A 53,174-nucleotide genomic window follows, 5' to 3' on the forward strand; every position below is an offset into this window, starting at 1 on the left:
TATATTACTCACCCGTTCGCCACTCGCCGCCAGGTTGCCCCGCGCTGCCGTTCGACTTGCATGTGTAAAGCATGCCGCCAGCGTTCAATCTGAGCCAGGATCAAACTCTTCAGTTTAATCTCTGTTTGTTGGCATTGCTGCCATCGGTATTGCTACCGAGTCGCTCACTCAAGATACTGACCGTCATCTCATTGCTGAGACAACGCTTAATACTTTTGTGAACATTTGATAATTTAAGTAATCAGCTAAACTAGTCAGCTGGCACCTTCATCAAACGCCCACACTTATCGACTGTTAATTTTTAAAGAACCTTGTTCGGTGCCTTGCTGCATTCTGCGAATCGTTTTGTTCGTCAGCAGCAGAGGAAGAAGATTATGCACTACATCGCTTAACTCGTCAACCCCATCTTTTTCTTTAGCGCCAGCGGTGTTGTCAAAACACCGCGCTCAACTACTTGATTTCGTTCAGCTTTATTTGCGCTGCAGAAGCAGGAGGCGAACTATAGCAAAGCCCGACGGCGTTCGCAAGAGCTTGCGCTGGCCATACTTTGCAGGCTGCTGGTGTCGACGGCATGGCCGTTGTAACATCGCAACTTGGGTGCGTTCATTCCCGCTAGGAATGACGTTAAACGGGAAACCAATGAAGCCGCAAGAAAAACGCGGTCATTCCGGTGCAGCCCCCGCTGCTGTAAGCCTGACGACTCCGTCCACACGCCACTGAGCACTGCTCGGGAAGGCACGGAGAAGGAAGACGGCGAGCCAGAATACCGGCCCAGATTGCCAGCACCATTCCCCGGGGTGACGGGATACCGCTGTCGATGGGTCGGTGCCGCGTCGCCGATGCCGTCCGCGGCCGCCTTCATTCCCTCCCGATGGTGTGATACCGACCGTGTCATACCGACCATTCGACTGGAGGAATCCTCTCTCATGAATACCAACGCTTTTTCGCCGGCCGAAATCGACGGCGTGTACCGCGCCATTCGCGAACGGCGCGACATGCGCCACTTTCTTCCCACACCCATCGCTCCTGAACAACTGGAACGTTTCATCGGCGCGGCCCACCAGGCGCCCAGCGTCGGGCTGATGCAGCCATGGCGCTTTATCCGGATCGCCGACAGCCGGCTGCGCCGCCAGATCCATGCCCACGTGGAGGACGAGCGCGTGCAGACCGCGCACGCGCTCGACCAGCGTGCGCAGGAATTCATGCGCCTGAAAGTCGAAGGCATCCTGGAGTGCGCGGAACTACTGGTCGTCGCGCTGATGGACGATCGGGAATCCTACGTGTTCGGGCGGCGCACGATGCCACAGATGGACCTCGCGTCGGCGTCCTGCGCGATCCAGAACTTCTGGCTGGCGGCACGCGCGGAAGGCATCGGCGTCGGCTGGGTGTCGCTGTTCGATCCCCAACGCCTGCGCGAACTGTGCAATATGCCGGACGGCAGCGCGCCGATCGCCGTGCTGTGCGTGGGCCATGTCGAACAGTTCTATCCTGCACCGATGCTCGAGGCCGAAGGCTGGGACAAGCGCCGGCCGCTGTCCGGCCTGATTTATGAAGACACCTGGGGAAAGCCCGCGCCTCTCGTCGAGGATGCGGCTGGCTGACGCCGTGTATCGGATTCGATGGCATCGAAACCGGCTCATGCCAAGATTACAGTTCAATCATGTTCGCGATCAAACCAGCCCTACCCTACTAGAATGAGGTCCCGGCTGTTCCAGCCCGATGACCGATGATTGGAGAATACGATGAAGAAAACCATGGCCCTGCTCGTGAGCGCCCTGTTGGCGACTGGCGCGTTTGCCCAGACGACCACCGTGCCGAACCCGCTGTCCCCGTCGGCGCCCGCGAACACGAGCCAAGCCCCGGCCAAGGCCGCCCCCGCAAAGCCGGCGAAGACCACTGCCCCAACCGCCGAAGCGCCTGGCGGCGGCCCCGGCAAGGTCTGGGTCAACAGCGCGAGCAAGGTCTACCATTGCGCGGGCACCAAGTACTATGGCAAGACCAAGAAAGGCGAATACATGGCGGAAGCCGACGCCAAGGCCAAGGGCTACCACGGCGTGAACGGCAAGGCCTGCTCCTGACCCACCGCCCAGCAGGACCCAGTATCGCCCGGCCGGCGGCTGCCGGCATGCGCAGCCCGCTGGCCGGTACAGCCTTCGATTCGCGGATAATACGGGCTTGTCCATCAGCCCTATGCCCGCAACATGTTCGCTTCCCTCGACCTCCGGCGCACGTGCCGGACGCTATCCATTGCCTTGCTGCTGGCCGCGCCGCTGGCCAGCCATGCCGCGCCGGCCGACGACGACATCCAGGTCAAGGTGGAACGGCATGGCGAGTCGGTCACCGTCCATGCCCAGCTGTCGGTCCCCGTCGACGCCCGCCAGGCCTTTGCCGTGCTGACGGACTATGACCACATGAAGCAGTTCCTGCCCGACCTTGACGAGAGCCGCATTCTCTCGCGCACGAAGGACGGCTTGCTGGTGCGCCAGGCGGGCAAGTTGCGGTTCGGGTGGTTCGCGGTGCCGTTCGAGTATGTGCGGCGGATCGAGCTGACGCCGGATACCAGGCTGGTTTCGCATATCGTGTCGGGCAGCGTCAAGAAAGGCGACGTCACGACGACGCTGACGACGTCGAACGGACGCACGCTCATCACCTACGACAGCGAAGCGGCCATGGGCGTCTGGCTGCCGTTCGGGATCGGCAATGGAGCGATCGCCGACCATCTGCGCCAGGACCTGGACAGCATGCGCACGGAAATGCTGCGCCGCAGGGCAGCGGCCATCGGCGCCGGCGCCGCCGCCCCCCCCTAGGCAGGCCGGCGCAGGCGCTGCCAGCCGCGGTAAAGGGGACCGATGGTCAGCACCACGAACACCATGCGCGATACGTGGAACGCCGTCACCACCGGCACGCCGAGGTGCAGCACGCGCGCCGTGAGCGACATCTCGGCGATGCCGCCCGGCGAGGTCGCCAGGATCATGGTGCCGGGATGCAGTGCAGTCACCTGCGCGACCGCCATCGCGAACAGCCCGGCCAGCAGCAGCATGGCCAGCGTACATCCGGCCACGGCAACCAGGTAGCGCGGCGCCGTGTGCACGAAGGCCCGCGTGAAGCGCGTGCCCAGCGAAACGCCGATCAGCAGCTGTCCGCAGCGCACCATCCACTCCGGCAGGCGCGACAGCTCGACGCCGGCCGCGGTCAGCGCCATCGCCATGAGCAGCGGTCCGATCACCCAGGCGTTCGGCAACCGGATGCGCTTGAGCAGGAGCGCGCAGGCGCTGGTGAGCAGCGCCAGCAAGGCCAGGCCGGCGCCGTCGACGCGCGCCGCCAGCGGCAGGAAGGCATCCAGGCCACCGCCCCAGCCGTGGCGGCCGAGCCAGCGCACCGCGAACGGAATGGTGCCGACCACCAGCATGATGCGCAGGCTGTGCGCCGCGGCGACGCGGTCGACCGCGGCGCCATGGCGCTCGGCCTGCACCGCCATCTCGGACGCACCGCCGACCGCCATCGCAAAAAAGGCGGTGGCGGCGTCGCAGCCGGACAGGCGGCGCAGCAGCGCGCCGCAGGCGATGCCGAGGCAGACGGTGAAGGCCACCGCCAGTACGATCCATGCCAGGTTGCGCGCCAGCGCCGCCAGCACCGGGGCGCTGAAATACAGCCCGAGCGCGGTGCCGATCGCCCACTGCCCGGCCTCGCGCGCCTGCACCGGCGCGGCCAGGCGCGCGCCCAGCATGCAGGCGGCCGCGGTCGAGAACAAGGGCCCGATCATCCAGGGCAGCGGCGTGTCGAGCGCGACGCAGGCCATGGCGGCGATGGCGGCCAGCGCCAGGGCCGGCACGAAGGTGCGCAGCATCGCCGGCGGCCGGGCGTTCAGAACACCCAGAGCTTCTCGGCCGGCATCTCGAGCCAGTAATTGCCCGGATCGATACGGTGCCGCGAATAGGCGCGCACGTTGGCCTCGCCGCTCTTGAACAGGCATTCCCAGCGGTCGCCCAGATACATGCAGGTCGACAGCGGCAGCTGGATGCCGTTGTCGACCGGGGCGCGGCCGATACGGACTTCCTCGACCCGGATCAGGGCCGCGGTATCCTTGGCGCCGCCGGCGCCGCGCGCGGTCGCGTTGAGCGCCATGCCGCCGACCTGCAGGCGCGCGGCGGCGCCGTCGCGCTGCACCACCTGGGCCGGTATGCGGTTGTTACTGCCCATGAATTCGGCGGTGAACAGGGTATCCGGCGCTTCGTACATCGATTGGGGCGTGCCCTGCTGCTCGATCTTGCCGTTGTTGAGCAGCAGGATGCGGTCCGAGATGGCCATCGCCTCGGCCTGGTCGTGGGTCACCATCAGGGCCGACAGGCCCAGGCGCACGATCAGCTCGCGCAGGAAGGCGCGCGCTTCCTCGCGCAGCTTGGCGTCCAGGTTGGACAGCGGCTCGTCGAGCAGGATCACCGGCGGGTTGTAGACCAGCGCGCGGGCGATCGCCACGCGCTGCTGCTGGCCGCCCGAGAGCTGGTGCGGGAAGCGTTCGCCCAAGTGGCCGAGGCCGAGCTGGGACAGCACTTCCTTCACTTTCTGCTCGATGTCGCGCCCCGCCATCTTGCGTAGCTTGAGGCCGTAGGCGACGTTGTCGAACACGGTCTTGTGCGGCCACAGCGCATACGACTGGAATACCAGGCCGAGGTTGCGCTCCTCGGCCGGCAGCTCCAGCGGGCGGCCGGCGCCGCCGCCGTTGAACACGCGGCGCTCGCCGATGTCGATGGTGCCCGACTTCGGGCTTTCCAGGCCGGCGACGGCACGCAGCAGCGTGGTCTTGCCGCTGCCCGAAGGGCCCAGCAGCGCCACCACTTCGCCGCGCTGCAGGTGCATCGAGACGCCCTTCAGGATCGGGTTGGCGGAAGCGCCGCTGCCGTAGTCGAGGTGCAGGTCATTGACGGTCAAAACGTTCATGGTCGGGTCTCGTCTTATATTAGTTGTGAAGCTTGACGCCGAAGCGCAGCGCGATGCCCAGGCCGATGGCCACGAGCGTGATATTGATAAAGGACAGGGCTGCCACCAGGTCGGTGGAGCCGCCCGCCCACAGCGAGACCAGCATCGCGCCGATCACTTCGGTGCCGGGCGAGAGCAGGTAGACGCCGGTGGAATACTCGCGTTCGAAGATCAGGAACACCATCAGCCACGCGCCCAGCATGCCGAACTTGATGAGCGGCAGCGTGACGTCGCGGGTCACCCGGCCGCGGCTGGCGCCGACCGCGCGCGCCGCCTCTTCCAGCTCGGGCCCCACCTGCAGCAGCGAGGTCGAGACCAGGCGCATGCCGTAGGCCAGCCACACTACCGAATAGGCCAGCCACAGCGCGAAGATGGTCGAGCGCAGCTGGCGCAGTTGCGGGATGAAGTGTTCCGACAGCCAGGCCGCGACGCCGTTGTCCATGCCCTTCAGGACCGTGTCGAGCCAGCTCGGCACGAACAGGAAGACCCACAGGAAGGACAGGCCGGCCAGCAGGCCCGGTACCGCACGCGGCACCAGCACGCTGTAGTCGAGCAGGCGGGTCACGCCATCCGGCTTGCGGTGCATCGCCAGGGCGATCGCGGTGTAGCAGGCCACCGCCAGGGCGCCGCCGATCACGCCGATCAGGATCGTGTTGAGGATGCCGCGCACCAGCGAAGGCTGTTCCCAGATATCGCGGAAGTGCTGCAGGGTCAGCACGTCGGCCAGCTTCACGCCCTCGCCCCAGTACTGGACGAAGGAGCGCAGCACGATGCCGGTCAGCGGCAGCACGATGGTGACCAGGATCCAGCCGCCGATCACGGCCAGCGCCAGCCATTTCCAGCGGCCCAGCGGCAGCGGTTTCTGGCGCGCGCCCTTGCCCTTGATCGACACGTACTTGTTGGCCGACTTCAGCAGCCAGCGCTGCGCCATCACCAGCGGCATCGTCACCGCCACCAGGCACACGGCCACCGCGGCCATCAGGTGGTAGGACGGCGTGCCCAGCTTGTTGGTCAGTTTATACAGGTAGGTGGCCAGCACCAGGTGGCCCTCCGGGTCGCCCAGCACCAGCACCAGGCCGAACACCTCGAAGCCGAGGAAGAACACCAGCACGCCGGCATACGCCAGGGCCGGCATGATCATCGGCAGCGAGACGTTGAACATGACCTGCCACGGCGAGGCGCCGGACACGCGCGCCGCCTCTTCCACGTCCGAGCCGAGGCTCTTCAGGGCCGACGAGGCGTACAGGTACACGTGGGGCACGTGGGTCAGGCCGGCGATGACGACGATGCTGGTGAACGAGTACACGTTCCACGGAATCACGCCGAGCAGCTGGTGGATCCAGGTCGAATAGAAGCCCACCGGACCCATCGAGACCACGTAGCCGAAGCCCATCACCATCGGCGAGACGAAGATCGGCACCAGCAGCAGCGGCCCGATCCAGCCGCGGCCCGGCAGGTCGGTGCGCACCATCAGGAAGGCCAGCATGCCGCCCAGCGGGACGGCGATCGCGGCCAGGCCCGAGGCCAGCAGCAGGCCGTTCTTGAAGGCGAGCCAGAAATCAGCGTCCTCGAAGATGAAGCGGAAGGCGTCCAGGCTCAGCATCTTGTCCGGCATGAAGAACGGCGCCGACAGGACACTCTGGTAGAAGATCAGGAACAACGGCAGGAAGATCGCCAGGCAGGCGAGGACGACCACGATGGCGCGCGGCCAGTTCAGGCGCGGGCGGCGCGCGGCGCGTTGGCCGTCGGCGCCGGTCGATTTGACGGCGCCGGGCAGGGAAAAAGTAGGCATGGGAATATCCGATCGAGGAGGTCCACGGCGGACACGCGGTCCGCCCCGGGTGACGGCTGACGGCGCCGGCTTATTTTTTGCCGGCGGTTTCCTTCCACTGCTTCAGGAAGGCCATGCGCTTGGCCGGCGCCAGGTATTCCATCACGGCCGGGCCGACCGCCAGCGGTTTCAGGTTCTTTTCGCCCACCTGCTTGACCAGTTCCGCGGAGGTGGTCTCGCCGGTCACGTCGGCGCGGATCGCGAACAGCTTCGACTCGTTGGCGATGACGGTCTGGCCGCGCTTGGACAGGATGTAGTCCATCCACAGCTTGGCCGCATTCGGGTGCTTGGCCGACTTGTTGATGAACTGGACGCGCGACATGACCAGGGTGTAGTCCTTCGGCAGCACCACGCCCAGCGAGGGATCGTTCTTGGCGCGCACCAGCGCGTACGGGCCCAGCACGTTGTAGCCGATCAGGTTCTCGCCCGAGGAGATGCGTTCGAGCATGGTGCCGGTCGAGGACTGCACCCTGACCCGGGCGGTGCCGAAGGCCTGCTGCAGCGCGCCGAACTGCGGGAAGTCCTGGGCATCCTGGGTCATGAACATGAAGCCCACGCCCGACTTCTCGATGTCGTAGGTGGTGACCTTGTCCTTGAATTTCGGCTGGGCGATGATGCGCGCGAAGTCGGCGTGGGTCTGCGGGATCTCGGCGCCCGTCACCAGCCGCTTGTTGTAGACGAAGACGGCCGGTTCGTAGGTGGTACCGTAGGCCATGTCCTTCCACACCGCCCAGCCCGGGATCTTGTCCGCCTCGACCGATTTGTAGGGCAGCGCGTAGCCGCCGGCCGCCAGCTTGATCTGCAGGTCCATCGCGGACGACCACAAGGCGTCGGCGGTATCGCCGCCGGCCGCGGCTTCCGAAATGAAGCGGTTGTATACCTCGGTCGAGTTCATGTCGTTGTACTCGACGGTGATGCCCGGGTAGAGCGCGTTGAAATCCTTGACCAGCGGCTGCACCGCCTTGCTGTCGGTGGCGCCATAGACCACCAGCTTGCCCTCTTTCTTGGCGGCGTCGATCAGTTGCTGGTAGTTGGACGGGTAGCCGGCCGGCACCTGTGCCAGGACCGGGGCGGCGGCGAATGCCAGGGCGATGGCGGCGGCGGCGATGGTGGGTTGGAAGGTCATGTCTGTCTCCTGGTTGTATGGTTATGAATCAGTGCTCGCGCACGAGGTTGAACTGTCTGGCCTGGCGCTTGTAGTCGGCCACGGCCTGTTTGATATGGCGGGTCAGCGCATCGCCGGTCAGGGAAAACGGATACAGGCCGGCCTGGGCGCGCATCCGTGCGAATGCGGGCGACGCCTGGACCTGGTCGAAGGCCCGGACCCAGCGCCGGTAGTCGGCATCCGACACGCCCGGTCCCATCCAGAGGCCGCGGATCAGGAGCCAGACCAGGTCGTAGCCCTGTTCGCGCGCGGTCGGCACGGCCGCCAGCACGCCCGGCAGGCGTTTGTCCGCGAGCACGGCCAGCACGCGCACCTTGCCGCTGTCGGCATACAGCGAGGTTTCGGAAGCGTCGCTCGACACCACCTGGACGTAGCCGGCCTGCATCGCCGTGTATTCCTCGCCGCCGCCTTCGAGCGCGACGAAGCGCAGCCGATGCGGATCGACGCCGGCCAGTTGCGCCAGCATCGCCATCTTCATCCAGTCCTGGCTGCCGACGGTGCCCGACATGCCGATCAGGACCGCCTGCGGATCGCGCTGCAAGGCCTGCACCAGGTCGCGCAAGCTGCGGTAGGGGGAATCGGCCGGCACGGCGATCACGCCGTAGTCGGCGCCGAGCCCGGCAACCCAGCGCACGTCGTCCACACCGGCCTTGCCGAATTTTCCCTGGGCCAGGTTGAGCAGCGAGCCGCCCGAGAACGCGACCAGGGTGTCCGGCTCGGCCCGGCGCTGCGACACGATGGTGTGCCAGGCAACGGCCCCGATCCCGCCCGGCATATAGCGCAAGTTCAGCGCCGGGGTGCCCGGCACCTCATGCAGGGCTTTGCGGGCCAGCTTGCAGCTCAGGTCCATGGCGCCGCCCGGCTTGGACGGCACCAGGCATTCGGCGGCGGCCGGCTGGCCCGCGAAGGCCGGCAGGCCGGCCAGCAGCGGGATCGATAACAGGAATGCGGGCAATGTTTTCATGGCGCCATCATAGCCGTGGGACCGGGCCGCTACCGTCAGAAGCGATGCTGGATACCGGCGGTCACGCCGGTCTGGGTGGTGCCGCTGCCCGGGTCGTCGCGCGACAGCCCGACCAGTTGGCCATGGTCGGCGCTCGCGTGCGCCGCCGACAGGTAGAGGTCGGTGCGCTTGGACAGTGCGTACATCGCGCGCGCCACGATCATGGTCGGGTCGGCGTCGCGCGCGGTGGGCAGGTTTTTGGTATTGATGTGGTAGACGGCGCCGGTCAGGGTGGTCTTGCCGGTCACCCAGGTGATGCCGCCCCAGTAGGTGTCGCCGCGCAGGTCGGGCGTGGCCGCCTTGCCGGCTTCCATCTTGTAGCCGCGCATGCCGGCCAGGTAGCGCCATTGGCCGGTCCGGTAGTCGGCGCCCAGGTGGAAGGCGGTGGTCTTGTCGCGGTTGCCGGTCGCCGGCAGGATCGACCCGTTGATCTGCTCGTAGGCCGCCATCAGCGACAGGCCGCCGGCGGTCCAGCTGCCGCCGACCGCGTACTTGCGGCCGTCGGCCGTGTTGCCGGGCTGCTCGCCGAGGCCGACGCTGGCGCCGTAGCTGAAATTGCCGGTGCTGCCGCTGTACTTGACCAGGTTGTCGAAGGCCGTCGTCATGCCGTACTTGGACGGGCCGGTGGCGGCGCCGGTCGTGGCCCATGAATAGTTGGGTGCGAAGCCGAGCGGATCGAACTTGATCACCAGGTCATAGGTGGTGGTGAAAGAGCGGCCGATCACCACGCGGCCAAGACTTCCTTCGAGGCCGACGTTGGCCTGGCGCCTGAACAGCGCGCCGTCGGCGGCGCCGGTGTCCAGCAGGATGCCGCCTTCGAGGTTGAACACCGTCTTCAGGCCGCCGCCCAGGTCTTCGCTGCCGCGCAGGCCCCAGCGCGAGGTGTTCTTGCCGCCCGAGATCACGCGCACCATGCCGCCATCGTTGGCGCCCGCGTGGTTGACGGCCTCGACGCCGGCGTCGATCAGGCCATACACCTGGACGTTGCTCTGGGCATGGGCGGAATTGTTCAGGGAAAGCGCTGCCAGGACGGCGAGCGCGAGGGCCGACTTCGTCATGTTATCTCCGGTAGTTATAATCGTTATGTGCTACGTGTTTGAGGCAACTATATGCGGGCCCGGCTTTCAATCAGCTTTCAGTGGCACAAGACCTTGCTGCGGAAACCACGTAGTGGCGCAAGCACTTTCCGAAGCGAACGCTTTGCGCTTACACTGAAAGCATGAGAATCCTGTTAGTCGAAGACCACGTCGAGCTGTCGCACTGGGTGTCCAAGGCCTTGCGCGACGCCAGGCTCACCGTCGAGTGCGCGGCCACCGGCACCGATGCCGACGCCCTGCTCCATACCCAGGACTATGCCCTCGTCATCCTGGACCTCACGCTGCCCAGGATGGATGGCCTGGATGTGCTGCGCCGGCTGCGCGCGCGCGGCGGCGCGCGCGGCAAGACCCCGGTGCTGATCCTGACCGCGCGCGGCGGGCTCGATGAACGCGTGCAGGGGCTCAACCTGGGCGCCGACGATTACCTGGCCAAGCCCTTCGAACTGGCCGAACTGGAAGCGCGCGTCAAGGCGCTGCTGCGCCGCAGCATCGGCAACGAAGCGCTGGTGTACCAGTGCGGCCAGCTCAGCTTCGATACCGTCACCCGCATGTTCACCTACTGCGGCGAAGCGCTGGCACTGACCCCGCGCGAGCACGCCCTGCTGGAAGCGCTGATCGCGCGCCCGGGCCGCGCCTTGTCCAAGGAAAAGCTGTTCCAGGACGTGTTCTCGCTGGACGACGACGCCAACCTCGACGCCATCGAACTGTACATCCACCGCATCCGCAAGAAGCTCGACCGCCGCCCGGGCGGCGGCGCCGCCATCGCCACGCTGCGCGGCATCGGCTACCTGATGCAGGAACGCCCGGCCTGAGGCCGTCTTCCATGATGCTGGCCTTGCGCACCTTCCTGGTCCGGCGCGCCGCGGCGGCCGCGGCGTCCGGCCAGCCGGCCCCGCTCGGCAGCCTGCGCAAGCAGCTACTGCGCTGGCTGATCATCCCGCTGGTGGTGCTGGTCGCCCTGAATTCGATCTCGCTCTACCGCGACGCGCTCGAGGCCGCCGATATCGCCTACGACCGCTCGCTGCTGTCGTCGACGCGCGCGCTGGCGGAACGGGTGTCGGTGCGCGACGGCAAGGTGGTGGCCGACGTGCCTTACGTGGCGCTGGACAGCTTCGAGACCGACACCCTCGGGCGTATCTACTACAAGGTCAGCGGCCTGCACGGCGAAACCGTGTCCGGCTACGACGACCTGCCGCCCGTACCCAAGGATGCGCCGCGCTCGGAACTGTATCCGGCCCTGGTACGCTTCTACCATGCCGACTACAACGGCGAACCGGTGCGCATCGCGGCCCTGCTACAGCCGGTGTACGACGATTCGATGCGCGGCATCGCCCTGATCCAGGTCGGCGAGACGCTGGATGCCCGCCGGGCGCTGTCGCGCCGCATCCTGGTCAACACCCTGCTGCGCCAGGCGGTCATGGTGCTGGCCGTGGCGACCCTGGTCTGGTTCGCCGTCGGGCTGGTGCTGCGGCCCCTGATGCGCCTGAAGAACGAAGTCGAGACGCGCGACCTGTCCGACATGTCGAACATGGACGAGGCGCTGGTGCACAAGGAAGTGCGGCCGCTGGTGGCGGCGATGAACGGCACCATGGCGCGCATGCAGGACCTGATCGCCAGCCAGCGGCGCTTCATCGCCGACGCCTCGCACCAGCTGCGCACGCCGCTCGCCGTGCTCAAGACCCAGGCCGAGCTGGCCTTGCGCGAAGACGACGCGGCGGCGATGCGCGCGATCGTGCGCTCGATCGCCGGCACCACCGATTCGGCGGTCCACCTCGCGAACCGCCTGCTGACGCTGGCGCGCATCGAGCACGGCAGCGGCAACGCCCATGCCGAGCCGGTCTCGCTGGCGGCCGTCGCCGGCCGGGTCGGGCTGGAACTGGCCCTGCCGGCGGTGCAGAAAGGCATCGACCTGGCCCTGGAAGCGGCGGACGGCGCCGACACGACGGTGCGCGGCCAGGAGCTGCTGCTGCACGAGCTGGTCTCCAACCTGGTCGACAACGCGATCCGCTACACGCCGGCGGGCGGCAGCGTACTGCTGCGCCTTGGGCGCGCGAACGCCGGCGTGCTGCTGGAAGTGATCGACAGCGGCCCCGGCATCGCGCCGGAGGAAGTCGAGAAGGTGCTGATGCCGTTCTACCGCGCCCAGTCGACGCTGGACGCCAACCCCGGCGGTACCGGACTCGGCCTGGCCATCGTGCGCGACATCGCGGGCGTGCATGGCGCCACCCTGGCGCTCGCCGCAGGTGAAGGTGAAGGAGAAGGCGGCGCGGGCGGCCGCGGCCTGAAGGTGAGCGTGCTGTTCGCGGCACCCGCCGACGCGCACGATCCATCTTGAACACCTCCGCCGGCCCATTTTTGCAACATCCGCAGCAATTAACCAACTAGTTAGTTATAATATGGCCCGCGGCTTGTTTCAACCAAGCCCACTTGACACTGCGGTGCCGGTCGAGCGTCTCGACGACCGGCGCGCTGCCTGTGCAGCGCGGACGCAAACGCGCGCCTTCCCTGGCGCGGTCGATGCCCTGTTCGACCCTGCGTGCCGCCGCCTTCATGCAGGATAAGTTCTCGGAGAGATATTCAAAATGACTAAAAGCGAAACCCATCCTTCAGCGGCGCTGAAGGCCGGGTGTGTATTGCTCGGACTCGTCTTACTGGCTACCGGCCTGTTCTTCTTCGTCGGCGGCGCCAAGCTGGCGGTATTGCACGGCAGTCCCTACTTCCTGATCGCAGGCGCGGTCATCGTGATCGCCGCCATCGGGTTCATGCGGCTGAAGTCGTCCGCCGTCACCGTGTACGGGGCCGCATTCGCCGGCACCCTGGTCTGGGCGCTGGCCGACGTCGGCTTCGATTTCTGGCCGCTGGTGTCGCGCCTGATGCTGCCCACCGGCCTGATGGTGCTGGCGCTGCTGGCCTGGCCGTCGCTGCGCAGGCGCGAGGCCCGGACCACCGCGGCCAAGGGCGCCTACGCGCTGGCCGCCGTGCTGGCGGTGGGCATGGGCGCCACCTTCGTCCAGATGTTCGCGCCGCACCCGACCGTCGCCTTCCAGGGCACGCCCACGCCGCTGGTACCGGTCGCCCGTGGCCGCCAGCAGGAGAACTGGAGCCACTACGGCAACACCGCGGGCGGCAGCCGCTTCGCCGCGATCGACCAGATCACGCGCGACAACGTCAAGGGCTTGAAGGTCGCGTGGACCTTCCATACCGGCGACACCCCGATCAGCCCCACCGGCAACGGCGCCGAAGACCAGGAAACGCCGCTCCAGGTCGGCGACCGCATTTTCCTGTGCACCCCGCATAACAACGTGATCGCCGTCGACGCCGACAGCGGCAAGAAGATCTGGGAGCGCGACATCAATGCGCAGGCGCAGGTCTGGAACCGCTGCCGCGGCCTCGCCTATTTCGATGCGACCAAGGCGCCGGCGCAGCCGACCGTGGCCGGTTCGACGCCCGTGGCCGCGGCCACGCTGGCGGCCGACGCCAACTGCCAGCGCCGCCTCTTGATGAATACCATCGACGCGCGCCTGGTCGCCATCGACGCCGACAGCGGCGCCCTGTGCCAGGGCTTCGGCAAGGACGGCTTCGTCGACCTGAAGGCGGGCCTGGGCAGCGCCGACGATCCGAAGTACCAGCTCACCTCCGCACCGACCCTGGCCGGCACCACCGTCGTGGTGGGTGGCCGCGTGGCCGACAACGTGCAGACCGACATGCCGGGCGGTGTGCTGCGCGGCTTCGACGTCATCACCGGCGAGATGCGCTGGGCCTTCGATCCGGGCCGCGACAATCCGAACGCGCGCCTGGCGCCGGGCCAGACCTTCGCCCGCAGCACGCCGAATTCGTGGGCGCCGATGTCCTACGACGCCACGATGAACACCGTCTTCATCCCGATGGGCAGCTCCTCGGTCGACCTGTGGGGCGGCAACCGCACCCCGCTCGATCACCGCTACGCCACCTCGATCCTGGCGCTCGACGCCAGCACCGGCAAGCAGAAGTGGGTGTACCAGACCGTCCACAACGACCTGTGGGACTTCGACGTGCCGATGCAGCCGAGCCTGGTCGATTTCCCGGGCAAGGACGGCGCGGCCACGCCCGCCGTGGTGTTCGGCTCGAAGTCCGGCCAGATTTTTGTGCTCGACCGCCTGACCGGCAAGCCGCTCACGCAAGTCGAGGAGCGTCCGGTCAAGACCGCCGGCATCTTCAAGGAACAGTATTCGCAAACGCAGCCTTTTTCCACCGGCATGCCGAGCATCGGTGCCGACACCCTGAAGGAATCGGACATGTGGGGCGCGACGCCGTTCGACCAGCTGATGTGCCGCATCAGCTTCAAGTCGATGCGCTATGAAGGCCTGTTCACGGCGCCGGGCACCGACGTCTCGCTGAGCTTCCCCGGCTCGCTGGGCGGCATGAACTGGGGCAGCCTGTCCACCGACCCGAATCACCACGTCATCTTCGTCAACGACATGCGCCTCGGCCTGTGGGTCCAGATGATCCCGCAAAAGACCGATGCCGGCCCGGCCAGCAACGGCGGCGAAGCGGTCAACACCGGCATGGGCGCGGTGCCGCTGAAGGGTACGCCGTATGCGGTCAACAAGAACCGCTTCATGTCGCCACTGGGCATTCCCTGCCAGAAGCCGCCGTTCGGCACGCTGTCCGCGGTGGACCTGACGACCCAGAAGATACTGTGGCAAGTCCCGGTCGGTACCGTGCAAGACACCGGTCCATTCGGCATCAAGATGGGCATGAAGATGCCGGTCGGTATGCCGACCTTGGGGGGCACCCTGGCGACCCAGGGCGGCCTGGTGTTTATCGCCGGCACCCAGGACTACTACCTGCGCGCCTTCGACAGCGCCACCGGCAAGGAAGTCTGGAAAGCGCGCCTGCCGGTGGGCAGCCAGGGCGGACCGATAAGCTACGTGTCGCCCAAGACCGGCAAGCAGTACGTGCTGATCTCGGCCGGCGGCGCACGGCAATCGCCGGACCGCGGCGACTACGTGATCGCCTATGCGCTGGAGCGTTGATCCGTATGCGCCTTCGTATGAAACATGAGCATGCATGCCGCGCGCTGCTGCTGGCCGCGGTGGCGCTGGCCCCGGCGGCCGCGCAGGCGGACGACGCCACCCTGAGCGGCGACTGGGGCGGCGCCCGCACCCGCTATCTGGATGCCGGCGTCAACTTCCGCGGCGACTACGTCTCCGAGACCTTCGCCAACGTCAGCGGCGGGCGCGCCCGCGGCAGCACCTATGCCCAGCAGCTGCGCCTGGGCGCCGATCTCGACATGGCGCGCATCGCCGGCTGGTCCGGCACCACCCTGCACTTTACGGTCAACGACCGGCGCGGCGCCGGCGTGTCGGCCGACTACATCGGCAACCGGCTGCCGGTGCAGGAAGTCTACGGCGGTCCGTACACGCGCCTGAGCGAAGCCAGCATCGAACAGAACCTGCTCGCCGGCCGGCTCAACCTGCGTCTCGGCTTTTTCGCGATGGGCAATGACCTGGGCGGCATGATCCTGGGCTGCCAGCTGGTGAACGCGGCCTTCTGCGCCCACCCGCTCTCGATGTCGGGCAACAGCGGCTGGTACAACTACCCGAACGCGCGCTGGGGCGCGGCCGTGCGCTACCGGCTGCGGCCCGACCTGCTGCTGCGCACCGGCGTGTACCAGGACAATCCGCACCTCGGCGACCGGGACAACGCGTTCCGGCCGTTCGCCGCCGGCACCGCCGGCATGATGCTGCCGCTGGAGCTGGAATACGCGCCGGGCGCCGCGCCGCAGGATGCGGCGCTCCCCGGCCACTACAAGCTCGGCGTGTTTTACGACACGGCGCGCGCCAAGCGCCAGGGCGAAACCGGCACGGTGAACGGCCGCTACGGCGTCTACCTGCTGGCCGACCAGACGATCCTGCGCCAGGAGCGCGGCCGCGGCCTCGCCGTGTTCGGCCAGTTCACGGCCAACCCCAAGGCGTCGGCGCAGATCACGCGCTGGTATGCGGCCGGCCTGGTCAAGACCGGCACCTTCGCCGGCCGGGATGCCGATACGCTGGCGCTGGGCGTGGTGCAGGCGCAGGTCAATCCGCGCCTGCGCGACGCCGCTGCTGCTACTGCTGCTTCCGCCGCTTCTGCTGCCGATGCAGACACCGGCGGCTATGCGGCACGTCCCGCCGGCGAAACCGTGGTCGAACTGAGCTACGGCGTGCAGCCGCGGCGCTGGCTGGGCGTGCGCGCCGACGTCCAGTACGTGGTCGATCCGGGCGCCTTCGGCTACCGCGCGACCCGCAACGCGCTGGCGCTCGGCACCCAGCTGCGGATCGCGTTCTGAAGCGCCTGCACGTGCGCGCCGCTCAGGGCACGCGCACGTAGCGCAGGATGGTGTCGATCACGGCATCCCTGCGCGCAGCGTGCACCTCGGCGGCGCCGAGGTCGCGCTCGAAGATGAAGCTGAAGGTGTGCCGGTTCGACACGTTGTAGAACGACAGCGCGCTGATCGACATGTGCAGGTCGACCGGATCGACATCGGCGCGGAACACCCCATCGGCGACGCCGCGCCGGCACAGCCGCTCCAGCAGGACGATGGCCGAGCGGTTGATCTCGCGCAGCGCCGGGATCTTGCCGATGTAGTCGCCGTGGTTGATGTTCTCGTTCATCACCATCCGCACGAATTCCGGATGCGCCGCATGGAAATCGAAACTGGCCCCGACCAGCTTGCGCAGGGCCTCCAGCGGCGCCAGCGTCTCGTCGATATGCAGCCCGCCTTCGATGTCGCGGAAGCGGCGGTAGCTTTCTTCCAGCGCGGCGACGTACAACGCCTCCTTGCTGCCGAAGTGGTAATAGATCATCGCCTTGTTGAGCCCGCTTTCGGCCGCGATCGCGTCGATGCGGGCGCCGCTCAAGCCGAGCCGGGAGAATTCCTGGAGCGCGACATTCAGGATGCGGGCGCGGGTGCCGTCTTCCTCGGCCTTGCCGGGAACGGTCTTCGATCTGCTTGCTTTCGTCATCGGCTTATTCTAAACGATCGTGGCGGCTCGACAATCCGGCCGGGGCCGGCCGGATCCAACGCGTCAACCCAGCATATGACGCTGCAACGCTTGCATGCAGCGCTCGGCCATCTGCTCCTGCACGGCAATCGAACCATCGCCGAGGCTGTCGAACTGCTCGTACCATATCACCGTACCCGCATCCGTATGGCGCAGGTGGAGCGAAAGCCGCAGGCGTGACGCACCGTCCCCTTGAGCACGTGGGTGGCCGGCTGCGCCCCTGCCTGCGCGGTCGCGCTGTCGGGGCCAAGCAGGCGTAACGAGGCCATGTCGCGATACAGCCGGTAGGCCAGTTCGTCGTTCAAGCCCAGGGTGAAGCCGTTGGCCGACGGCTCGGCGCTCAGGCAGACGATCGGGCTGAACATCAATAGCGCGGCCGCCGCGCTCGCCGGCCGCACCGGTCTTCCGTTCGCGGAAGCAATCCGCGCTTGGTAGCTGCCGAGCGGGATGCTGATGCGCAAGGGGTTAGTGGCGCCTTCGTCCGCGTAATAGGCTTCCAGCCGCAGGCGCCCGCCCTGGACCTGGACGATCGGGTCGTCGCCCGGATAGTAGGCATCGGGGTCGCGCCCGAACACGGCGACGCCGAGCGCGTGCGCCAGCGGTGGCGACGCGCCGTCACGGTTCAGGGCACACTCGATCAGATAGTTAGCAAAGCCGAGCAACGATACGCTTTGGCAAATTGCCGGCCCGTGACGACCAGCTTGAGTGCCGCGAACGGCCTCGCCCGGCCAGCCCGATGCGCCGACCGCCGTGCCGATCGACAAGGACATGCGTGCACTGCAAGCGCGCCTAGCACACCATGACAAAGTCAAGGGAGCGCATCCGCGCCTGTGGCAACTGAGCATACTGCGCATCGAACAGACCGCCCAGGGACTCGAGATCCTGACGGCGCAGCACCCCGACACCTGCCAAGCCCCGGACTTGCTGGCGCGCGCGGGCCTGCTCCTGATGCGCCTCGATACCGGAAAGACCCGCCTGGCCCTGCAGCCGGCGGTCAGCTGCGTCCAGGCCGGTGCGGTACTCGAAGCATGGCGTGCCGCGCGCGCCTGCGCGGACCGGGGCGGTATTTCAGACAGCGATGTGCAGAAGCTGACGGCGGGCGGCTATCGACCGCGATCGACCGGATTTCCAACGCAGTGAGTGTCCGATAATTCTGCCACCTATTTCGTGGTACCCGTGATCACCCAAGATGAAACCTCGGAAAATGTCTTGTACTTCGAAGCTTTGCCCGAAAAGGAACCGTGGTCGCGGATCTCGTCCAAGGACCTGAATGCCAGGCGCCAGGGCTGCAATGCCAATAAAATCCAAGCTGCGCCAACCGGACGCGGCGGCGATCGCCGCCCCTGCCGACCTTTCCCCCGATCAGTTCGACCCGACCGCCCAGCTCTTCGCCGAGGTGGCGAGGACCCTGCACGCCGACGACGACCTGCCGGGCGTCTATACATTCGACCTTGACGGCGCCATGGTGGTGCCGGTCAAGCCCATCACCACGCGCGGCCTGATCCTGGTGTCAATCCGACAGCACCGCTGCCTGCGCCTCGTGCAGCAGCGCAAATCGTATGGCCGCCAGCACGGCCTCGCGCGCGCCGTTGATGAAGAAGTGGTCGCCCTCGAACCATTCGATCCGGCACGGGCCCAGCGTCTCGCGCTGCCACTGCGCGCGCAGCGCCGGCTCGGCGGCGTCGTCCGCGCGCCCCGCCAGCACCGTCAACGGCAGCGTCAGCAAGGGCCCCTCGTCGTAGCGGTAGGTCTCCACCAGCGCGAAGTCGGCGCGGATGGTCGGCAGGAGCAGGTCCATCAGTTCGCGATGGGCAAGGATTTCGTGCGGTGTACCGTTGTATTCGCGCAAGGTTTCAATCAAGTCGTCGGTCGGCAGCAGGTGCAGCTGGCGCGGCGGTTTGCGGTGGCGCGGCGCGGCGCAGCCGGACACGATCAGGTGTGCCGGTTGCGCCAGGCCCAGGCGTTGCAGGCGGCGCGTGAGTTCGAACGCGACCATTGCCCCCAGGCTGTGACCGAAAAAGGCGAACGGCACTTCGTCCAGTGCGGCGACGACCGGCAACAGCGCGCGTACCAGCGATTCCATGCTGCTGAACGGCACTTCGCCAGTGCGCGCGCCGCGCCCAGGCAACTGCAGCGCGCACACTTCGATGTCGCGCCCGAGCTCGGCCTGCCATGGCAGGTAGGCGTTGCCGTTGCCGCCGGCATAGGAAAAGCAGAACAGGCGCAGGCGCGGCGTGCGCACGGGGTGACGCAAGATCCATCGGAGGGTGTTCATGACATGTTCCGTCGAATGACACGCCGCGGCGGCGTCTCCCGCAAGGGTCGGCACGCCGCGGCGCAGGGGTGGCAAGTGGATTACAGGGCGGCGTCGCCACGCAGCGCGTGCACCGGCCACTGGCCGATGATCCTGCGTACCGGAAGATAGCAGGCCACCGACACCGTGCACAGCACCAGCACTACGGTCACCAGCACCGGGCCGGCCCCGGCCTGGGCATATTGGGCAACATGCTGGCGGATGTAGGAATAGATCAGCATGCCGGCCAGGCCGCTGACGACCAGGCCCGCCGCCACCGGTATCATGCTGTCGCGGTACACCATGGCCAGGATAGTGCGTGGCGCCGCGCCAATGGCCATGCGGATGCCCAGCTCGTGGCGGCGCAGCTTGATGCTGTAGGCCAGCACCCCGTAGACGCCCAGGCCCGCCAGGAACAGCGCCAGCCCGGCCAGAAGCAAGGTGATGCTGGCCGTGGTGACGTCGCGCGCCAGCAGCTTGCCATAGGCTTCCTTGACCGAAGTCAGCTTGGCGACGCGCAGGGTCGGGTTGACCTCGGCGACCGCTGCCACCAGCGCCGCCTTGTCCAGGCCCTGGCCCGGCTTCATGCGCACGACCATGTTCATGTTGGTCGGGCCCGGGATGTAGAGGCGTCCGACCGGTTCGACCGTGGGCAGGAACACGTCCTTCACCACGCCGACCACCCGATAGGGTTCGGTCTTCTTGTTCCAGAACAAGTTGGCGCCGACGGCGCTGCCGGACGGGTTAATGGCGCGTGCCAGGGTCTCGTTGACGATGATGACCTGGGCCTTGTCGTTCGACTCGGCGGCGCTGAAGTCGCGTCCGTCCGCCATCGGCAAGCCAATCAGCGTGAAGTAGCGCTCGTCCACCTTGTTGGTGTTCGGGTTGAACTTGTCGCTCCCGCCCAGTTCGCGGCGCAGGGTGCTGGCCCACACGGCGGTCGAGGTCGGGCCGTCGCCGACGAAGCTGACGCCGCTCACGCCCGGCCATGCCGCCAGCTTGGCTTCGATCGCTATCATCTGCTGCCGCGTCAGCTCAGGCGACAGATTCTGTTCGCCGGCCGAGAGGCTGATTTCGTAGAGGCCGTCCACTGCGAACCCGGCCGGGCGCGCCAGCACTTCGCCGGATGCCTTGAGCAGCGTGAAGTTCCCGACCAGCAGGACGGCGGCGATCGCGATCTGGCTGGCGATCAGCACCTTGCGGGTGGTCTGGGAAATCTGCATGCCGGAACCCTTGCCGCCGCTCTGCAGGAAGGCGGCCAGGGCGCGGTAGTTGACCATGCGTATGCTGAGCGCGGCGAAGGCCAGCGCCAGCAGCGCGCCAACCAGCAGCACGAACAGCACCGCCAACGGATCGAGCGCCAGTTCCTGTACACGCGGGATCTTGCCATGGGCGAAACGGCGCAGCAGGCTGAAGCCGGCAACGGCGACTACCAGCGCCACGCCGGACGCGGCCGCCATTACCAGGCAGGCTTCGGCGAACATGCTGCGAAACAGGTGGCCACGATGGGCGCCCAGCGACGCCTGGATCGACAGCTGGCGCTGTTTCTGGGCGGTGCGCGCCAGGAACAGGTTCGACACGTTGGCGCTCGCGATCAGCAGCAGCGCACACACGCCGGCCAGCAGCATCAGCGCGACCGTGTTGCTGCCGCCGTTGATGATGTGGGCGAACGACTGCAGGCCGATGTCAACCGTCACCGTGCTGAAGGCGGCGACGCCGGCGGTCTGGGCGCGGAAGCGTTCGTTCAGCGGGCCGGCCAGCGCGGCGTTGGCCTGGGCCACCGACACGCCGTCCTTCAGGCGGCCGACCAGGAGGATGTTGCTGTCGAAGTTCTCCCAGTCCTGGCGGGCGCGCTGGTCGCGCGGGTTGGATTCCCACGGAATGAAGATGTCGGTCGCATGCTCGAGCGAATGCAGTTGCGGTTCGACGTAATCGTCGGCCAGCACCCCGACCACGGTGAAGCCGGCACCGTCCAGCGCCACCTTTTTCCCGACAATGTTCGGATCGCCACCGAAATTGACGCGCCAGGCCTGGTGGCTGATCAGCGCGACCGGATTGGCCTTGCCGACCTCTTCGCCCTGCTGGAATGCGCGCCCGAGGCTGACGCGGGCGCCGGTCAGGTCGAACAGGCCGGCGCTGGCGTAGGTGACGTTCAGGCGTGGCTGGGTCGGGTCGCTGGTCAGGAACTTCTTCTGGAAGTCGATCAGCGCGGCGCGCGCGAACACGCCCGGCTGGTTGTACAGCTGGGTGAGCGCCGGGTAGGTATGCAGGCCCTTATAGGCCACTTCGCCCTTGTCCAGCACCACGCCCTCGGCCACGTACAGGCGCTCCTGCTGCGGGTAAGGCAAGGGTTCGAGGAACAGCAGGCGGTTGACGCCGACGATGCAGACCAGGGCGCCCAGCGTGATGCCGAGCGTGACCGCGACCGTCAGCAGGAAGCCGGGCGTACGCCGCAGGCTGGCCAGGGCCAGCTTGACCTCATGCAGGAATGCGCTCATGCTGCCACCTGTTCGACCCGGTGGTAGGCGGCCACCGGAGCGACGGCCGGGCTGGCAGATGCTTCCGGCTCGGCCTGCTTGCTCGCCATCTTGCCGTCCATCAGGTGCAGCCGGGTGGTGGCCATGTCGGCATAGCGCTGGTCGTGGGTCACCATGCACAGGGTGGTGCCCTCGCGGTTGAGCTGGGCCAGCATCTCCATCACGATGTCGCCGTTGGTCGAATCCAGGTTACCGGTCGGTTCGTCGACCAGCAGGATCGCCGGTTCCCCGACCAGGGCGCGCGCAATCGCCACGCGCTGCTGCTGGCCGCCCGACAGCTGGCTGGGTCGGTGGCGGGCGCGGTGTCCCATTTCCACCTTGTCCAGCCACTTGGCGACGCGCGCATCGATCTCCGACTGGCTCAGGGTCTTGTTGCGGTAACGCAGCGGCAAGGCGATGTTGTCGTGCACCGACAGTTCGTCGATCAGGTTGAAGGCCTGGAACACGAAGCCGATTTTCTCGTTGCGGATGGCCGCGCTCTGGGCCAGCGACATGCCGGCCACGTCCTTTCCTTCGATCAGGTACTGGCCCGAGGTCGGCGTGTCGAGCAGGCCCAGGATGGCCAGCAGGGTCGACTTGCCGCAGCCGGAAGGGCCGGCGATGGACACGTAGTCGCCGGCGCGGATCGAGAGGTCGATACCGCGCAGTGCGTGGGTCTCCATCTCGTCGGTGGCAAACATCTTGGTGATATTTTTCAGCTGAATTTTCACGTCCTGCATGATGCTCTCCATAGCTTGTGCTGTTCGATCGGTGGGTGTGCTACATACGGTTCGGCAGGAACTCAGTCGGCGAGTGCGACATGGGTCTGCCTGAGGTACCTGGACATGTCCGACACGATCACCGTGTCGTTGGGCTTGACGCCGGCGACGACCTGGATATAGCGCCCGGCTTCGGTGCCGAAGCGGATCTCGGCGCGGTCGGCGGCAGCGCCGTCGGCGCTGACCCGGAACACCGGCGTGGTGGCGTTGGCGCGCGCATTGACCGGGCGTTCGACATACATGACGTTGTTCAGCGTGTTGGTGAAGATGGTAGCGTCGACGTTCAGCTCGAGACGCGCGCTCGGCGGCGGCGCTTCGGTAAAGGCCACTTCGACCATGACGGTGCCGTTTTCCACGGCGGGGTTCACGCGCAATACTTTTCCTGGAACTTTTTCCTGGCGAGTATCGATCTGCGCCGCCTGGCCGGGCTTGACCTGTTCGGCCGCCGCCTGGGGCACCTTGACCATCGCGATCAGGTCTTCATTGCTGCCGATCAGCGCCAGCTTCTGGCCGGGGCCAAAGCTTTGGCCGAGTTCCACCGACAGCCCCTGCAGCACGCCCACCATGCCGGCACGCACGTTCAACATCGCGTGCTGGGCCTTCACGATCTCGTAGCGCTCGGACTGGGCGGCGATGCGCTCGTTCTGGATGCGCAGCACTTCCGAATGCACCAGCTTGAGCTGGTCGAGGCGGCTTTTTTCCGCTTCGATGTTTTGTCCAAGCACGGTCGCGCGCAGTTCGGTGGCGCGGAACGACAGTTTGGACACCACCCCCATCCTGGCCCACTCCGCCTGCTCGTCGCGGGTGGCCTTAGCGGACAAGTAATTGGTCTGGATTTCCTCGAGCTTGGCGTTTTCCGCCAGCAGCTCGAGGGTCTGGCTGAGCTTCGTCTGGCGCAGGCTGACCTGTTCCTGCACCAGCTTCTGCTTCTCGTCGAGCAACTGCTTTTCCAGTTCCGGATTGCTCAGGCGGAGGATGATGCTGTTGTCCTTCACCACCGCACCCGGCTTGAGCAGGATTTCCTCTACGGTGCCGCTGGTCGTGGTCGTCAGCATCTTCTGTTTGTCCGAACGCAGGGTGCCATACCCGTCGACCTGCACCTTTAGTTCGCCATAGCGCACCTTGCCGAACAGGGCGCTGGAACGCGTCAACTTCTCATCGGCGGCAGGAGTGCTCAGCTGATAGCCGGTCAGCAGGAGGACCGCCGCGCCCACCCCGAACATGCCGCGCTTCGAGCGAAGGAAACTTTTCGTTGCTTTTTTCTTGATCACATCCATGATTTATCTCGACAGGCAGTGTTGGAACCCATCCGGCGCAGTGCCGCCGGCGCCCGGCGCCACGAACACGCGTCCATTGCCGCGCGCTCAGCGCGCGCCCTTGCTCGCCAGGTACTTGCGGATATCGCCCGATGCCGCCTGATTGAGCGGCGTACGCCATTCGGGCTTGTCGTTGTTGGCGTCGGCGCCCAGGTTGACGTCGGCGCCGGCATTCACCAGCAGCTTGACCAGCTCGAGCTCGCCGTTGCGCGCCGCATTGATCAGCGCGGTCTCGTCGCCGGGCATGACCTGGTTGACGCGAGCGCCGGCCTTCAGCAACTGGCGCGCGATCGCCACGTCGCCTTTGGCGGCGGCGGCAATCAGGGGGGTGCCGTCGCCGTCGGCGCCGCGGTTGACGTCGGCGCCCAGGCGCAGCAGTTCGGTCACCATGGCGGCATCGCCCAGCCTGGCGGCCGAGATCAAGGCACTGCCCTCCCCGACCATGGCGGCGTTGACGTCGACCCCGCTCCTGACCAGCATGGCAACCACTTCGGCACGCCCCGATTTCACCGCCTCCAGCAGGAGGGCGATGTCGCCCGAGGCGGAGTTGGCGGCATGGGCGGCCGGCGCCAGCGCGCAGGCAAGCGCCAGGGTCAGCGCGGCACGGCGCAGCGACAGGCGCAGATCGACATTGGTTTTCATGATGTTCCTCGTAGGGTGAGCGTCAGACACGGAGCGTAAAAGGCAGCCTGGCGGGTGCCGATGATTTGCATGGCTGCATTAGACCCGATCGCCACCGGCGGTATAACTGTCAATAATTGCAGGCGCGCTTCAGGCCGGCAGGGCCAGCGCCGTGAACACGGTTGCATGGTCGGGCAACGCGTAATGGGCCACGTGCACCGAGCCGGCGCCCAGGCCCGGTCCCAGCGTTCCGGTACAGCGCAGCGCGATCGTGCGCGCGGTCGGGTCGATCGCCAGCACCTCGGCCGCATCGAAGTCGAAGTACGCGCCGACACGGCCGAAGGCGGCCTTGAAAAAGCTCTCCTTGGCCGAGAACACCAAAGTCAGCAGCCGGTCGGCGCGACCGTCGCCGGCAAGCCCGAGCAGGTAGCCGTGCTCGCGCGGGCTGACCGCCAGTGCCGCCACGGCGGCCAGCGCATCGGCATCCGGGACGGTTTCGAGGTCGATGCCGATGCCGCCCAGCCGGCCGGCCGGACAGGCCACGGCAGCGGCATGGGTGGCGTTGTGGGTAATGCTGCCGATCATGCCGGGCGGCCACAAGGGCTCGCGGTGGCTGCCGCTCGTCACCGCGCAGCCCTGCAAGCCGTAGGGCGCCAGCGCCATGCGCGCGCACAGGCGGCCGGCCAGGAACTCGCCCTGGCGGCTCGGTACGCTGGCCCGGATCGAGGGCGGGAAGTCGATGGCGCTGCAGCCGAACAGTGCCGGCGTGAAGGCCGGCGCGTGGTAGCGGCCGGCAATATAGGCGAGGCCGTTGCCGCCGGGCAGCGGCCGGGACGAGGCCCGCATGAAGACGGAAAGAGACATAGGGGGCGCAAGACAGGCTTGCGGCAACACGGATCAACCCATATTAGATGCCGCGCCCTGCACTTCCCGGCACTGTAAAGCTTGACAGATGACTTTCGATTACAAAAGACGCAACATGGCAGCCTTGATGACGCATGCCGTCTTGTTCACCGCACCCAGCTTTTCTAGAGAGTTATTGACATGAAAATTGACAGTGCGCTCAGTAATATTCATGATCTGACCGACTTCGCTCGAGGTTTTGCCGTCGGCGGTCCAGCGCAGGACTTCGACCTCGCGTGCAGTCAGCGGCGATTCGATGGCCGGCATGGTACTTACGTGCAGCCGCCGCATCCCTTCGTGCGCCACCTGCACCAGCCATGACATGCGCATCGAGTTGGCCGCCATTTCGCTTTCGGAGATCGGCTCGCCCGAACGCGCCAGGGTCAACAGCCCGCCGACGCCCATGGCGTCATACGACGACTGGGCCCAGCCCACCTCCAGCCCATGTTCGCGTGCCTCTTCCCAGAATGGGCGGCAGTTGTCGAACAGTTGCTCGGTCCACAGAAGCGGGAGGATCGAGCGGCTGCCGTGTGCCACCGTCGGGTCGATCGCCACGTAGTTCTGCGCGGCATAACGGGCTTGCCATTCCGTTGGGTAGTTGTTGAGCATGAACACCTTGGGATTCGACAGCGGCAGCGGCATCCGCATGCCGTAGGCGCAATAGTCAAATCCGAGCTCGCCGGCGGCACGCGACAATACCTTGAAGAATTCCGCCTCATTGGGGGCGCCCAGCAGCGCATGCAGTACGGTTTTCTGCCAATCGAAAAGATTCATACCGTTTCGTCTCAATGTAATGCATTGATGGCATGGCGGCCTCGGCAGGCGCATGATACGTCGGCAGACCCCGTTCGATTCGACGAAATCCAACCAGACTGCAAATTGCGCTATGCTGTCAAGGGCGCTACACTTATTTACATGCAACGTTGCGCTATGACGTACTGCTAGATAAACACGCTACCTATGTTTCTCACATCCAGCGACGGTTATATCCGTCTTACCCAAGAACAACTCGTCCGTATCGAACTTGTTCACCTGATCTCTGGCTTTGACGATCCCAACAGCTCGAGCGACGCCATCGTCACCGGTTACACTGAGTGGGTGAGCGTCATGAACCACGACGGCTCGGCCATTTCGGTAGGTTGGGACTGGCAACTTCGGCGGGTTGGCGGTGTCTCCAACCTTGCTCGGATTTCTAGTCCTAGAAGCAACTTGATGATGCAAGATAACAGCATAACTGATCTTGGTCAATTCAAGAGTGAGATCATTCTGGCAACCTTCGTCGACGCCTTGCATTGGCAAGACAATACGCTTTCACACATCATGCTGGGCTGCACTGCCCCGGTGCATCAATCCCATTGAATCGTCCCGGATCGGGTCATCCAGTCGTGGTTTTTCCTCGTCCTGGTGCCGCCGCGGCACCAGGACCCGGTTCAGGCGTCGCGATGCTCAGGCGCTGTCGTGGCCATGCGGCCGCGCCATGCCGACCAGCACCTTGCGTTCCCCCACATAGGGATCACGGCCATGGGTGTACAGCATGTTGTCCAGTAACAACAGATCGCCGCGTTCCCAGGTAAATCGCACCTTGGTCTGCTCGTAGGCGTCGCGGATCAGCGCCAGCGTTTCCGGCTCGATCGGGCTGCCGTCGCCGTAAAAGGTGTTGCGCGGCAGGCGGTCCTCGCCCAGTACCGACACCAGGCTGTCGCGCACCGCCTCGTCCAGGCTGCTCACGTGGAACAGGTGGGCCTGGTTGAACCACACCGGTACCTGCGAGACTGGGTGCAGCGCGGTGGCCGGGTTGACCTGGACTGTCCGCAAACAATTGTCCTCTAGCCACTCGTAACCGATACCGTTGGTGTCGCAGAAACGCTCGACTTCGCCGCGGTCGCTCGTCTGGAACACTTCCGACCATGCCAGGTCCAGGTCCGAGTAATTACGCACATACATTACGCCATGGCGCTCGAAGCGCTCGCGCACCGCCGCCGGAATCATCTGGTAGACGCGGCGGCTGTCCGCGATCGGGGTGGCGCCGCCACCGGCCGCGGGCTGCAGGCACAGGAAACCGATGCGCATCGCCCAGCTGCGCGCATAGGCATTCTCGTTGTGCTGAGGGATGGTTTGGTCGGCATGGTACTCGGTGGCCGTGTAAATGTTTCCGCGCAGTTCGGTGCGCGGGGTCGAGCGGTAGCTGTACTCGAGCAGCGTGTCGCCGAACAGGATGGCCAGCAGCTCGCCGAACTGCTTGCTGCTGTGGACCGGCAGGCCGCGCAGCAGCAGCGCGCCGTGGGCGGCCACCACCGCCTCGATGCAATCGTGCCGTTCCCGCGCCCACTCGAGCAGGCGCATGCCGTCCAGTCCAGGCCGCAGCATCAGGGACATGCCGCCGAGTTGTTCGAGTGCCGCTACGCCGATATCGTTCATCGCATTCATGCTGGTTCTCCTTTGGATTGTCTGCAGGCCGGCATCACGCCAGGCATAAGGTTTGTTTTCCGCACAGGCGCTCGACAGGGATGCCCATGCCTTCGCAATGAGCGACCATGCGCCCGGACTGGATGATCTGCTGCGAATCGTCGCTGTAGTCGACGCCCATGAAATAGCTGTACCAGGACTCCATGCCGAGCGCATACACCAGCACCTGGCGCGGGCGGAAAGTCGCGACCATGCGCGCCGCCTTGTCGAAGTCCGAGCCGTTCAGGCGCCGCGATTCCTTCACGGCACGGCTGACGGTGTCGGTGGTCAGGGCGCCGTACAGCCAGGTATACGGCGCGCCCACGCATTCCATGCCGATCGCCAGCACGTCGAGGTCGCCCACCAGCCTCTGGATGTGCTGGTACATGCGCGGCTCCAGGTTGGACGAATCGGCGCCGGCGTAGATCTTCTTGCCCTTCAGTTCGACCAGCCAGGCTGTCTTGCTGCGGATGTTCAGGTCGCCGTGCTCGCCCAGGAAAGGAATGCTGAGGATGCGCCCATCCGGCAGCAGCGTCGTTTCCATGTCGTCCAGCTCGCGTACCTGGAAGCCGAGCTGGCCCAGGATCAGCTTCAGCGACGGATCGGCCAGGCTACCGCCATTGTTCTTCGGTACCAGCACCTGACCAACGCGGTGGCGCAGCTGCAGCAGCGACTCGATGTTGACGTGGTCCGAGTGGTTGTGGGTCAGGCACAGGTAATCGATGTGCTCGGGCAGTTCGGTATAACTGATGACCTGGTCGGCGTTGCCGGCGCCGCGATTGGCGATGACAGGGTCGATCAGCACCGCGCAGCGGGCCGTCTCGATCAGGAAGCCGGCATGGCCGACATAAGCCAGGCGCACTTCTTCGGCCGGGGCCTGATAGGTGCGCGCCGGCGCCTCGGTGGTGAACAGCTTGCGCCAGTCCAGCCCGCCTTCGGTGGGCACGCCCGTGAACATCGCCTCGGCTTCCTCGCGCGTGACCGGCTCCGTACGGGCACGGAAGATCCGGTCCCATAGCGGGGCATTGAACGGGGCGTGCAACTGCAGGTTGTCCGGCCCCGGCAAACGCGGCGTGCTCAGCACGAAGGGGCGCGCCTCGGTAGCTGACAGGATACCGAACGACACCGACTGGATCGACGGCTGGTAGTAGGGGCTCTGGTACAGCAGCCCTTCGATCAGGCGGTAGGACGGCTGGTGGTACAAGTCCATGTGCAGCTCGACATACCCTTTCAGCAATTCCGGCACCTGTTCGTACAGCGGTTCGATCGACTCGCCGCTGGTATGGCTGCGCAGCAGGGCGTCGAGTTGCTTGACCGCCTCGCACAGTTCGCGGCAGATGCCATGCTCGTTCTCAAACTTGGCGATCAGCCTGCGCACGTCGTCGACCTGCTCCCGCGTGCAGTTGACGAACTCGCCACCGCCGGCCATGCCGGCATCCTGGTTGGCGATGATGTGCAGCTCGTAATTGTTGACGAAGGAATTCATCAAGCGCTTGTGGGTCTTGGTCATGTACATCGCATAGGTCACCGGCGCCACCAGGTTGGGCCAGGCGTACCATTTGTTGACCAGTGGGTCGATGTAGACGTCTTCGCGCAAGTACAGTTTTTCTTGGGTCATGACGGGTTCCGTATTGTTCTAGTGGGTTGCCGGTACCATGGGCGTGGCGCGCAGCGCCAGGCCCGCCGCCAGCGGGGCCAGCATCTGGTGCACGGAAGCCGGTTCCATGAAGTTGTTGTGGGTGGCGCTCACGCTGCGGAAATCGACGTCGTTCTCGAACACCCCGCTCCAGCCGCGCCGGTTGGCGGCGTCGGCCTGGTTGCCGCTGCTGACGAACGAGGCCACGGCACCGGCGATGCGCAATCCCGACGGATCGCTGCAGGCGGCGCGCAGCAGGTTGACGCCGAACTTGAGGGTCACGACGACCTCGTCGCGTGCATAGCTGCGCTTCTTCAGCACCAGGCCGGCAAAGTGCTCGAGCTGGTCGGCATAGCTGGCCTGGCGCCACGCCTGCGGCACCTCGGCGGCGGCGTTGATGACGTTCAGGCTGTAGCAGAAGCGGCACAGGCGGGTGAAGTCGTCCTCGTCGTCGCTGCGGTCGGGATCGACCATGTTGGCGTCGAACAGGGCCACGTAGTCCACCTCGTGACCGCGCCCGATCAGGATCTGCGCCACTTGGGCCGCCAGCTTGCCGCCGCCCGAGTAGCCGGCCAGCGAATGCACCCGCAGCGCGCTGTGCGCGACGATCGCGTCGGCATAGAAGCGCGCCAGCTCGGAAAGGTCGCTGAACGGGAAGTCGAACCCGAACATGAACGGCGCCTGCAGCCCGAACACCGGGCAGGTGCTTTCCAGCCCGCGCGCCAGCACCCGGTAGCCTTCGACCCCGCCGCCGAAGGGATGCAGGATGTACAGCGGCTGTCCGGCCTTCGCTTCGTTCAGGCGCACGACCGCCTTCAGCGCCGCGGCGCTGGCATGGCGCCCGGCATCGTCCAGCAAGGCCGCCAGGCCGCCTACCGTGGGCTGCTCCATGAGCTCCTTCAGCGAGAACTCGAATCCGGCCTCCTGCAGGCGGTAGCGCAGTTCGATCAGGGTGATCGAGTTGCCCCCGGCCTCGAAGAACGGGGTGTCGATACCGACCTCCGGCATGCCGAGCAGGGCGCACCAGACCGCGGCGATGCGCGACGCGGCGCCGAACGGCGCGGCGTCGGTAGCCATGGCGCCCTCCGGCGCTGCGGCGGCCAGCGGCAGCGCCAGCAGCCGGCGGCGGTCGACCTTGCCGCTGGTGGTGAGCGGCAGCGCGGCCACCGGCACGAAGGCCGACGGCACCATGTAGTCGGGCATGGCTTGGCGCAGCGCGGTGCGCAGTGCCCCGGCAAGGTCCGGGCCGCCGGCGCCGCCGGCGACGTAGGCCACCAGCCGCTTGTCCTTACCCTCGCCGTGCAGCACCACGCAGGCTTCGGTCACGATACCGGAACGGACCAGGTGGGCTTCGATTTCCTCGACTTCGATGCGGAAGCCGCGCAACTTCACCTGGCCGTCGCGGCGCCCGAGAAATTCCAGGCTGCCGTCGGCGCGAAACCTGGCCTGGTCCCCCGTGCGGTAGCGGCGCCCGGCGCCGCTGCCGGTGAACATCGCGGCATTCAAGTCGGGACGGCCCAGGTAGCCACGCGCCAGCCCGGCGCCTCCCACGCACAGCTCGCCCGCCACCCCCACCGGCGCAGGGACGCCGCAGGGATCCAGCACTTCGATGGTGGTGCCGGCGATCGGGCCGCCGATCGGCAGCGCACGGGTGGATGGCCAGTCGCGCGGCACGGGAAAGAAGGTGGTCACCGACGTGTTTTCGGTCGGGCCGTACAGCGCCACCATCTGTACCCGGCCCATCGCCGCATACAGGCGCGCCGCCGCCCCCGGCGGGACCACGTCGCCGCCCGTCATCACCCAGCGCAGGGTGCCCTCGCCGGGCAGGTGCGAACTCCACAGGTCGAACATGCCCGAGGTCAGGAACACGGTGGTCACGCCATGCCGCGTCATCAGCGCGTTGATGCCGTCGACGTCGAGCACCGTATGCGGATACACGACTACCTTGCCGCCGTGCAGCAGCGGCCCCCACACCTCGAAGGTGGTGGCGTCGAACGACACCGACGACAGGTGCAGCATCACCGTCTCGTTGTCGAACGGCACATAGTCACCCGGCAGCACCAGGCGTGCCACGCCGCGGTGCTCGACCATCACGCCTTTCGGCATGCCGGTCGAGCCGGAAGTGTAGATGACGTAGGCGAGGCTGCCGGCGCCGGCGCACGGCCCCGGATTATCATGTGGCTGGCCGGCCAGTAGCTCCGCATCGTCCAGGCACAGCACGGTTTCCCGGCGCGACGGCAGCGCATGGCACAGCGCGGCGCTGGTCAGCACGATGCCGAGCGCGCTGTCGCGCAGCATGAACTCGAGGCGCTCGCGCGGATAGGCCGGGTCGAGCGGGACGTAGGCGCCGCCCGCCTTGAGGATTCCGAGCATGGCGGCGATCATCATGCCGGAACGGCGCAGGCAAAGGCCGACCAGCGTGCCCTCCCGCACGCCTTCGGCACGCAGACGGTGCGCGATGCGGTTGGCCTGCCGGTTCAGCTCGCGGTAGGTCATTGCCTCTTCACCGCAGATGGCGGCCACCGCATCCGGCGTGCGCGCGGCCTGGGCCTCGAACAGCTCGTGGATGCAGACGTCCTGCGGATACGGCACCGGACTGGAACGCCATGCGGCCAGCTTGCGGCGGTCGGTCTCGGTCAGAAGCGCCAGCGTGCCTACCGGCGCCTGCGGGGCGTCGACGATCGCATCGAGCAGTACGCCGAAGCTGTCTGCCATGTGCGCGACGGTCTCAGCGTCGAACAGGCCGGCGGCCCCGTTCCACACCAAGCGCAGGGTGCCGCCGCTCTCGACCGCCGACAGTTCGAGGTCGAACTTGGTGATCACGCGGTCGTCGCCGATGCCGCCGATCTGCAGGTTGGTCAAGCGCAGGGAACCCTGCTCGGTGTTCTGCAGCGAGAACATGATCTGGAACAACGGCGCGTGGGCCTGGCTGCGTTCCGGCTTGAGCGCATCGACCAGCTGCTCGAACGGCAAATCCTGGTGCGCGTAGGCGTCCAGCAGCATCGCCCTGCCCTCTTCCAGCAGTTCGCCGAAGCCGGCGTCCATGCGCAGGCGGCTGCGCAGCACCAGGGTATTCACGAACAGGCCGACCAGCCCGTCGACTTCGCGGTGGTTGCGGCCCGCGATCGGGCTGCCCATCACGATGTCGGTGTCGCTGCTCCAGCGTGCCAGCAGCAGCGCGAACGCACTTTGCAGCACCATGAACAGGGTCGCCCGGTGGGTACCGGCCAGCGCTTTCAGGCGCTCGAGCAGTGCCGCATCGACCACCTGGGTGTGCAGCCGGCCTTCGAACTGCTGGCGCGCGGGACGCGGATGGTCGAGCGGCAGGCCGTGCACCTGCGGCAGGTCGGCCAGCTGGCGCTGCCAGTACGCCATCTGGCGCTCGAGCCGGTCCGGCTGCCAGCTGGTGCGTTGCCAGTGTGCATAGTCGGCATACTGCACCGCAATCTCGGGCAGCGGGCTGCGGCGGCCGGCGCTGAAGGCCTCGTACAGGGTGCCGAATTCGTTCACGATCACGCCCATCGACCAGCCGTCGGATGCGATGTGGTGCAGCGTGACCAGCAGCACGTGGCGTTGCGGCCCCAGGAACAGCAGGTGGGCGCGCAGCATCAGGTCGTGCGATAGGTCGAACGGACGCCCGGCCTCGGCAGCCGCGATGCGGCGCACCTCGGCGTCCTGCGCAGCCCCAACCAGCGTGCTAAGGTCGGTCACCGGCAAGGCCACCGGCCGCGCCGGGCCGACCTGCTGCATCCCCTGGCCGTTGACGCTGGCATAGGTGGTCCGCAGCACTTCATGGCGGCGCACGATCTCGTCGAGGCTCGCACGCAGCGAATAGCGGTCGAGCCAGCCGTCCAGGCCGAGCGCGGCCGGCATGTTGTACTGCGTGCTGCCGCCGCCCAGCTGGTCGATGAACCACAGGCGCTGCTGGGCGAACGACAGCGGCAGCGGCGCGCTGCGCGAGGCCGGCCGGATCTCGCCGTAAGGCCGGGCGTCGTTGCCGGTCGTGCTCTGCAGCAGCGCCAGCAGAGCGTGGCGATTGTCGCGGATCTGGCGGCCGATTTCCTGGCTGATCACGCCGGGCGCCGATTTCGTCATCAGTTTGCCGTTCTCGACGTAGATGTCGACACCGCTCCGGTGCAAGGACAGCAGAAACTGCTTCAGTTCGGTGACTACCATTCGATTTCTTCCTTTTCATGAGATGCGGACTGGGATGCGCTTGCCGCCGCGGCCTGGGCCACGAGCAGCTCCACATGCAGCGCCAGCGCGCGTACGGTGCGCAGGTTGAAGACGTCCTTGATGGCTAGGCCGCAGCCGAATTCCTGGTTGACCTGGGCCAGCAGCCGGGTTGCCAGCAGCGAGTCGCCGCCGGCATCGAAGAAATCGGCGGTGGCGCCGACCCGCTCGCGCTTGAGCAGTCGCTCCCACAGCGCGCACATGCGTGCCTCCATCTCCCCGGCCGGCGGGGTGAACTCCGCCGTGGACGCCGCGGCGTCGCCGGCGGCCGCCGGCGGCAAGGCCTTGCGGTCCAGCTTGCCGTTGGGGGTATGCGGCATGCGCTCGAGCAGGACGAACGCGGACGGCACCATATAGTCGGGCAACCCGGCCGCCAGTTCCCGGCGCAGGCGCTCGACGGTATCCGCGCCCTGGCCGCCCGCTGCCGGCACCACGTAGGCCACCAGGCGGCGTGCGCCGGCCTCGCCGGCGGCGGCGACGGCCGCCTCGCCGACCAGGGTGGAGGCACGCAGGCGGCTTTCGATCTCACCCAGTTCGATGCGGTAGCCGCGGATCTTGACCTGGTCGTCCATCCGTCCGAGGAACTCGAGGCGGTCGCCGTCGAGCCGGCGCACCAGGTCGCCCGTACGGTACAGGCGCAGGCCGGCCAGCACGCCGGCGCCGGCATCGGTGAATTTCTCCGCGGTAAGCGCAGGACGGCCGCGGTAGCCGTCGGCCAGCGAGACGCCGGTCAGCACCAGTTCCCCGGCCACGCCGGCCCCCACCGGCACCAGGCCGGCGTCGACCACGCAATGGCCGTAGCCCGGCAGCAGGCCGGCCACCGCGACCGGCGCACCGTCGCCGGCGACCGGCGCCATATGCGACCAGATGGTGGCCTCGGTCGGCCCGTAGCAATTGAGCACGCCGCGGCCGCAGCGCTGTACCAGGGCGCGCGCCAGGTCGGGCGGTAAGGCTTCGCCGCCGACCAGGCCGAGCAGGCCGGGCGCACCGTCCCAGCCCGCCGCCAGCATCATCGCCCAGCTCGACGGCGTGGCCTGCAGCACGCTGATGCCCTGCCCGTCGATGGTGGCCGACAGCCAGGCGGCGTCGCGCGCCGCGTCCGGGCCGGCCAGGCAGATGCGCGCGCCGCGGGTCAGCGGTCCGAACAGCTCGAAGCCGGCGATGTCGAAGCTGATGGTGGTGATCGCCAGCCAGCGCGCATCGGCGTCGAGGCCGGCGCGGGCGCTGGCGCCGTCGATGAAGTTGGCCAGGGCGGCGCGGCTGACCATGACGCCTTTCGGCATCCCGGTGGAGCCGGAGGTGTAGATCAGGTAAGCCAGGCCGGCGCCATCCGGCGCGGCACGCCCGCGCACCGGCACCGGTTCCGCGGCCTCCGCGTCCACGTCGAGCACGCGCACCGCGCCCTGGCCCGCCGCGGTCGCGGCATCGCACAGCACCAGCGCGGCGCAGCTGTCGGCCAGCATGAAGTCGCGGCGCGCCTGCGGATGGGCCGGATCGAGCGGGAGGTAGGCGGCGCCGAGCTTGAACACCGCCAGCAGGGCTGCCACCATGGCCGGGGTGCGCTCCATGCACACGGCCACCACCGCGCCGGGCCGAACGCCGCAGGCGGCGATGCGGTCCGCCAGCCGTTCGGCCAGCGCATCGAGTTCGCCGTAGCCGAGTTCCTGCCGGTCCGATACCAGCGCCACGCGGCCGGGATGGCGGCGCGCCTGCGCCTCGAACAGCGACAGCACGTCGGGCGCGCTGCGCGGCGCCGCCGTGGCCAGCGCGGTCACCTGCGCCAGTTCTCCTTCGCCCAGCAGCGCCGCGCGGTCGACCATGCTGCCGGCATCGTGCGCCAGCGCGGCCAGGATGTTGCGGTAGTAGCCGCCGATGCGCTCCAGCGCCGCCGCCGGGAACAGCGCGGCGTCGGCCTTCACGCTGAGGGTGAACAGCGTGGTGCCGCCCACCGCCTTGGCGAATTCGGACGCGAAATGGTAGTTGTTCGCCTCGAAGCTGTTCTGGACCGAGGCATCCAGCGGGGCGGCCATGTTTTCGTAGACGTGGAAGCTGGTGAAGTTGAACAGCGATCCGGACAGGTCGATGCGCGAATCGGACTGGATCTGCGCCAGCGGATAGTGCCGGAACGGCTGGGCAGCGGCGCCGGCTTCCTCCACCCGGCACACCAGTTCATGCCAGCGCAGGCCGTCCACGCGCAGGCGCAGCGGCAGCGAGTTCAGGAACAGGCCCAGGGTCAGGTCGGCGCCGGCACGCTCGGGGCGTCCGTTGGCGACCACCGACGTGAGGACGTCGGCCTGTCCGGTCAGCATCGACAGCAGCACCATGTGCGCGGCCTGCAGCACCGATTTCTCCTGGACGCCGAGGCTGCGCGCCAGCGCCGCCAGCCTGGCCGAGACGGCGGCACCGATTGGCACCGCCAGGGTCGCGGTGGCGCCGCGCGGGCGTCCGCTCCACCACGCCAGCGGCGCGCCTTCGAGCATCCGTTCCCAGTGACCGCGCGCGGCGGCGTCGGCCAGCGCCTGCTGCTCCTGCTGCACGTAATAGCGGTACGGTAGTGCCTGGCCCGGCTGCGGCGCGGCGCCGTCCGCGGCCAGCGCGGCGTAGCGGTTGAACAGCTCCGTGTTCAGGCTGGCGACGCTCCAGCCGTCCAGCATCGAATGATGGAAGCTGAAGATGAACTGGAACTGGCTGTCGTCGATACGCACCAGGATGATTTTCCAGAGCGCCTGCTCGAAGCGGATCGGGCTGCGGCGCTCGCGCTCGACCAGGTCCGCGATGAACGCCATCGCATGTGCCTCCCCGCCGCTGCCGGCGTCAAGCACGTCGAGATGCGTGTCGCCGTGCCGGTACACCAGCTGCAGCGCGCGTTCGCCGTTCAGCGCATACACGGTGCGCAGCATGGCATGGGACGCGACCATGCCGTCCAGCGCGGCGCGGAAGGCGGGCAGCGCGAGCGGCGCGCGCACCCGCACGTTGAGCACGTCGTGGTAGGCGCCGGCCTGCTCGTCGAGCTGGTGGTGCAGCACCATGCCCTGCTGCAGGCGGGTGAGCGGATACGCATCTTCCAGCAGCTGGGTCGCGCGCAGCACCGCCAGTTCGGCGCCTTCCTCCGGCGTCAGCATCGCGAACGGCGCGAGCTCCTCCTGCGACTGCGCCGCCGTGCCGTCGGCCAGCAGCGCCAGCGCGCGCACGGTCCTGGCGCTGAACAGGTCGCGCACCGACACCTGGACGCCGGCCGACTTCATGGCAGACACCAGGGCGATCGCCTTGATCGAATCGCCGCCGATGGCGAAGTAATTGTCCTCGGCGCCGACCTGCGCCAGGCCGAGCGCATCCGCCCACAGCTTGCAGAGCAGGATTTCCAGCGCGCCGGCCGGCGCCACGTAGCTTGCCGCGATGCGATTGCCGTGCTCGATCGCCGGCAACTGCTTGCGATCGAGCTTGCCGTTGGCGCTCAGGGGGAAGCGCGCCAGCACCATGAAGTCGGCGGGAACCATGAATTCGGGCAGGCCGGCGCGCAGTCCCGCCTGCAGCGCGGCGCCGAACGGCGCTTCGTCGGCCGCGGCGACGGCGGCCTGGACGTAGGCCGCCAGGCGCATGTCGGCGCCCTGCCCCCATGCCACCACCACGGCGTCCTGTACCCCCTCCAGCGCGCGCAGGCGCGACTCGATCTCGCCCAGTTCGATGCGCAGGCCGCGCAGCTTCACCTGGTGGTCGGCACGGCCCAGGTATTCGAGGTTGCCGTCGGCGAGATAGCGCACGATGTCGCCGGTCTTGTACAGGCGCGCTTCGCCGGGGCCGGCAATGAAGCGGTCGGCGGTCAGGTCGGGCCGATTCAGGTAACCGCGCGCCAGGCCGACGCCGCCGATGTGCAGCTCGCCGGCCACCCCGATCGGGGTGTCGCACAGCCGCGGGTCCAGCACCCGCAGCACCGTGTTCTGGATCGGGCGCCCGATCGGCACCACCTGGTTGCGGTAATCCGCGCAGGCGGTGTAGTGCGAGACGTCGATCGACGCTTCGGTCGGGCCGTACAGGTTGTGCAGCGCCGCGCCGTGGCATGCCTGGAACTGGCGCTGGATCGCGAACGGCAGCGCCTCGCCGCTGCAGAACACCTGGCGCACCGTGTTGCAGCCGCCCCAGCGCCCGCTGTCGAGCATCGCGCCAAGCATCGACGGCACGAAGTGCAGCACCGTGACGCCTTCGCGATCGATCAGGTCCGCCAGGTAGGCCGGGTCCTTGTGTCCTTCCGGCCGGGCCATCACCAAGCCGGCACCGGCGATGAAGGGCCAGGTCAGTTCCCATACCGAGACGTCGAAGCTGAACGGGGTCTTCTGCAGCACCCGGTCGGCCGCCTCGAGGCGGTAGGCATCCTGCATCCACACGATGCGGTTGACCAGGCCGCCGTGCTCGGACATCACGCCTTTCGGCTGGCCGGTCGAGCCCGAGGTGTAGATCACGTAGGCCAGGTTCGAGGGCGCCAGGCCGATCGCGGCGGCGTCGATGTCGCTGTCCGGCTGGCCCGCGAACTGCGCCGGGTCGTCCAGGCACAGCACCGGCACGGCCGCAGCTGGCGCCGTGCCCAGCAGGTGCGACTGGGTCAGCACGACGCGCGGCGCGCAATCGCGCAGCATGTAGTCGAGGCGTGCGCGCGGGTAGGCCGGGTCCAGCGGCACGTAGGCGCCGCCGGCCTTGAGGATACCGAACACGCCGACCACCATCTCGACCGAGCGCTCGACGCACAAGCCGACCATGCAGTCCGGGCCGACGCCTTCGGCGCGCAGGCGGTGGGCAATGCGGTTGGCCGCGGTGTTCAGTTCGCGATAGCTCAGGCGCGTGTCGCCGCACACCAGCGCGGTCGCGTCGGGAGTGCGTGCCGCCTGTGCTTCGAACAGCTGGTGGATGCAGTCCCGGTCCGGGTACGGCCGGGCGGTCGCATTCCATGCGGCGAGCTGGCGCGCGTCGCTCTCGCCGACGATCTCCAGCGCGCCGACGGCGCGCGACGGCGCCGCCACGATGGCCCCCAGCAGCGTCGCGAAGCTGTCGGCCATGCGCGCGATGGTCGGCTGGTCGAACAGGCTGGCCGCGTAGTTCCACACCAGCGTCAGGCCGTCGGCGTTCTCGCCGGCCGACAGTTCGAGGTCGAACTTGGCAACCACGTGGGTGCCGGCCATGCCGGCGACCTGGAGGCCCGGCAGGCGCAGCTCGGCCGCCTCGTTGTTCTGCATCGAGAACATCACCTGGAACAAGGGCGCGTGCGCGAGGCGGCGTTCCGGTTTGAGCGCATCGACCAGTTTCTCGAACGGCAGGTCCTGGTGCGCATAGGCTTCCAGAAGGGCTTCCCGCGACTGCCCCAGCAGCACGTCGAAGCCAGCGTCGAGGTCGACCTGGCTGCGCAGCACCAGCGTGTTGACGAACAGGCCGACCAGCCCTTCCAGGTCGTGATGGGGCCGGCCCGCGATCGGGCTGCCGATCACGATGTCGGTCTCGTTGCTCCAGCGTGCCAGCAGCAGCGCGAAGGCGCTTTGCAGGACCATGAACAGGGTGGCGTCGTGTGTCTGCGCCAGCGCCGCCAGGCGCGCATGCAGGGCCGGTCCGATCCGCTGCGCATGCAGGCGTCCTTCGAAACGCTGCTGGGCCGGACGCGTGCGGTCGAGCGGCAGGCTGTGCACCTGGGGCAGGCCCTGCAGGCGCGCCTGCCAGTAATCGAGCTGGCGCGCCATCGTGCCGCCTTCGAGGCGTCCGCGCTGCCACTGCGCATAATCGGCATACTGGAGCGGCAGCGGCGCGAGCGGCGCCGGCCGGCCGGCGCTTGCGGCAGTGTACAAGGCGCCGAACTCACGCACGATGATGCCCATCGACCAGCCGTCCGCCGCGATGTGGTGCAGGGTCACCAGCAGCACGTGCTGCTCCGGTGCCAGCCGCAACAGGCGCGCGCGCAGCATGAGGTCGCGCTGCAGGTCGAACGGCCGTGCGGCTTCCGCGGCGCCGAGCTGGCGCACCGCCGCCAGCTGCTCGTCGCTGCCGAGCCCGGACAGGTCGTCGGTCGCCAGCGCCAGCCGGCACGGCGCCGCCACCAACTGGCTGTCACCGTCGGCGGCGTAGGTGGTGCGCAGCACCTCGTGGCGCGCCACGATGGCGTCGAGCGCGGTCTGCAGCGCTGCCCGGTCGAGCCGGCCGTCGAGGCGCAGCGCCACCGGGATATGGTACTGGCTGCTGCCGCCTTCGAGCTGGTCGATGAACCACAGGCGGCGCTGGGCGAACGACGGCGCCAGCGGCGCATCGGGGCTGGCCGGCGGGATCGGTGCCAGGTCCTCTTCCACGGCGCCGGCGCCGCTGTCGATCAGCGCGGCGATGGCGGCCAGGGTCTTGTGCTCAAACACGGCGCGCACCGGCAGCGTGGCGCCCAGCTGGCGTGCGACCGCGCTGAGCATGCGCATCGCCAGCAGCGAGTGGCCGCCGATCTCGAAGAAGTTGGCGTCGGCGGCCACCTGGCCGAGGCCGAGCAGGCCGGCCCAGATGGCCGCCAGCGCGACTTCGGTCGGGGTGGACGGCGCCGGGCCATCATCCCGGGCCGCGCACGCGGGCTCGGGCAGCGCGCGCTTGTCCACTTTTCCGTTCGGGAGCAGCGGCAGGCAATCGAGCACCACATAGGCCGAGGGCAGCATGTAGTCGGCCAGCTGGTCTTTCAGGAAGTCGCGCAGTTTGGCGCTCAGAGCGGCGCTCATCGCGGCGTTATTCCGGGTGGCCTCGGCCGCAGGCACCACGTAGGCGGCCAGGAAGCTGGCGGCGCCGTTGCCCCTGACCTGCACGACCGCGTCGCGCAGCGCCGGATGGCGCATCAGGCAGCTGCCGATCTCGCCCAGCTCCACGCGGAAACCGCGCACCTTGACCTGGTCGTCGGTGCGGCCCGCGAACAGCAGCTCGCCGCGCGCGTTCAAGCGCACCACGTCGCCGGTGCGGTAGCGGCGTCCGTCCGCGTGCACGGCGAAGCGTTCAGCGCTGAGGGCATCCTGCTTAAGGTAGCCGCGCGCCAGTGCCGGACCTTCGATGTGCAGCTCGCCGGCGACGCCGGGCGGCACCAGCGCGCCGGCCGCATCGCGCACCGAGAAGACGCGTCCCGGCAGCGCGGCGCCGAGCGGCACCGCGGCCGGGTCACATCCCGCCGCGACCTCGCCCAGGCTGGCCGAAATTGTCGCTTCGGTCGGGCCGTAGGCGTTCACCAGGCGGCAGCGGCCAAACAGGCCGAGTGCGCGCCAGCGCACCAGCAGCGCGCCGGGGAAGGCCTCGCCGCCGGCCACCAGCAGGCGCAGGCCGGTGCCCTGCCAGGCGCCGGCGTCCGCGGCATCGTCGGCGGCCAGTTCGTTGAGGTAGGCCGGCGGCAGGTCGGCGGCTGTGATGCCATGGCCGCGGCAGAACGCCAGGAACTGCTGCGGCAGCAGCAGTTCCTGGTCGCGCAGGCGCACGCTGGCGCCGGCCAGCCAGGCGCACAGCGGCAGCTCGAGCGCCGCGTCGACGCTGGGCGTGGAAAACATCAGGATGCGGTCGTCGGCGCGCAGGCCGTAGAACTGCTGGGCGGCGACCGCGTGGCCCGCGATGCTGCCGTGCTCCACCATGACGCCTTTCGGGCGGCCGGTGGAGCCGGAGGTATAGATGACATAGGCCAGGTGCGACGGCGCCAGGCCGATCGCCGCCGGCGCCAGGTCGGTGCACGGCTGGCCGTCGATCGAGGCGTCGTCCAGGCACATCACGTCGGCGGCGCTGTCGGGAAGCACCCCGCGCAGGTGCGCCTGGGTCAGCACCACGCGCGGCGCACTGTCTTCCAGCATGAACGCCAACCGTGCGCGCGGGCATGACGGGTCGAGCGGCACGAAGGCGCCGCCCGCCTTGAGGATGCCGAGCAGGCCGGCCAGCAGCAGCGTCGAGCGTTCCGCGCACAGGCCGACCGCCACGTCGGGCCCGACGCCGAGCGCGCGCAGGCGGTGCGCAATGCGGTTGGCCTGTTCATTCAGGTCACGGTAGCTCAGGCTGTCGGCGCCGCACGCGAGGGCGATGGCGTCCGGCGTGCGCGCGGCCTGCGCCTCGAACAGGGTGTGCACGCACACCCTGTTCTCGTAGGCGGCGCCCTGCCCGCTCCAGGCGGCCAGCCGGGCGCGGTCGGCGGCGGCCAGCATCGGCAGCGTGCCGACCGGTGCCGCCGGCGCTTCCGCGATCGCCTCGAGCAGCACATGGAAGCTGTCGGCCATGCGTGCGATCGTGGCCTCGTCGAACAGGCTGTTGGCGTAGTTCCAACCGAGGGTGAGGCCCGCCGCCGTCTCGGCGGCGGACAATTCGAGGTCGAACTTGGTCACCGCCTGGCCGCCGCCCAGCGCGGTTACTTGCAGGCCGGGCAGTTCGAGCGCGGCGGCGTCGTTGTTCTGCATCGAGAACATCACCTGGAACAACGGTGCGTGCGCCAGGCTGCGCTCCGGGCGTAGCGCGTCGACCAGTTTCTCGAACGGCAGGTCCTGGTGCGCATAGGCGTCCAGCAGCGTCGCCTTGCCCTGGCCAAGCAGGTCGGCGAAGCCGGCGTCGAGGTCGAGCGCCGTGCGCAGCACCAGCGTGTTGACGAACAGGCCGACCAGGCCTTCCAGCTCCTTGTGGCCGCGGCCGGCGATCGGGCTGCCGATGACGATGTCGGTCTCGTTGCTCCAGCGCCCGAGCAGCAGCGCGAACGCGCTGTGCAGGACCATGAACAGGGTGGCCTGGTGCGCATTGCCGAGTGCCTTCAGGCGCGCTGCCAGCGGGGCGCTGATCGTCTGCAGGTGCAAGCGCCCCTCGTGGCGCTGGCGCGCCGGCCGCGGCTTGTCGAGCGGCAGGCTGTGCACCTGCGGCAGGCCGTCCAAACGTGCGCGCCAGTAGTCGAGCTGGCGCGCCAGCCCGCTGCCGTTCTCCTGCGCACGCTGCCAGTGGGCGAAGTCGGCATACTGCAGCGGCAGCGGCGCCAGCGGGCTGGCCTGGCCGGCGCTGAAGGCCTGGTACAGGGCGCAGAACTCGCGCACAATCACGCCCATCGACCAACCGTCGGCGGCAATGTGGTGCAGGGTGACCAGCAGCACGTGGCGCTCGTCCGCCAGGCGCAGCAGGCCGGCGCGCAACACCGCGCCGGCGGCCAGGTTGAACGGTTCGGCCGCGGCGGCGGCGGCCAGGGCCCGCACGCGCTCGTCCTGGGCGGCGCCGTCGAGGTCCGCCAGGTCATGCACCGCCAGCGCCACCGGCTGCGCGACGGCGATCTCCTGCACGCCTTCGCCGTCGACGTTGCGGTAGGCGCTGCGCAGCACTTCGTGGCGGCGCACGATCTCATCGAGGGCGCACTGCAGCGCCTCCCGGTCAAGGCGGCCCGTCAGCGACAGCGCCGACGGTATGTTGTACTGCCCGCCCGCCCCCATCTGTTCGATGAACCACAGGCGCTGCTGCGCGTACGACAGCGGGAAGCATGCCTGCGCGGCGCGCGGCTGGGTCGGGATGAGGCCCGCGACGGCGCGGTTTTCCTTCAGCAGGCGCGCCAGTTCCGGCTTGAGGGCGACGGTCTGCCGGCGAAATTCGGCGTCCATTGCGCCGGGCGCGGCCTTGTAGGCGAGCTGTTCGCCATCCAGGTAGAAGTGCACGCCGCGGCGCGCCGCTTCGCCCATCAGTTCGACGACGTTCATAGGATTCCTTCCTCGTATTCATGGGTGCCGGCGAGCGCATCGGCGCTGGTCGCGCGCAATGCGTCCACCAGCGCGGCGGTGGCCGCGATCGTGGGTGAAGCGAACAGGGTCTTGACCGAGAGTTCGACCGCGAACGCCGAACGCATCTCGTACACCAATCGCGAAATCTGAAGCGAGTTGCCACCGATATGGAAGAAGTTGTCGTCCATGCCGATCGGGCCGCGGCCGAGCACCGACTGCCAGATCGCCTGCACCGCCTGCTCGGTGGCGCCGCGCGCGGCGACGAAGCCGTGGGCGCCGCTTGGCGGCTCCGGCAGCTTCGCCTTGTCCACCTTGCCGTTTGCGGTCAGCGGGAAACGCTCCAGCAGCATGAACCGGGCCGGCACCATGAACGCGGGCAGGACCAGCCCGAGCGCCTCCTTCAGCTCAGCCACCAGCTCGCCCTCGGCGTCCGGCCCCGCCGGCGCCGCCAGCGGCGCCACGTACGCCAGCAGGTACTTGTCGTTGCCGCTGCCCTTGACCTGCACCACCGCCTCGCGCACCGCATCCAGCGCGAGCAGCCGGGCTTCGATTTCGCCGCGTTCGATGCGCAGCCCGCGGATCTTCACCTGCTCGTCGGCACGCCCGAGGAACTCAAGCTGGCCGTCGGCCAGGCGGCGCACCGTGTCGCCGGTGCGGTACAGGCGCTTGCCGGCCAGGGCGCCGGTCCCGTGGACGAAGCGCTCCGCGGTCAGGTCGTCGCGGTTGAGGTAGGCCCGCGCCAGCCCGGCGCCGCCGATGTACAGCTCGCCCGCCACCAGGGGCGGCACCTGGCGCATCCGGCTGTCCAGCACGTGCAGCTCGACGTTGGCGACCGGGCGGCCGATGGTGATCGGGCTGGACGGGGTCAGGCAGGCGGCACTGCTGGCGATGCTGGCCTCGGTCGGGCCGTAGATGTTGAAGAACAGGCAGCGCGCCGCCCAGAACTCGACCATCGTCTTCGGGCAGACGTCGCCGCCGACGATGATGGCCTTCAGCGACGGCACGTGCTCGCGGCGCTGCGCTTCCAGCACCGAGGTGGCGAATGCGGCGTGGGTGATCTGGTTGCGCTGCATCGCCTCCACCAGGTCGGTGTCGGGCGCCGCCAGCCAGGTGGTGGCGCCCGAGCACAGGGCCATGAACAGGTGCGCGGTGCCGGCGTCGAAACTCATGGACGCGCAATGCAGCGCACGCGACTGCGGCTCGATCTCGAACAGCGGAATGTCGTGGTGGATCAGGTTGACCAGCCCCGCATGCTCGATCATGACGCCCTTGGGCATCCCGGTCGAGCCGGAGGTGTAGATCACGTAGGCCAGGTTGCGCGGCGACAGCCCCAGCGCGGCCGGCACCAGGTTGTCGCCCGCCAGCTCCGGCGCGCACGCGGCGCTGGCGATGTCGATGCAGGCGATGTCCGCCGGCAAGCGTGCGTCGAAGTCCTGGCCGACCGTCAGCACGATGCCGATCGCACTGTCGCGCAGGATGTGCTCGAGCCGCGCCTGCGGGTAGTTCGGATCGAGCGGCACGTAGGCGGCGCCCGCCTTCAGGATGCCAAGGATGCCGGTGACCATTTCGAGCGAGCGCGTGACGCACACGCCGACCGGCATGTCGGGACGCACGCCCTGTGCCAGCAGGCGGCGCGCGACCCGGTTGGCGCGCTGGTTCAGCTCACCGTAACTGAGGCTGCTGCCTTCGAACACCAGCGCCGTCTGCTGTGGGCGCACGCAGGCCTGGGTTTCGAACATCTCGTGAAGGCACTGGTCGACCGGGTAGTCGCGAGCCGAGCGGTTCCATTCGAGCAGCTGCTGCATCTCCTCGGGCAACAGCAGCGACAGCGCGCCGACTCCACCGGCCTGCGGCAGCTGTTCCAGGATATGCACCATGTGGCGCAGCAGGCGCGCGATCGCGGCCGGTGCGAACTCGCGGCGCGGAAAACGGCACTTGATGGCCAGCGTGTCGCGCAGGCTGGCGCTCAGCGACAGCTTGTAGCCGGTTTCCTCGAACGACGCGTACTCCTCGATACGGAACGGCGGGCGCTCGCCGTCTGCCGCCGCCGCATCCAGCGGGTAGTTCTCGAACACGAACATGCTGTCGAACAGCGCGCTGCCGCCGGCGATCGGGCTGCATTGCGCGATCTCGGTCAGCGGCAGGTGGCCGTGGCCGGTGCTCGCCTGGAACGCGGCGTGCATCGATTCGAGCATCGCGCCGACCTCCATGTCGGTGTCGAACGACACCCGTACCGGGATCGTGTTGATGAACAGGCCGACCATCTCCTCGACGCCCGCCACCTCGGGCGGGCGGCCCGAGATGGTGGTGCCGAACAGCACATGCTGCTCGCCGCTGTAGCGGTGCAGCAGGTAGGCCCAGGCCAGCTGCAGCACCGTGTTGACCGTGGTCTGGTGGCGCCGCGCGAACTGCTGCAGGACTGCGGTGCCGGCGGCATCGATGTCGATGCGCTGCTCGTCCTGGCCGCCGGTGCCGGCCTCAACGCCGTGGCCGATGCCCAGCGGCGTGGGCGCCTCGACCGCTGCCAGGTGCCGGCGCCAGAAAGCGCGCGCCGCATCGCGGTCCTGCGCCTGCAGCCAGCCGATATAGTCTTCATAGGGGCGCACCGGCCGCCGGATGGCCGCCTCCTGGCCGCGCAGCAGCTGGCCATAGGCCTCGAGCACGTCGCGGTAGACCAGTGGCGTGCACCAGCCGTCGAGCAGCATGTGGTGGTGGCTCCACAGCATCTGGTAGCGGGTCTGCCCGAGACGCAGCAGGGCGATGCGCTGCAGCGGCGCGCACGCCGGGTCGAAGCCGCGCGCGCGGTCCTCGGCCACCAGGCGCCGGAAGCGGTCCGCCTGCTCGGCGGCCGGATAGCCGCGCCAGTCCTCTTCCTGCCACGGCAGGACGGCATCGGCGCAGACCAGCTGGTGCAGCTGTTCGCCGTGGCCGACGAACACGGTGCGGAAAATGTCGTGGCGCGCCACGATCGCGTTCCAGGCCGCGCGGAACAGCGTCGGATCGAGTTCCCCGTCGAACACCGGGCAGCACTGGGACACGTAGGCGCCGCTGTCGAGCAGGCTGTGGAACAGCATCCCCTGCTGCATCGACGTGGCCGGATACAGCCTGCCGATCCGGTAGCGCTGCTGCCACGCGTCGAGTTCGGCGGCGCCGGTGCGCGCCAGCGGGAAGTCGCTCGGGGTGAAGCGGTCCGGCGCCGCATCCGTGCAGTGGGCGACCACTTCTTTTAGGGCCGCTTCGAGCAGGTCCGCCAGGCGCTCCATGTCGGCGCGTTCGAATTCGAGCGCGCTGTAGTCGAGGGTGAAGGCGAGCACACCGCCGGCAACCTTGCCGTTCAAGCCGAGAGGGCAATGCCTCAGGCGGCGCGGGTCGATCGCCTCTCCGGTCGGCTCCGGCGCCACGCGCAGGGCGCTCGCCGCATTCACGGTCTGGTCGAACTGGCCGAGGTAGTTGAATACCAGCTGCGCCGGGTTGTCGTGCTCGAGCCGTGCCAGTGCCGGGTCACCGGCGAGGTAGCGCAACACGCCGTAGCCAAAGCCCTTGCCCGGCACCGCGCGCAACTGCTCCTTGACCTCGCGGATCACGGCGCTGGTGTCGCGGGCCCCGCACGCCAGCGTCACCGGGTAGGTGGTGGTGAACCAGCCCACGGTCTGGCTGGTGTCCATCGCCTCGAACAGGTCTTCGCGGCCGTGGCCCTCCAGCATCAGGCGCACGCCGCCGGCACCGCGCCAGTCGGCCATGGCGATCGACACCGCCGCCAGCAGCAGTTCGTTGACCTGGGTACGGTGGCGCTGCCCGCAACGCTTGAGCAGCGCTTCGGTATCGGCGGCGGACAGCGCGACCGGTATCGCGCGGGTGCTGGCGCGCGGCGCGCCGCCGGCCAGCGGACGGTAGCCGGGCAGCGCCGGCACCGGCAGCGCCAGCTGGTCGGTCCACCAGGCCAGCTCGGACGCCAGCCGCGGTGCATGCCGCGCCACGGCCTCGCCCCAGGCCTGGTAGGACGAGGTCTTGGGCCCGAGCGCGGCGCCATTGCCGGCACTGAGCTGGCGGTAGGCCTGTTCCAGGTCCGCCAGCAGGATGCGCCACGACACGCCGTCCACCACGAGGTGGTGGGCGACGATGAACAGGCGCGCCGCGCCGGCGTCTTCCGACGTGAGCAGCATGGCGCGCAGCAGCGGGCCGGCGGCCGGGTCGAAGCCGCGCTGCAGAGCGGCGCAGCGTGCCGCGACATGTCCGGCGCGCCCGCCCGGCGGCAGCGCTTCGACCACGGTGGCGGCGTCGGCCAGCCTCGCGGACGGGGGCGCGTAGCCGGCTTGCCATTCGCCGCCGTCTTGCGTCACGCGCAGGCGCAGCGCATCGTGGCGCTCGTACAGCGCCGCCATCATGGCCGACAGCATGGCGTGGTCGAGATCCGCGGGCGCTTCGAGCAGGACCGACTGGTTGAAATGGGAAATATGCGGGGACATGCCGAGGAACTGGCGCTGGATCGGCAACAGGACCTGGCTGCCGCCGACCGCTTCCTGGCTGGCCTGCTCGCGCGCGGCGCCGGCCTGAGCCGCCAGTTCGGCCACGCTCTGGTGCGAGAACAGCAGGCGCGTGGTGATGCCCAGGCCGGCCTGGTTAGCGCGCGCCACGACCTGGATCGACAGAATTGAGTCGCCGCCCAGCGCAAAGAAATTATCGTGCACGCCGACGCGCTCGACCTTCAGCAGCTGCTGCCAGATCTCGCACAGCACCTGTTCGGTGGGGTTGCGCGGCGCCAGGTAGCTCGGCTGCTCCGGCGCGGCGATCGGCGGCAGCGCGCGCGTATCGACCTTGCCGTTGGCAGTCAGAGGCAAGGCCGACAGCACGGCGAAGCCGGACGGCACCATGTAGTCGGGCAGCGCCTGTTTCAGGCGCTGCAGCAGCGAGGCGATGAAGACCGCCTCGCCGGCGCCGGACTGCGCGGGCACGACGTAGGCCAGCAGGCGCTGGTTGTCCTCGCCGCCGCCCACCAGCACCAGGGCTTCGCGCACGTCGTCCAGCGCGAGCAGCGCCGCGCGCACCTCGCCCAGCTCGATGCGGTAGCCGCGCAGCTTGACCTGGTCGTCGGTGCGGCCGACGAATTCGAGCTCGCCGCCGGGCAGACAGCGCACCAGGTCACCGGTACGGTACAGGCGCGCGCCAGGACGGAAGGGATCCTCGATGAAGCGTTCCGCGCTCAGCTCGGGCCGGCCGCAGTAGCCGCGCGCCACCGGCAAACCGCCGATCAGCAGCTCGCCCGGCACCCCGGACGGCAGCAGCTGGCCGCGCTGGTCGACCACGCGGTACTCGACGTGCGGGAACGGCGCGCCGATGTTGCGGTTTTCCTGGGCCGAGCGCATCAGGTGGGCGCCGGAAGCGATCGCGGTCTCGGTCGGGCCGTAGGCATTGAAGCAACGTTTGGTCGCGATCCATGGTGCCAGGGCGGCGGCGCTGGCGGCGGCGCCGCCGACGACGACCGTGCCGAGCGACGGGAAGCGGGCCGCGTCGAGCTGGGTCAGCACCGGCGCGGGCAACTGCATGTGCGTGGCACTGCAGGCGGCGGCCAGTTCTGCCAGCGCACCGGCGTCGCGCCGGTCGTCCTCGGTGGCGATGCACAGCGCGGCGCCGCTGGTCAGGGCCATCGCCCAGTCGGCGGCGGCGACGTCGAAGGTGAAGGCCACGTATTGCAGCACCACGCTGGCGGCGTCGACGCCGTACGCGGCGCGCTGCGACAGCACGCTCTGCACGAAGGCGGCGTGCTCGATCATGACGCCCTTCGGCTTGCCGGTGGAACCCGAGGTATAGATCACGTAGGCCAGCCCGTCCGGCGCCGTGACCGGGCCGTCCAGGTTGGCGCCGTCGAGTTTGGCGAGCAGCAGGCGGCGCCACTGGCTGTCCACCAGCACCGTCGCCAGACCTTCCAGCGGCAGCTCGCCCATCAGGGCCTGCTGGGTGACCACGATGCGCACGCTCGCCTCGTTCAGCATGTGCGCCATGCGTGCTGGCGGACATGCCGGGTCGAGCGGCAGGTAGGCGGAGCCGGCCTTCAGGATGCCGAGCAGGCCGATGATCGTGTCGGCCGAGCGTTCGGTGCACAGGCCGACGATGTCGCCGCGTCCGGCACCCTGGGTGCGCAGGTGGCGCGCCAGCTTGTTGGCATGGGCGTTCAATTCCCCATAGGTCATCGTCGCGCCGTCGCAGGCCAGCGCCAGCGCGTCGGGCGATTGCGCGGCCTGGCGTTCGAACAGCTGGTGCACGCACAGGCCCTCGTTGTCGCCGCTGCGCGCCTGGCGGCCGAGTTGCTCCGCCAGGTCGGCCGGACTCACCATCGGGAGGCGGCGGATGTCCTGGTGCGGGGTCTCGGCGATGCTTTCGAGGAGGACCGCGAAGCTGGCGGCCATGCGCTCGATGGTCGCGCCCTCGAACAGCTGGTCCGAGAACAGCCAGGACAGGCCGAGGCCGTCGGCGCTTTCGCGCACGAACAGGCTGAGGTCGAACAGGGTCTTGTTCGCATCGAAATCGACGTTCGACACCCGCAGGCCGGGCAGGTCGAGGGACGCTTGCGCATTGTTCTGCAGGGTCAGGCTGACCTGGAACAGGGGCGAGTACGCCAGGCTGCGTTCGCTCTGGACCGATTTGGCCAGCGTCTCGAACGGCATCTCCTGGTGGGCGAATACCTCGATGGCGTCGGCCTTGACGCGGGTGAGCAGGTCGACGAAGGTCAGCTCGCCCGCCAGGTCGGTCCGGTACACGACGGCGTTGGCGAAGAACCCGATCACCTGTTCGAGGTCGCGGTGGGTGCGTCCGGCCACCGGACAGCCGATCACGATGTCGTCTTCGCCGCTCCAGCGCGACAGCAGCAGGGCGAAAGCGGCCTGCATCACCATGAAGAAGGTGGCGCCGTGCGCCTCGGCCAACCCGTTGAGGCGGCGCTGCACCGATGGCGATATCGTCTGGCCGATGCGCTGGCCGCTGAATTGCTGCTGGGCCGGACGCGCGTGGTCGAGCGGCAGGCTGTGCAGCTTGGGCATGCCGTCCAGCCGCTCGTGCCAGAACGCCAGCTCGGACGCCAGGGTGTCGCCTGCCAGCCGGCAGCGCTGCCACACCGCGTAATCGATATAGCGCGTCGCCAGGGCCGGCAAGGGGTTGGGCGCACCCACGCTGAAGGCGCCGTACAGCGCGGCGAAGTCGCGCGCCAGGATGCCCATCGACCAGCCGTCGGAGGCGATATGGTGCAGGGTGAAGACCAGCACATGCTCGTCGTCCGCCAGCACCAGCAGCAGCACGCGCAACATCGGGGCGCCGGCAAGGTCGAACGGCTGGGCGGCCTGGCGGGCGGCGGCGGCCGCGACTTCGGCCTCCTGCGCCGCACGCGGCATGCCGCGCAGGTCACGTTCCGGCAGGGCCAGCGGCGCTGCCGGGTTGACGCACTGGACCGCGACGCCGTCGCGTTCGTGGTAACTGGTGCGCAGCGCCGCATGGCGCCCGACCAGCGCGTCCAGCGCCTGGGCCAGCGCCGCACGCTGCAGGTGGCCCGACAGGCGCAGCGCCTGCGACAGGTTGTACTGGGCGCTGCCCTCCCCGATCTGGTTGGTCAGCCAGAGGCGTTCCTGGTTGAAGGAAAGCGCTTGTGCGGCGTCGTCCGCGACCGGCGGAATGCTGTCGCTGGCGCATGCCGCCACACCGTCGTCCTGCGCGGCAAGGAAGGCGACCAGCGCATCCTTGCCGGCACGAATACGTGCCGCGGTGTCGGCATCGATGCCTTCGCGCGAACGCGTCTTCAATTTTCCCTGCTCGAGGTAGGGGAAGATGCCCCTGCCATTCAAGTATCCAATCAGTTGTGCGGCATCCATCTCACCACTCCGTTTCGACATTGTTTTCATTGTCATTGGCGCCTTCGCTGTTCCCGGCGCGGGCCAGCGAGGCGTCGATCTGGCTGGCCATCGCCCCGATGGTCGGATTCGCCAGCAAGGCCTTGAGCGAGAAGGCGACGCCAAAGCCGCCCTGCACCGCATTGATCAGCCGCATCGCCAGCAGCGAATGGCCGCCGACGTCGAAGAAGCTCGCATTCGTGCTCACCTGTTCGAGGCCCAGCAGCGCGCACCACGTTTCGGCGAGTCGGCTTTCGGTGTGGCCGGACGGCGCCACCATCGCCACCCCGCCGCCCAGCAGGCCGCCCAGTGCCAGCAGGCTGCGGGTATCGGTCTTGCCGTTCGGCGTGAGCGGCAGTTGGTCCAGCAGCGCGAAACCGGCCGGCACCATGTACTCGGGCAGCGCCTGGCGCAGGGCTTCCTGGACGGCGGCGATGTAGGCCGCTTCGTCCGCCGCCGGCGCGGCCGGCACCAGGTAAGCCAGCAGGCGCCTGCGTTCGCCCTCGCCTTCCACCAGGACCGCGGCGTCGCGCACCTGCTCCAGGCGCTGCAGCGCCGCGCGCACTTCGCCCAGTTCGATGCGGTAGCCGCGCAGCTTGACCTGGTCGTCGGCGCGCCCGATGAATTCGAGGTCGCCGCCTGCCAGCATGCGCACCAGGTCGCCCGTCTTGTACAGACGTTCGCCCGGATTGAACGGATCGGCGATGAATTTCGCCGCCGTCAGCGCCGCTTGGTTCAGGTAGCCCCTGGCCACGCCGGCGCCGCCGATGTGCAGTTCGCCCGCCACGCCCACCGGGCATGGCTGCAGCGCCGCGTTCAGCACGTACAGGCGGGTGTTGTCCATGGCGCGGCCGATCGGCAGCACGCGCCCGATCGCATCCAGGTTGGCGCTGATGTCGTACATCGCGCAGCCGACCACCGTTTCGGTCGGACCGTAGTGGTTGAACAGCTGGCTGTGCGGGCAGCGCGCCTGCAGTTCGCGCGCCAGTTCCGGGGTAAAGGCTTCGCCGCCGACCACGAACACGTGGCGGCCCTGCACGGGCACCGTGGCTGGCAACAATTCCAGCAGCCCGCGCACGTGCATCGGCGTCATGCGCAGCAGCGCCGGGGCGCAGTCCGGATCGGCCAGGCGCGCCGCCAGCCCGGCCAGCTCGTCGCCGGCGTCGAGCAGCTCCACGGTGCCGCCGCGCAGCAGCGGCAGGTACAGGCTGGGCACGGTGATGTCGAAGCCGTGCGAGGTCACCACCTGCGAGCCGGCCAGGTGGCCGGCGTAATAACGGCGCGATGCGAAGGTGCAGTAGTCCATCAGCCCCAGATGGGCGATGTCCACGCCTTTCGGGGTGCCGGTCGAGCCCGAGGTATAGATCAAGTAGGCACTGTCCTGCAGCGTCGGCCCGTGGCCGTCGGCCGACGGGTTGTCCTCCGGGTAGCCGTCCAGCCAGCCGGCATCGGCGCCGTCGTCGAGCATCAGCAGGTCGACCCCGCCCGGCGGCAGGCGGTCCGCCATGCCGGGCTGCACCAGCACCCATTCGATACCGGCGTCGCGGATTATGGCGCCCAGGCGATCGCGGGTGTTCTTCGGCTCGAAGGGCACATAGGCGGCGCCGGCCTTGAGCACGCCCAGCATGGCCACCAGCAGCTCGGGCGAGCGCTCGACGTAGATGCCGACGCGATGGCCAGCGCCCACGCCCTGCTCGGCCAGGTAGTGCGCCAGGCGGTTGGCCTTGGCGTTGAGCCGGGCATAGCTCAGGGT

The 53,174-nt window shown here is 68.2% G+C and carries 30 protein-coding genes, 1 rRNA gene and 1 riboswitch; of the genes, 9 read left to right on the forward strand and 22 right to left on the reverse strand.

The features are described 5' to 3' along the window. Positions 1 to 116: ribosomal RNA gene (locus U1H99_RS29470) — 16S ribosomal RNA — on the reverse strand; the annotation flags it as partial. 462 nt (positions 117 to 578) lie between these two features. Beyond that, positions 579 to 789, forward strand: a riboswitch (cobalamin riboswitch). 137 nt (positions 790 to 926) lie between these two features. Between U1H99_RS29470 and bluB the strand changes: the two genes are divergently transcribed. The 3 genes from bluB to U1H99_RS29485 all read left to right on the forward strand — a co-directional run bounded on the left by bluB (position 927) and on the right by U1H99_RS29485 (position 2,807). Next, entirely contained in the window at positions 927 to 1,601 is a 675-nt protein-coding gene (gene bluB, locus U1H99_RS29475; protein ID WP_323145057.1) for a 5,6-dimethylbenzimidazole synthase, read from the forward strand. 141 nt (positions 1,602 to 1,742) lie between these two features. Further along, positions 1,743 to 2,078, forward strand: coding sequence for a signal protein (locus U1H99_RS29480; RefSeq protein WP_323145058.1), 336 nt, complete (start codon positions 1,743 to 1,745; stop codon positions 2,076 to 2,078). 123 nt (positions 2,079 to 2,201) lie between these two features. After that, positions 2,202 to 2,807 carry an SRPBCC family protein gene (locus tag U1H99_RS29485; protein WP_323145059.1) on the forward strand — a complete coding sequence of 202 codons (606 nt, stop codon included), beginning with the start codon at positions 2,202 to 2,204 and terminating at the stop codon, positions 2,805 to 2,807. Here U1H99_RS29485 and U1H99_RS29490 read toward each other — a convergent pair. The 6 genes from U1H99_RS29490 to U1H99_RS29515 form a co-directional block, all read right to left on the reverse strand. Then, positions 2,804 to 3,847, reverse strand: a complete 1,044-nt coding sequence (locus tag U1H99_RS29490; RefSeq protein WP_323145060.1) for an AbrB family protein — start codon at positions 3,845 to 3,847, stop codon at positions 2,804 to 2,806. The two genes, U1H99_RS29485 and U1H99_RS29490, sit on opposite strands and share 4 nt — an antisense overlap. Before the next feature lie 17 nt (positions 3,848 to 3,864). Next, a complete protein-coding gene (locus U1H99_RS29495) occupies positions 3,865 to 4,938 on the reverse strand; it encodes an ABC transporter ATP-binding protein (protein ID WP_323145061.1) in 1,074 nt (357 codons plus the stop codon). Positions 4,939 to 4,957: 19 nt separating this feature from the next. Continuing rightward, positions 4,958 to 6,769 carry an ABC transporter permease gene (locus U1H99_RS29500; protein WP_323145062.1) on the reverse strand — a complete coding sequence of 604 codons (1,812 nt, stop codon included), beginning with the start codon at positions 6,767 to 6,769 and terminating at the stop codon, positions 4,958 to 4,960. 70 nt (positions 6,770 to 6,839) lie between these two features. After that, complete coding sequence (locus U1H99_RS29505) at positions 6,840 to 7,934, reverse strand: ABC transporter substrate-binding protein (RefSeq protein ID WP_323145063.1); 1,095 nt, start codon at positions 7,932 to 7,934, stop codon at positions 6,840 to 6,842. A gap of 28 nt (positions 7,935 to 7,962) precedes the next feature. Continuing rightward, positions 7,963 to 8,937: a Bug family tripartite tricarboxylate transporter substrate binding protein gene (locus U1H99_RS29510; RefSeq protein ID WP_323145064.1), complete on the reverse strand. Its 975-nt coding sequence runs from the start codon at positions 8,935 to 8,937 to the stop codon at positions 7,963 to 7,965. Positions 8,938 to 8,972: 35 nt separating this feature from the next. Beyond that, the gene (locus U1H99_RS29515) at positions 8,973 to 10,034 is read right to left on the reverse strand and encodes a porin (protein WP_323145065.1); all 1,062 of its coding nucleotides are present in this window, start codon (positions 10,032 to 10,034) and stop codon (positions 8,973 to 8,975) included. A 161-nt stretch (positions 10,035 to 10,195) separates the two neighbouring features. Here U1H99_RS29515 and U1H99_RS29520 point away from each other — a divergent pair, with 161 nt between their 5' ends. The 4 genes from U1H99_RS29520 to U1H99_RS29535 all read left to right on the forward strand — a co-directional run bounded on the left by U1H99_RS29520 (position 10,196) and on the right by U1H99_RS29535 (position 16,383). Next, positions 10,196 to 10,885, forward strand: coding sequence for a response regulator (locus tag U1H99_RS29520; RefSeq protein ID WP_323145066.1), 690 nt, complete (start codon positions 10,196 to 10,198; stop codon positions 10,883 to 10,885). A 14-nt stretch (positions 10,886 to 10,899) separates the two neighbouring features. Continuing rightward, a complete protein-coding gene (locus U1H99_RS29525; protein WP_375341662.1) occupies positions 10,900 to 12,408 on the forward strand; it encodes a sensor histidine kinase in 1,509 nt (502 codons plus the stop codon). Between the two features lie 247 nt (positions 12,409 to 12,655). Further along, positions 12,656 to 15,088: a membrane-bound PQQ-dependent dehydrogenase, glucose/quinate/shikimate family gene (locus U1H99_RS29530; protein WP_323145068.1), complete on the forward strand. Its 2,433-nt coding sequence runs from the start codon at positions 12,656 to 12,658 to the stop codon at positions 15,086 to 15,088. A 17-nt stretch (positions 15,089 to 15,105) separates the two neighbouring features. Continuing rightward, on the forward strand, positions 15,106 to 16,383 hold the full coding sequence (locus tag U1H99_RS29535) for a carbohydrate porin (protein ID WP_323145069.1): 1,278 nt from the start codon (positions 15,106 to 15,108) through the stop codon (positions 16,381 to 16,383). 22 nt (positions 16,384 to 16,405) lie between these two features. On the opposite strand, the gene U1H99_RS29540 is transcribed toward U1H99_RS29535, so the two are convergent. Both U1H99_RS29540 and U1H99_RS29545 read right to left on the reverse strand, forming a co-directional pair. Then, a complete protein-coding gene (locus tag U1H99_RS29540) occupies positions 16,406 to 17,059 on the reverse strand; it encodes a TetR/AcrR family transcriptional regulator (RefSeq protein ID WP_323145070.1) in 654 nt (217 codons plus the stop codon). Between the two features lie 167 nt (positions 17,060 to 17,226). Further along, on the reverse strand, positions 17,227 to 17,868 hold the full coding sequence (locus U1H99_RS29545; protein WP_323145071.1) for a hypothetical protein: 642 nt from the start codon (positions 17,866 to 17,868) through the stop codon (positions 17,227 to 17,229). On the opposite strand from U1H99_RS29545, the gene U1H99_RS29550 reads away from it, so the two are divergent. Beyond that, positions 17,849 to 18,238, forward strand: a complete 390-nt coding sequence (locus tag U1H99_RS29550) for a hypothetical protein (protein WP_323145072.1) — start codon at positions 17,849 to 17,851, stop codon at positions 18,236 to 18,238. The genes U1H99_RS29545 and U1H99_RS29550 overlap by 20 nt on opposite strands. Positions 18,239 to 18,608: 370 nt before the next feature. Here the strand turns inward: U1H99_RS29550 and U1H99_RS29555 are convergent, their stop codons facing one another. From U1H99_RS29555 to U1H99_RS29585, 7 genes are all read right to left on the reverse strand, one after another. Next, entirely contained in the window at positions 18,609 to 19,373 is a 765-nt protein-coding gene (locus U1H99_RS29555) for a thioesterase II family protein (protein WP_323145073.1), read from the reverse strand. Positions 19,374 to 19,453: 80 nt separating this feature from the next. After that, on the reverse strand, positions 19,454 to 21,889 hold the full coding sequence (locus U1H99_RS29560) for an ABC transporter permease (protein WP_323145074.1): 2,436 nt from the start codon (positions 21,887 to 21,889) through the stop codon (positions 19,454 to 19,456). Beyond that, positions 21,886 to 22,647 (reverse strand): ABC transporter ATP-binding protein, encoded by a 762-nt coding sequence (locus tag U1H99_RS29565; protein WP_323145075.1) that lies wholly within the window; start codon positions 22,645 to 22,647, stop codon positions 21,886 to 21,888. Before U1H99_RS29565 ends, U1H99_RS29560 begins: the two co-directional genes overlap by 4 nt. Positions 22,648 to 22,709: 62 nt before the next feature. Continuing rightward, on the reverse strand, positions 22,710 to 23,963 hold the full coding sequence (locus U1H99_RS29570) for an efflux RND transporter periplasmic adaptor subunit (RefSeq protein WP_323145076.1): 1,254 nt from the start codon (positions 23,961 to 23,963) through the stop codon (positions 22,710 to 22,712). Positions 23,964 to 24,050: 87 nt separating this feature from the next. Then, entirely contained in the window at positions 24,051 to 24,644 is a 594-nt protein-coding gene (locus U1H99_RS29575; protein WP_323145077.1) for an ankyrin repeat domain-containing protein, read from the reverse strand. 129 nt (positions 24,645 to 24,773) lie between these two features. After that, the gene (locus tag U1H99_RS29580) at positions 24,774 to 25,487 is read right to left on the reverse strand and encodes a 4'-phosphopantetheinyl transferase family protein (RefSeq protein WP_323145078.1); all 714 of its coding nucleotides are present in this window, start codon (positions 25,485 to 25,487) and stop codon (positions 24,774 to 24,776) included. Between the two features lie 99 nt (positions 25,488 to 25,586). After that, positions 25,587 to 26,300, reverse strand: a complete 714-nt coding sequence (locus U1H99_RS29585; protein ID WP_323145079.1) for an autoinducer binding domain-containing protein — start codon at positions 26,298 to 26,300, stop codon at positions 25,587 to 25,589. Positions 26,301 to 26,486: 186 nt separating this feature from the next. On the opposite strand from U1H99_RS29585, the gene U1H99_RS29590 reads away from it, so the two are divergent. Beyond that, on the forward strand, positions 26,487 to 26,885 hold the full coding sequence (locus tag U1H99_RS29590; protein WP_323145080.1) for a DUF4902 domain-containing protein: 399 nt from the start codon (positions 26,487 to 26,489) through the stop codon (positions 26,883 to 26,885). A gap of 87 nt (positions 26,886 to 26,972) precedes the next feature. Here the strand turns inward: U1H99_RS29590 and U1H99_RS29595 are convergent, their stop codons facing one another. The 6 genes from U1H99_RS29595 to U1H99_RS29620 form a co-directional block, all read right to left on the reverse strand. Beyond that, entirely contained in the window at positions 26,973 to 27,953 is a 981-nt protein-coding gene (locus U1H99_RS29595; protein ID WP_323145081.1) for a TauD/TfdA family dioxygenase, read from the reverse strand. A 34-nt stretch (positions 27,954 to 27,987) separates the two neighbouring features. Further along, positions 27,988 to 29,589, reverse strand: a complete 1,602-nt coding sequence (locus U1H99_RS29600; RefSeq protein WP_323145082.1) for an MBL fold metallo-hydrolase — start codon at positions 29,587 to 29,589, stop codon at positions 27,988 to 27,990. Between the two features lie 18 nt (positions 29,590 to 29,607). After that, positions 29,608 to 33,783: a non-ribosomal peptide synthetase gene (locus tag U1H99_RS29605; RefSeq protein WP_323145083.1), complete on the reverse strand. Its 4,176-nt coding sequence runs from the start codon at positions 33,781 to 33,783 to the stop codon at positions 29,608 to 29,610. Next, complete coding sequence (locus U1H99_RS29610; RefSeq protein ID WP_323145084.1) at positions 33,777 to 43,526, reverse strand: non-ribosomal peptide synthetase; 9,750 nt, start codon at positions 43,524 to 43,526, stop codon at positions 33,777 to 33,779. Before U1H99_RS29610 ends, U1H99_RS29605 begins: the two co-directional genes overlap by 7 nt. Continuing rightward, positions 43,523 to 51,403: a non-ribosomal peptide synthetase gene (locus U1H99_RS29615; RefSeq protein WP_323145085.1), complete on the reverse strand. Its 7,881-nt coding sequence runs from the start codon at positions 51,401 to 51,403 to the stop codon at positions 43,523 to 43,525. The genes U1H99_RS29610 and U1H99_RS29615 overlap by 4 nt, the downstream gene beginning before the upstream one ends. Before the next feature lies 1 nt (position 51,404). Continuing rightward, the coding region (locus U1H99_RS29620; RefSeq protein ID WP_323145086.1) for a non-ribosomal peptide synthetase at positions 51,405 to 53,174 on the reverse strand (1,770 nt) is incomplete at its 5' end.

This window comes from Massilia phyllosphaerae (genome assembly GCF_034659755.1).
Taxonomy (GTDB): domain Bacteria; phylum Pseudomonadota; class Gammaproteobacteria; order Burkholderiales; family Burkholderiaceae_D; genus Telluria; species Telluria phyllosphaerae.

Coding starts and splice junctions, on each gene's coding strand:
- U1H99_RS29535 (WP_323145069.1), top strand. CDS start 15,106: ATGAAACATGAGCATGCATGCCGCGCGCTGCTGCTGGCCGCGGTGGCG.
- U1H99_RS29540 (WP_323145070.1), bottom strand. CDS start 17,059: ATGACGAAAGCAAGCAGATCGAAGACCGTTCCCGGCAAGGCCGAGGAA.
- U1H99_RS29575 (WP_323145077.1), bottom strand. CDS start 24,644: ATGAAAACCAATGTCGATCTGCGCCTGTCGCTGCGCCGTGCCGCGCTG.
- U1H99_RS29555 (WP_323145073.1), bottom strand. CDS start 19,373: ATGAACACCCTCCGATGGATCTTGCGTCACCCCGTGCGCACGCCGCGC.
- U1H99_RS29510 (WP_323145064.1), bottom strand. CDS start 8,937: ATGAAAACATTGCCCGCATTCCTGTTATCGATCCCGCTGCTGGCCGGC.
- U1H99_RS29585 (WP_323145079.1), bottom strand. CDS start 26,300: ATGAATCTTTTCGATTGGCAGAAAACCGTACTGCATGCGCTGCTGGGC.
- U1H99_RS29490 (WP_323145060.1), bottom strand. CDS start 3,847: ATGCTGCGCACCTTCGTGCCGGCCCTGGCGCTGGCCGCCATCGCCGCC.
- U1H99_RS29480 (WP_323145058.1), top strand. CDS start 1,743: ATGAAGAAAACCATGGCCCTGCTCGTGAGCGCCCTGTTGGCGACTGGC.
- U1H99_RS29565 (WP_323145075.1), bottom strand. CDS start 22,647: ATGCAGGACGTGAAAATTCAGCTGAAAAATATCACCAAGATGTTTGCC.
- U1H99_RS29525 (WP_375341662.1), top strand. CDS start 10,900: ATGCTGGCCTTGCGCACCTTCCTGGTCCGGCGCGCCGCGGCGGCCGCG.
- U1H99_RS29485 (WP_323145059.1), top strand. CDS start 2,202: ATGTTCGCTTCCCTCGACCTCCGGCGCACGTGCCGGACGCTATCCATT.
- bluB (WP_323145057.1), top strand. CDS start 927: ATGAATACCAACGCTTTTTCGCCGGCCGAAATCGACGGCGTGTACCGC.
- U1H99_RS29530 (WP_323145068.1), top strand. CDS start 12,656: ATGACTAAAAGCGAAACCCATCCTTCAGCGGCGCTGAAGGCCGGGTGT.
- U1H99_RS29590 (WP_323145080.1), top strand. CDS start 26,487: ATGTTTCTCACATCCAGCGACGGTTATATCCGTCTTACCCAAGAACAA.
- U1H99_RS29595 (WP_323145081.1), bottom strand. CDS start 27,953: ATGAATGCGATGAACGATATCGGCGTAGCGGCACTCGAACAACTCGGC.
- U1H99_RS29600 (WP_323145082.1), bottom strand. CDS start 29,589: ATGACCCAAGAAAAACTGTACTTGCGCGAAGACGTCTACATCGACCCA.
- U1H99_RS29560 (WP_323145074.1), bottom strand. CDS start 21,889: ATGAGCGCATTCCTGCATGAGGTCAAGCTGGCCCTGGCCAGCCTGCGG.
- U1H99_RS29495 (WP_323145061.1), bottom strand. CDS start 4,938: ATGAACGTTTTGACCGTCAATGACCTGCACCTCGACTACGGCAGCGGC.
- U1H99_RS29545 (WP_323145071.1), bottom strand. CDS start 17,868: ATGTCCTTGTCGATCGGCACGGCGGTCGGCGCATCGGGCTGGCCGGGC.
- U1H99_RS29520 (WP_323145066.1), top strand. CDS start 10,196: ATGAGAATCCTGTTAGTCGAAGACCACGTCGAGCTGTCGCACTGGGTG.
- U1H99_RS29500 (WP_323145062.1), bottom strand. CDS start 6,769: ATGCCTACTTTTTCCCTGCCCGGCGCCGTCAAATCGACCGGCGCCGAC.
- U1H99_RS29615 (WP_323145085.1), bottom strand. CDS start 51,403: ATGGATGCCGCACAACTGATTGGATACTTGAATGGCAGGGGCATCTTC.
- U1H99_RS29515 (WP_323145065.1), bottom strand. CDS start 10,034: ATGACGAAGTCGGCCCTCGCGCTCGCCGTCCTGGCAGCGCTTTCCCTG.
- U1H99_RS29505 (WP_323145063.1), bottom strand. CDS start 7,934: ATGACCTTCCAACCCACCATCGCCGCCGCCGCCATCGCCCTGGCATTC.
- U1H99_RS29580 (WP_323145078.1), bottom strand. CDS start 25,487: ATGTCTCTTTCCGTCTTCATGCGGGCCTCGTCCCGGCCGCTGCCCGGC.
- U1H99_RS29570 (WP_323145076.1), bottom strand. CDS start 23,963: ATGGATGTGATCAAGAAAAAAGCAACGAAAAGTTTCCTTCGCTCGAAG.
- U1H99_RS29610 (WP_323145084.1), bottom strand. CDS start 43,526: ATGAACGTCGTCGAACTGATGGGCGAAGCGGCGCGCCGCGGCGTGCAC.
- U1H99_RS29605 (WP_323145083.1), bottom strand. CDS start 33,783: ATGGTAGTCACCGAACTGAAGCAGTTTCTGCTGTCCTTGCACCGGAGC.